Genomic DNA, 56,059 nt, shown 5'->3' on the forward strand with positions numbered 1-56,059 from the left:
CCTTCGCCAACGCCGCACCGGAGAAGCAGCCCGATGCCGAGTAAGCCTGCCGCGCCGATTACGATAGACGCGGTCTATGCCGCGCCGGGCTATCTGTTCCGGCGCATGCAGCAAATCGCGGTCTCGATCTTCATGGAGGAGTGCAAGGCGTTCGACCTTACGCCCGTGCAATATGCGGCGCTGATCGCGATCCACACTCATCCTGGCATCGACGCGACGCGGTTGTCGGCGGTGATCGCCTTCGACCGCTCCACGCTCGGCAGCGTGATCGAACGGCTCCAGGCCAAGGATTTTGTCGAGCGCAAGCCGGCGCCGGAGGACAAGCGGATCAAGCTGCTCTATTTGACCAAGCCGGGCGCCGCGATCCTGCGCGAGATCATCCCCGCCGTCGAACGTGCGCAGGCGCGCATGTTGGAGCCGCTCAAGCCCGGCGATCGCAAGGCGCTGATGGGGCTGCTGGTCCAGCTCGTCGACCTCAACAACGAGGCGTCACGGGTGCCGCTGCGAGCGGAGGATGCGCTGGAGCATCTGGGGAAGGCGGGGTGAGGGGGCCACGACCATGCTCCTCACGAGGCTATCGCAAGATTTCGTAGGGTGGGCAAAGGCGCCCTTGCGCCGTGCCCACCATCTCTCCTCCAACGGAACAGAAGTGGTGGGCACGCTTCCGCTTTGCCCACCCTACGATGCCTGCGAGCGGATCTCCACCTCGCCTCACATCCGCAACAACGCCTGCCGGTCGATCTTCCCCGTGCCCGTCTTCGGCAGCTCGTCGATAAAGATCACCTCGCGCGGATATTTGTAGGGCAGCAGCTTGCCCTTGACGTAGTCCTGCAGCCGCCGCGTCGCCTCGCTCTGGTCGGCGGTGCGGTTGTTCATCACCACCACCGCCTTGAGCGTCATGCGCCGGTCCGGCAGTTCGGCCGCGAACACCGCGCATTCGCGAATCTCGGGATGGTCGGCGAGGCACAGCTCGACCTCGAGCGGGTAGACCCACTGGCCCGAGATCTTGATGAGATCATCGGCGCGGCCGCGGAAGAAGTGAAAACCGTCGCTGTCGCGAACAAAACGGTCGCCGGTGTAGATCCACCCCTCCTCGCGGATGGTCTCGGCGGATTTGTCCGGCCGGTTCCAGTATAGCGGCGTGTTGGAATCGCCGCGCACCCACAAGATCCCTTCCTCGTCGTCGACCACGTCGCGACCGTCCTTGTCGCGGAGCGCGACCTCGTAGCCGGGAACGCGCAAGCCCGCCGCGCCGAGCTTCTTCTGCTCGGGGCGATTGGAGAGGTAGATGTGCAGCACCTCGGTCGAGCCGAGACCTTCGACGATCTCGAGGCCCGTCAGCGTCTTCCAGCCGTTGAAGACGTCGGCCGAGAGCACTTCGGCTGCCGAGAGCGCCATGCGCAGCGATGAGAAGTTCGCCTTGTCGGCGCCCTCGGCTTTGGTCAGCGACGTATAGAGCGTTGGCAGGCCGAAGAAGACCGTCGGCTGGTACTGCTCGATCGCGGCAAAGATCGATGCCGGCTTCGGCTGGCCCGGCAGCAGCAAAGTTGCCGCGCCCGCGGAGAACGGGAAGGTGATGGAATTGCCAAAGCCATAGGCGAAGAAAATCTTCGGCACGGAGAAGCAGATGTCGTCCGGCGCCAGCTTCAGCACGTTCCGTGCAAAGGCGGCCTCGCTATAGGCCATGTCGTGCTGGAGATGCACGATGCCCTTGGGCCGACCGGTCGAGCCGGAGGAGTACATCCAGAACGCCATCTCGTTGCGATGCGTATCGGCTTCCGCAAGCTTCGTCTGGAGTTGTGCAAGCCAGCTTGTTGCCGCGAGTGCGGCAGGCGCGGCGTGCTCTCCGACCGCGCCGTTCACGACGATCAGCGTGCGCAGGTTCGTGTCCTTGCATGCCTCCGCGTTGAAGCGACCGCAGAACTCGGCCTCCGCTACCGCAACGGCCGCGCCGGAATCGGCAAGATAGAATTGCAGCAGGTCCGGCGGCGTCAGCGTATTGATCAAGAGTGGCACGAAGCCTGCGCGCACCGCGCCGAAGAAGGCGGCGGGATAGGCCGGCGTGTCGTCGAGGAACAGCAGCACGCGGTCGCCGCGCTTCAGGCCGAGCGACGCAAGGCCGTTGCCCCAGCGGCATGCCTCGGCACACAGCTCGGCATAGGTCCGAGTGCCCGCCGGGCCAATCAGCGCGAGCTTGTCGCTGCGGCCTTTGGCGAGATTGTCGAACAGCACGCGGCTGGCGTTGTAGAGTTGCGGAACGGCAAAGCCGATCTCACGGGCGCCCGCGCCGTCCGCGGGCACCTGGTCGCGAATCTCGTTACTCATGCCGTAGCCTCGCGGTCCGCGTCTCCGCCGTTCTTCTCGGCCTCGTAGCGCGCCATGAAGGCCGGCGACATCGCGCGCAGCCGCGAATCGTCGATGCGGCCGGAGCGGGTGATGTAGCTATAGGCAAAGTCCATCAGGCCAAGCTGCATGTGCTGGGCAAAGTGCTCGTACCAGAAGGCCGAGGTGCGCGCGGCATTGATCAGCTTCTGCACCACAGGCTTGCGGGCGGCCTGGTAGCGATGCAGTGCGGTCGTCAGATGCGCATCCGATTCCAGCGCCTTGACCAGCGCGATGGCGTCCTCGATCGCGAGCCGCGTGCCCGATCCGATCGAGAAATGCGCCGAGTGCAGGGCATCGCCAATCAGCACCATGTTCTTGAACGACCAGTGCTCGTTCCAGACCCAGGGAAAGTTGCGCCAGACCGACTTGTTGGAGACCAGGCAGTGGCCGCCGAGCGTGTCGGCAAACACCTCCTCGCAGACGCCCTTGGACTGCTCGACGTCCTTGTAGGCGAAGCCATAGGCCTGCCAGGTCGCGTGATCGCACTCGACCAGGAAGGTGCTCATGGTCGGCGAATAGCGGTAGTGGTGCGCATTGAACGCGCCGCGGTCGGTCTTCACGAAAGTCTGCGACAGCGTGTCGAAGCGCTTTGAGGTGCCGTACCAGACGAATTTGTTGGAGGAATAGGACAGCGAGGTGCCGAAATCGCCCTCGTAGGCGCGGCGCACCAGCGAATTCAAGCCGTCGGAGGCGACGATCAGATCATGGCCGTTGAGCTGGTCGATCGTGTGAATCTGGGTGTCGAAGCGCGCCGTGACGCCGGCATCGAGCGCGCGCTTTTGCAGGAACTGCAGCAGCTCGAGCCGGCCGATCGACGAGAAGCCGACGCCATCGATGGCGACGCTGTCGCTACCGTGGTTCAGCGTGATGTTCTCCCAGCTCTCCATATGCGGCGCGATCGCATCGACCGTCTCGGGGTCGTCGGCGCGCAGGAACTCCAGGGCCTGGTCGGAGAACACGACGCCAAAGCCCCAGGTCGCGTCGGCCGGGTTCTGTTCGAACAGGTCGACTTGATCCTCGGGGTGGCGCTTCTTCCAGAGATAGGCGAAATAGAGCCCACCGGGCCCCCCGCCAATCACGGCGATCCGCAAATTCTGCCTCCCTAATTGACAGTATACTTACTATCTCAGGGTAGACTAATGGGCCCCGGCTTCCCACGCCAGCGGAATTATCGACAAGGCGAGGTGCGCCGCAGCACGGCCGCGGGCAACCGTCTTGCGCGTGCCCGAAACCGTCAGTTGCGAACCATAGCCAAACCGCATTGGGTTGACCACCCGCGCGTCAGACGCAGCGCTTCACGTAGACCCCGTTCACCAGCACCCTGGTACAGCGGACCACCGGCCTGCGGACCACGACGGCCGCGTTCGGCCCGGCGCAGCCGGCGCGATAGACGCCGCGCGCGCACACCACCGCGTTGGCATCGGACGACTCGAAGGTCATGGTCGCGGCGAAGGCAAGCAGCGCGGAAGCGATGAGCAGGAATGCACGCATGTCTTTCTCCCGGTCTTGTCGTGATTGAAATCGGTGGTCGGCAAAAGGTTAGTCGCAAGAGGCGCGCGAAAATTCACGCGCACCACCCACCATCGATGGCAGCGTGAGCCGCGTGCTGCTTATCGTGCGGCGAACGGCGCCAGCACGTCCTTGCAGCCGGGCGAGAGCGACGCCGCGTTGCTAGCAACGCATTGCACGATGCGGCCACCGCCGGGCTGGACGCCGGCGCAAAGCGTGCGGATGTCGGCGCCGCAGGCGGAGCGGACGATGAACAGCTCTTCGCGCGGCCGCAGTGGGCGCAATACGATCGCGGCGGGTGCGGCCGCCGGCGCGGCTCCGGAAGCCGGCGCGGCAGCAGCTGCGGGCGCGGCCGTCGCTGTTGCACCGCCGCCACCGGTCGCAGCGGTCACGGCCTTCGCGCAAGCCGCCGAAACCCCGGCCTTGTTCTTCTCCAGGCATTCGAGTGCGGGAGCGCCGCCCGGCGGCACGCTGGCGCAAACCTTGGGATAATCGGCGCGGCATGCGCTCTTGACCGCAGCAATTTGCGCGCCGCTCGGCTGCTTGGCGGCGGCGACCTTCGGCGCCGCGGCTGCCGGCTTTGCTGCGGGTGCGGACTCAGCCTTCGATGCGGCAGGCGGCGCTTCTGCCTTGGGGGCAGCTTCGGTCTTCGGCGCGGCAGGAGCAGCTTCGGCCTTCGGAACCGCGGCAGGCTCGATCGCACGAACCGCGGTTTGGCACCCGGAGGACAGGCCGGACATGTTCTTCTGCAGACATTGATACGCCTCGGCGCCGCCCGGCGTGACGCTCGCGCAGTGCGCCATGAAATCCGAGCGGCATGCGGAGCGGATCGCGCTCTTCTGAGCCTCGGTGGGCGCTTGCGCGAATGCGCTTGTTGCAGTTGCGAAGAGTGCTGCGGCGAGCAACGCCCTCCGCGTCGAAACATGTTTCAATGTGTTGAACATCGGGGTGAATTCCTGCCCTGTCGGTAGTGCCGACGCCTTATTAAAAGTGATGTAAGCAATCGTCGCGGGTGATGCTGCGCGCGCCATCCTTGGCCGCTTCGGCCACTACCGCAAGTAGATAATAGGCGTGGAATTGCGACGTAACTACGTCTCTACAGCTTGACCATGCGCTTGCCGCGGTTCTCGCCCGCGAGCAATCCGATCAGCGCCTTCGGCGTGTTCTGCAATCCATCGATGACGTCTTCCTGCACCTTCAGCTTGCCGGATTTTACCCAGGTCTGGAGATCGGCAAGGGCGCGCTGGCTCTCCTTCATGTAGTCCATCACGATGAAGCCCTGCATCACGAGCCGCTTCACCACGATCAGGCCGGGCACGCCGCGCGGGCCGTGTGCCGACGGCGTCCCGTCATACTGCGAGATCGCACCGCAGCAGGCGATGCGGCCGTAATTGTTCATCTGCGGAATGCACGCTTCCAGAATGTCGCCGCCGACATTGTCGAAATAGACGTCGATGCCCTTTGGTGCGGCCGCGCGCAGCGCCTTGAACACGGCGCCGTCCTTGTAGTCGACAGCCGCATCGAAGCCAAGCTCGGAGGTCAGCCAGTGGCATTTGTCCGCGCCGCCGGCGATGCCGATGACGCGGCATCCCTTGATCTTGGCGATCTGCCCGACGATCGAGCCGACCGAGCCCGCGGCCGCCGAGACCACGACGGTCTCGCCTTCCCTGGGCTTGCCGACCTCGAGCAGGCCGAAATAGGCGGTGAGGCCGGCGATGCCGAACACGCTGAGCAGATGCGTCATCGGCTCGAGCTTCGGCATTTTCGTCAAATGCTTTGCGGGCACTGCGGCAAACTCCTGCCAGCCGGTGTCACCGAACACGATGTCGCCCGGAGCAAGCTCAGGCGCCTTGGAGCTGACGACCTCGGCAATGCCGCCGCCGGCCATCACGCTGTTCGCTTCGACGGCCGAACGATACGTCGCCCCGTGCATCCAGGCGCGATTGGCGGCGTCGAGCGAGATGTAACGCACGTGTAGCAACGCCTCGCCGTCCTTCGGTTCCGGCAATGCGCTCTCGACCATCTTGAAATGCTCGGGGCCGAGCTTGCCGCTGGGCTTTTCCACCAGAAGAATTTGGCGATTGCGGCTTCCGGTCATGGTGTTCCCTCTCTCATTGCTTGACGTTTATTGATGCAGTTGCCGCAAACAAAACGAGCAAGCCGCATTCGTTGTGCGCTGCATGAAGGCTAGATCGCGGCGTTCGGTTTCGCAACGGGAACATCCGGCTCAAGGGAGCGCACGCAAAGCGTGTTGCGTCGCCGTCATATCTGCGACATCATGAAGCGGTCGGTGTAGTGGGGGTCATTGATGTCGAACAGGTTTACGCAATACATTTTGGCGGCGATGGTGCTGGGCATCATCATGGGCTCGGCGATTTACAATTTCCTGCCGGATACGCGTGGAGATTGGGCCTCGTCCATCAACCTGATCGCCGTGATCTTCCTGCGCCTGATCAAGATGATCATCGCGCCGCTGGTGTTTGCGACCCTGGTCGGCGGCATCGCCCATATGGGTTCGGGCTCCAAGCTCGGCCGCATCTTCGCCAAGACCATGGGCTGGTTCGTCAGCGCTTCCTTCGTGTCGCTGATGCTCGGCCTCGTCATGGTCAACCTGCTCCAGCCCGGCGCCAACTTCCCCGGCACGCTGCCTGACAAGGCGCAGTCGACCGGCCTGCCGGTCTCCGCCTTCTCGATCGAGAAATTCCTGACCCATCTGATCCCGACCTCGATCGCGGATGCGATGGCACAGAACGAGATCCTCCAGATCGTGATCTTCGCCGTGTTCTTCTCGGTGGCGATGGGTGCGCTGCCGGAGCGCTCCAAGCAGATCCTGGCGCTGATCGACGATCTCGGCCACATCATGCTGAAGGTCACGAGCTATGTGATGCTGTTCGCGCCGTTCGCGGTCTGGGCCGCGATCACCGCGACCGTCGCCAAGAACGGCCTGCTAGTGCTCTGGAAGCTCATCGTGTTCATGGGCGGCTTCTATCTCTCGCTCTTCATCCTCTGGGGCATCCTGGTGATGGTCGGCTTCATCGTGATCGGGCCGCGCTACAGCCATCTGCTCAGGCTGATCCGCGAGCCGCTGATGATCGCGTTCTCCACCGCGAGCTCGGAAGCGGCCTATCCGAAGACGCTGGAAGGACTGAACAAGTTCGGCGCCTCGTCGCGAATCTCGAGCTTCGTGCTGCCGCTCGGCTATTCCTTCAACCTCGACGGCACGATGATGTACTGCACCTTCGCGAGCATCTTCATCGCGCAGAGCTACCACATCGACATGCCGCTCGGCACGCAGCTGGCGATGCTGGCGACCCTGATGATCACCTCGAAGGGCGTCGCCGGCGTGCCGCGCGCCTCCCTTGTCGTGATCGCCTCGACGCTGTCGCAGTTCAACATCCCCGAGGCGGGGCTGCTGATGATCATGGGCATCGACACTTTCCTCGACATGGGCCGCAGCGCTACCAACGTGATCGGCAACACGCTGGCGACCTCGGTCGTGGCGAAGTGGGAAGGCGAGCTCGGACCCGAGCACGAGCTCGGAGCTGGCGATGTCGTGCCCGGCGACATGGTGCCGGGCGAAGTGCCTGCGATGGCCGGCCACTGACGGGAGTGCTTCATGCGCCCTTTGACGGCGATTTCGGGCAGCCTGTTGCTGGCAGCATGTCTGCTGGCTACGGGCGCCTGCGCCCAGACCGGCGGCAGCGAGGGGCTTAGCCCGACGCTGCTCGCCATCAAGAACGCGCACGCCGTGCGGCTCGGCTATCGCGAAAGCTCGCCGCCGTTCTCCTTCCTCGACCAGTCGGGCCGCCCGATCGGATATAGTCTCGAATTGTGCGAGGCTATCGTCGAGGAGATCGGCGTCGAGGTCGACGATCCCAATCTGAAGATCGACTACGTCAAGGTCACGTCGGACGACCGTATCGACGCGGTGCTCCAGAACAAGATCGATCTGGAATGCGGCTCGACCACGGCCAATTCCGAGCGCGGCAAGCGGGTGGCGTTCTCGCCGCTGATGTTCGTCGCCGGCACCAAGCTGATGGTGCCGAAGGCGTCCAGCGTCCAGTCGCTGACTGATCTCAAGGGCAAGACCATCGTGGTGACGAAGGGCACCACCAACGAGCAGGCGATCCTGGCCGCGGACAAGAAATCCTCGCTGGGGCTGAACATCGTCGTCGGTGCCGATCACGAGCAGTCGTACCAGATGCTGGTCGACGGCAAGGCCGACGCCTTCGCGACCGACGACATTCTCCTCTCGGGCCTGATCGTCCGCCACAAGGCGCAGGACAAGTTCCGCGTCACCGGCGACTTCCTGTCGTACGACCCCTACGGCATCATGTTCCGCAAGGGCGAGCCGCAACTCTCAGCCGTGGTGGACCGCACCTTCCGCAAGCTCGGCTCCAACCACGACCTCGTGCCGCTCTACAACAAATGGTTTGTCGCGCGGATGCCGACCGGCGAGCGGATGAACGTGCCGATCTCGCTGCAGCTGGAAGAAGCCTTCAAGGCGATGGACGATTCCGCGAGCGCGAATAATTGATGGCGGTCTCTTTTACCCTCCCCCTCCAGGGCCTGGAGGGGGAGGGTCGATCGCGCGTAGCGCGAGCGGGGTGGGGTGACGGTCTCTCCGCGACGAACAGTGCCCGAGTGGAGAGATCACCCCACCCCGTCACGCAATCTCGCTTCGCTCGATCGCGTACCGACCCTCCCCCTCCAGGTCCCTCCAGGGGAGGGTGAATTGAGTCCGCGGCTATTTGTGTTCCCCAAACACCCGATCCAGCGCCGCGTCGTACGTCGCCTGCACCAGCTCCGGATGCAGCTTCGCCAGCGCTTCCATCATCACGCCGGAATTGATTTCCAGCACGCGCCATTCGCCATCCACGCGCACCACGTCAGTTGACGCAAAGGTGATGCCGATCGCGCTTGCGGCATCGGTCGCGAGCTTCACGCAGGCCGCGCGGACCTCGTCGTCCTCCAGCAGCACGGGCTTGGCGCCGGCGTCAAGATTGTGCCGCCAATCCGAGCCGCGCTGCTTGCTGTAGACGATGCGGGGGACGTCATCGAGCAGGATCACACGGACCTCGTCCTCGATCTCGACATAAGGCGAGATCACGAGCCCTGTGCTCATCGAAAAGACCTCGCCGGCCGCGTGGTCGAGTTCGGTCTCTGTCGTCACCTTGAAGACCGATCGTCCCGACGTCCCCTCGTTGGGCTTCACCACCACGCCTTGCGGATTGTCGTGAAGCAGCCCAAGCATGGCCTCTCGCCAGGCGGCATCAACAACGTTGCTGCCCAGCTTCGGGTTGAGGAAGAGGTGATGCGGAATGCAGGGGACGCATCCAAGCGACAGCGTCTCGGCAGTCGCCGATTTGTCGTTGGCAAGGCGATGTGCGATCGCGCTGTTGAGGCCGATATCGTAGCCGAAGGCGAAGCGGCGCATCTCGCCGCGACGCATGGCGATCAGCCAGCCGCCCGGGCGGACATCGACGTCGATGCTATGACGCGCGCCATAGCTCCTGATCGCTTGGACGAAGATCCGCTCGCCGCTTGTCATGTCCAGATCGTTCCAGTCGCCAAAAGCCGCAAAAATGCGGGAAATGGCGCCAAGCCGGGGTAAAAATCAGAGCTATTCTTAATGAAATTCTTGCGAGCGCGATGGAAATTAAGTGCTGCAATTGCGCCCGAAAGGGAAAAGAAATTGCCCTCTGCGCCGCCCGGACAGCAGATCCGTTAATGGTGTGGCCGTTTCCGCCGCAAATGCCGCATTGACCGGCATCAATTGCATCCGGAACGAGGTTGATTATTGGCCTCAATGGCGTAGATCACACAGGCGAAATCCTCCGCCATGGCAATGGTGTCCGCCCCGTTTTCAGGGCCGGGCAACGCTTTTGCCCTAAAACCGCAATTATTCGGAATATCGAAAATCATGAGCGCGTTTTACCGAGAGAAGGTTCTTTCCGTCCAGCACTGGACCGACACGCTGTTCAGCTTCCGCGCCACGCGCGATACCGGCTTCCGCTTCCAGAACGGCCAGTTCGCGATGATCGGCCTCGAGATCGATGGCCGTCCGCTGCTGCGCGCCTACAGCATGGCCAGTGCCAATCACGAGGAAGAGCTCGAGTTCTTCTCGATCAAGGTGCAGGACGGACCGCTGACCTCGCGCCTGCAGAAGATCAAGGAAGGCGACACCATTCTGGTCGGCCGCAAGGCGACCGGCACGCTGATCACCGACAACCTCATCCCCGGCAAGCGGCTGATGCTGCTCTCGACCGGCACCGGCCTTGCGCCCTTCGCCAGCCTGATCAAGGATCCCGAGGTCTATGACCAGTTCGACAGCATCGTGCTGGTGCACGGCTGCCGCCAGGTCTCCGAGCTCGCTTATGGCGAGAAGCTCGTCGCGAATTTGCGCGAGGACGAGCTGTTCGGTGAGCTGCTCGCGGACAAGTTGATCTATTATCCGACCGTGACCCGCGAGCCGTTCCGCAATCGCGGCCGCATCACCGACCTCATCAGCTCCGAGCAGATGTTCAACGACATCGGCCAGGGCCCGCTCGACATCGCAACCGACCGCATCATGATGTGCGGCAGCCCGGCGATGCTCGAAGAGCTCAAGGTGATGTTCGAGGGCCGCGATTTCGTCGAAGGCTCCGGCAACAAGCCCGGCCACTTCGTGATCGAGAAGGCGTTCGTCGAGCGCTGATACCCGCCAACACCGCCGTCGTCCCGGGTCTGCGCTGACGCTTGCCCGGGACGACGGCGGAGAGTGTGGCTGGCATCTCGGCTCGCACCCTCACTACCACCCTCACCATCCTCCCCCGACCTTGTCATTGGCGTCGCCCGCGCGCGCCTTGTTATAAGCGCGCGGCAAAATCTCGCAGCGGTGTTGCGATGCGAGAAGTGGGGGAGCTGCGCCTTGCGCGCCACGGTGTGATTCCGCACGAGGCGCAGCTGCATGGCCACTGAATTGGTCACTGATTTGTCATGTCATTGAATCTATTGCAGTGCAAAAGCCCGCATCCGGAGGAATTGATCTGAAGCGTGCGGATTCGGTAGCCCCGGGACCGGTCCGCGTCATATCCATAGACCCGGCGCGGGCGTATCATACCCCGTCATCCTGACGAGAGGGACGTGGTCGTGGCCAACGAGAACAAGACACAAGCTTCGCCCGAAGGGCTGATGGAAACCCTGCTGCTTCCATTCTCGCCGCGCTTCATCATCCTGACGATCTGCGCGGTCGTCACCGCATTGCTGATCGGCATCGGCATCGCGGACCGCAAGATCTTCGACATCCTGCTGATCCCGATCTGCATCTTCGGCGCCCTGACGCTGCTCGGCGTCCGCGATCTCATGCAGAAGGGCCATGCGGTTCTGCGCAACTACCCGATCTCGGCGCATATCCGCTTCCTGCTCGAAGAGATCAGGCCGGAGATGCGGCAGTATTTCTTCGAGAGCGAGAAGGACGGCATGCCGTTCTCGCGCGACATTCGCGCGCTGGTCTATCAGCGCGCCAAGATGCAGCTCGACAAGCGTCCGTTCGGCACCCAGGAGGATGTCTATCGCGATGGCTATGAGTGGATGCATCACTCGGTGTCGCCGAAGGCGCACGCCGAGGAGAAGTTTCGTGTCACCATCGGCGGGCCGGACTGCGCAAAACCCTATTCGGCCTCGGTGTTCAACATCTCGGCGATGAGCTTTGGCGCGCTCAGCCCCAATGCGGTGCGCGCGCTCAATGCCGGCGCCAAGAAGGGCGGCTTCGCCCATGATACCGGCGAAGGCGGCTTCAGCCCCTATCACGCCGAGATGGGCGGCGACATCATCTGGGAGATCGGCTCCGGCTATTTCGGCTGCCGTCATCTCGACGGCAGCTTCGATCCAGAGGCGTTCGCGCGCGTCGCGAGCCAGGACCAGATCAAGATGGTCGAGCTCAAGATCAGCCAGGGCGCCAAGCCCGGCCATGGCGGCGTGCTGCCGGCGGCGAAGGTCTCGGAGGAGATTTCCAAGATCCGCGGCGTCACCATGGGCGAGGACTGCATCTCGCCAGCCTCGCATCGCGCCTTCTCGACGCCTGTTGGCATGATGCAGTTCATCGCCGAGATGCGAAAGCTCTCCGGCGGCAAGCCGGCTGGCTTCAAGCTCTGCATCGGCCATCCCTGGGAGTTTCTGGCGATCTGCAAGGCGATGCTGGAGACCGGCATCTATCCCGATTTCATCGTCGTCGACGGCAACGAGGGCGGCACCGGTGCTGCGCCGCTGGAGTTCATGGATCATCTGGGCATGCCGATGCGCGAGGGCGTCAATTTCGTCCATAACGCGCTGGTCGGGATCAATGCCCGCGACCGCATCAAGATCGGCGCGTCCGGCAAGATCGCCACCGCCTTCGACCTGGCGCGCGCGATGGCGATCGGCGCCGACTGGTGCAATTCCGCGCGTGGCTTCATGTTCTCGCTCGGCTGCATCCAGTCGCTGAGCTGCCACACCGACCGCTGTCCGACCGGAGTCGCGACCCAGGACCCGACGCGGGCACGTGCGCTCTACGTGCCGCTCAAGATCGACCGCGTGCACAATTATCATCGCGCCACGCTGCACTCGCTGACCGAGCTGATCGCGGCGGCCGGTCTCACCCATCCGCAGGAGCTGCGCCCGGTTCATTTCAGCCAGCGGACCTCGACGACCCGTGTGCAGTCCTTCGCACAGCTCTATCCGGCGCTGCGCCCGGGCGAGCTGCTCGAAGGGACGGAAGATCCGCGGTTCGGCGACGCCTGGCGGATGGCGCGGGCAGATTCGTTTCAGCCGGCGCTGTGAGGTTCCGCTCCACCACATGATACCGCCGCACCCTGCTGCGGGGCGTAAATTCATCGCACGCCGGTTGCATTTTAACCTCTGTGTCAGCTTCGGGTGTAAATTGGCCCAATGGACGAAGAACGACGCAACAAGGCCAGGCATCGTGTGTTGAAAGCCGGAACCATCGAGTTCGGCGGCGGCGCGATCGACTGCACCGTCCGCAATTTCTCCGCCACCGGCGCAGCCCTCGACGTCACCAGCCCGGTCGGCATTCCCGAGCATTTCACCCTATCGATCAAGGCCGATGGCGCGCATCTCGCCTGCACGGTGGTGTGGCGCAAGGAAAAGCGGATCGGGGTAAGGTTCGGGTGAGGGTGTCGCACGAGCGCTCGCTCACCCCGTCTCGACCTCACTTAGCCGGCTCGCCAAAATCTTGTCGATCCGCCTGCCGTCGAGATCGACCACCTCGATGTGCCAGCCGGCAAAGTCGAAGGCGTCGCCGACATTGGGCAGCACGTTGAATTGCTGCAGCACGAGGCCGGCCACCGTGTTGTAGCGGTGATGCGGCGGCAGCTCGATGCCCAGCAGCTCGCCGAACTCGTCGACCGGCATCCAGCCTGCGACGAGGAGCGACGAGTCCGCGCGCCTGACGTAAGCCGGCTCCGGAGGCCCTTCCTCGGAATGGAAGGCGCCGACGATCGACTCCAGAATATCGGCTGCCGTCACCACGCCCTCGAACGCGCCGTACTCGTCATAAACGAAACCGACATGAACCGGCGCAGCTCTCAGGATTGCCAGCACATCGCGGGCATCGGCTGATGCGGGAATGCTTGGCGCTTCGCGGATAAGCGCCCGCAGATCCGGCGTGCGTTCGTTCATATACGCGACCAGCAGGTCCTTCGCCTGGAGCACGCCGATCGGCTTGTCGCGATCGCCGTCGGAGACCGGAAAGCGCGAGTGCGGGCTCTTCGCGATCAGCGTCTGGATCGTGGCTTGGTCATCGCTCAGGTCGATTTCGTCGACCTCCGTGCGCGGCGTCATGATCGCGCCGACCGGCCGGTCGCCGAGCCGCATCACGCCGGCGATCATCTCCTTTTCGCCCGACTCCAGAACGCCCGCGCTTTCGGCCTCGTTGACAAGATGATGAATCTCGTCCTCCGACACCTTCTCCTCGGCTTTGCCGCCGCGGCCGAGCAGCGTGAGGATCAGCTTGCCGGAGAGATCGAGCAGAAATACGAGCGGCAGCGAGACCCGCGCCAGCACGTGCATTGCGGGCGCGACCTTCACCGCGATGCTTTCAGGGTTGCGCAGCGCCACCTGCTTCGGCACCAGCTCGCCGATGATCAGGGTCGCATAGGTGATGATGGTGACGACGATGCCGACGCCGACGATGTCGGCAATGCCCGAGGACAGGCCGAGCTCGACCAGCCATTGCGTCAGCCGTTGCCCGAGCGTCGCGCCGGAGAACGCGCCCGACAGCACGCCGACCAGCGTGATGCCGATCTGCACCGTCGAGAGAAACTTTCCGGGATCGGCGGCCAGTGTCAGCGCGCGCTCGGCGCCGCGCACGCCCTTGGCGGCCAGCAGCGACAGCCGCGCCGGGCGCGATGAGACCACGGCGAGCTCCGACATGGACAGCAGGCCGTTGATGACGATCAGGACGACGACGATGATGAGTTCGACAGACAACATTGTGCGCGAGCGAAGGGGAAAATCAGCCCGGCGGACGCCGGACCAAGCCGGTTATATATGAACGCGATGCGCACCTTGCCCGGTTCCGACCAAATTGTCGCACCGCCAGCCGGACATGTGTTCCCGGAGCCTCAGAACTCGGCGTGCAGGCGGCCCGAGAAGATCGAGACCGGCCCGCGATCGGCGTTGTAGGCAGGGTTGACGATGAGCTGATAGTCGGCGGTCAGCGTCACGCCCTTGATCACCGAATAGGCGTAGTAGGCCTCGAGGATGCGTTCGGTGCGATAGTTGAGCTGGCCGTCGCCGATCAGGAGACCGGTGCCGCCGGCGGCGAGGAAGTCGCGATGCGCGGCCGACAGGCCGTTGATGGCGCCGCCGATGCCGACCGTATCGTCCGGACGCCCCCAGCGACTGCCCTTGATCGACAGGCCGCCCGAAAGGCTGCGGTCGATATCGGTGAAGTTCAGGATCTGGTTCTGGCCGTCGTTCCAGCTTGCCCGCGCGAACAGCCCGACATCCTTGACGATCTGCTGCTCGAGATTGACGTAGAAGCCGTATTTGAGACGATTGCGCTGGGTCACGGCGGCGATGTCGTTGATGTCGAGCGCCGGATTGGCCGCGGCCAGGTCCACCACCTGCTGATAGTTCGCGGTGTTGCCGCTATTGGCGAAGACGCCGACGCGCAATTTGCCGGGCTGCTCGAAGATCGAATGACGCTCCTCGAACTCGACGACGGTGCCGCCGGTCTTGAAGGTGAGCACGTCGCTGTTGGGCGCGGCCGGCACCTGGAATAGGCCGGCACGGATCGCCCAGTCCTTGCGGTTGAGCTCGACTACGGCGCCGCGGGTATAGCCGGGCAGGTCGGCGGGGAAGTCATAGGCGGCCGACGCCCACATCGCCCAGTTCATGAAGTCGGCACGCGGGTCTTTTGCGTATGAATTGCCGTCGAAGAAGTCGCCGACTGCGAACCGACCGACGACCAGCGTGACGCGATCAATGTCGCGTTTTCCCGCGAGCTGGTTCGGACCGTCGTCGATCGTCTCCTGCTCGCCGCCGAGTCCGAATGTCTGCTTGAGATAATAGCGCTGCGCCCGGATCTTCGGGAAGGCCGCGCCGGCCTTCTGCGCTTCGCCATTGGAGAAGCCGGCAAGCCCGAGCGTGCCGTTGAGGCCAAAACCCTGCGCTAGCTCGGGGTTGAAATAGAACTCGCCGCCGTCCCAGAGCCGAGCACCCAGAAACGCCGTCGTCGTCCACGTCGCCTGGAACTGGCCGCCGCCGGGCAGGCTCTGCGGGCTCGCATAGGGTGAATGGATCGGCCCATAGCCTTGCGGCAGCACGGTGGTCTGGGCGTGGACGTTCCAGTCGTCGGATTCAGGCAGCTTGGCCTTGCCGCCGGCCACCGGCATCCACTGCGTATCGCCGAACTGGTAGTTCAGGCCGAGCTTGAACAGATGAATGCGTGGATCGACGTTGACGCCGCCGAGGCCAAAGCCGCTGAGATCGTAAGTCTTGCGGGAGAGGTCGACATAGTCGTATTCGGCCTTCGCCGTCCAGTTGCCGCTGACGGCGTATTCGAGACCGAGGCCCGCAGTCCATCCGGCCTGGTAGTGGCCGACCGGAAATAATCCGGTGACGCCATCGCCGTCATTGACGTTGATGTGGGTATGGCCCCAGGCCAAGCCGCCGGTGAGATAGGGCATGAATCTGTCGAACGCATAGCCGATGCGGCCGCGCACGGTGCCGACGTAATCAATCGTGGTGTGGAATGGCGCCGGCGAACGTGCGAGTGCCGGGCCGTCAGACGGACTCGTGAAGGTCGAATCCGCCTCGATGCCGAGCACGACGCGGTTGGAAAGCTGCCGGCTGTAGCCGAGCTGATAACCGCCGGTGAGCCCGGTCGCGCTGTGCGGCAGGACGACGCCCTGCTCAGGCATGGGATTGGTGCCGGGTCCGAAGCTCGCGTCGCCATAGCCGAAATGGCCGCCGACATAGAAGCCGGTCCACTCATAGATTGTTTTCGCGGCGCGCGCCTTCAGCGGCAGATCGGCGGCAAAGCTCGCGCCCGGCAGCGCGAGCACGCCGGCGGCGATCACCGCTGCCGTCCGCAGCAATTGATGTCGGTGACTTCTCAAAGTCAAAACTACGCCCCCAGACGCGACCGTGCCCCAACCGCGCCCGACATCCCTGCCGATTCGCGATGCTCCTGTCATTAGGGTCTTGGCTGTTCGCGCGATCGGACGAGACGAGCTCGTTTCGATGCGTTTCACCCCAAGGTCTTGCCAAGCCCCCGCGCTCGCTGCGAACCTTATTGCTAATAATTCGCAATAGCAACTAATTCAGAATGTCGCAGGAGATGGTTCGCACCGCTATGTGACGGGACTGCAACAAGTTCCCGGTCTCAAAAAAACGAATGACCCCGCCCGGGGGGACAGCCGGGCGGGGTCGGGGCACGACACGGGGTGGATGAGGCGCCCGTGTCGGACGCGGGATCCACGTAAGATCGGCCTCAGAACCTCAAATCAGTAGCAAGTACGAACGTTGCCGACGAACTGGCCGTAAGCGTTGTACTGGGCGACCCAGCCGCAGCGGTGATAGCCGTAGTAATAGGGCTGGCTGCTGGCGGCGACCGCGGTGCCGACGATGGCGGCGGTGGCGATGCCGGCGCCGACACCCCAGCCCCAGCCGAGCGGCTTGGCCTGAGCGGTCGACGTGGTGGATGCGACGCCAGCGGTGACGGTGAGGGCGGCGAGAGCGACGGCGGCAATCTTGGTCTTGATCGACATGTGAAACTCCATCCGGGTTGAGGCGGTCCGATGTGGTCCGCGTGCTCAATTGGACGGAGGCTTGCCGAAACCGGTTCGAAGGCGCCCTAGGTGGTCTGGGAATGCAGCTCTTTCCCGAAGGATTTCAGATAGATGCGAGCTAACCAAGGGGGCCTTTGGCGAGCCTGTTCACGTCGAAGTTATCGACCTCGGCCAGCAGCTCGCAAAAGGCGCGCGCGCCTTGGTCGATGAGCTGCTCGCCTTTCTCGAGGACGGCCAGTGTCGCATTGCCGACGGCGCCGCTGGCGTTGAGATCCTGGGCCTGCCAGGCAAAGGGCGCGGGCCGCTGCGTCGAAAGCCAGCGATATTGTTTCTCGATCGCGATGCTGCTCGCAGGAAAATCCGCGATCGCATCCACACGCACCTGATCGGGATAGCGCGCCAGCATGATCGAGGTCTCGACCGCGCCGCCATGGATGCCGTGACGCACTTCATCGGCCGGGAACAGTTTTTCTGCAGCCGACAGGCGCGACCATGATGTCGTCACCACGAGCAGCTTCTGATGCGCGCGAAGATCCTGCGCCACCAGCATCATCGCCGCGCTGTTGCCGCCATGGCTGGTGATGATGACGAGCTTCTTCACGCCGCGTCGCGCGATATCCCCGCCGATCGCGGTCCAGCGCTTCAGCGCCACCTCGGTCGGCAGCGTCTGCGTGCCCGGATAGTCGATATGCTCGGTGGAGATGCCGATGGGCTCAACAGGCAGGAAGGTCGCCGGAATGGTCGCGGGCAGCACTTCCTGCACCCGCGCAAGATAGGCCTCCGCAATCAGCACGTCGGTCTCGAGCGGCAGATGCGGGCCGTGCTGCTCGGTCGCGGCCAGCGGTAGCACCGCGATCCAGCGCGATACGTCCGCAGGGTTCGCATCGGCCCAGCGGATCTCGGTCCAGTCGCGCGAAGGCGTCATCAAGGTTTCTTTGCCCGAATTTGTCACGTAGTTTGGTGTTATGGAGGGGACGCGGGCCTGGCCGGTTCGCGTCCCCGAATGTCTTGCGGTTTTATCGCGTTGGTCTGGCATGAGCCAGAAGCGATTGGGCCAGAAACGATCGACGGAGTCCCATCATGAGCCCTCCCCATCTGCGGCGAGCGTTAACGGCAGGCTTGCTGGCCACGGTCGTGTCGATCCTGCCGGCGCGCGCGGAAACCCTGGACAAGGTCAGCTTCGGCACCAACTGGGTCGCCGAGGCCGAGCACGGCGGCTTCTTCCAGGCGGTCGCCGACGGCACCTACAAGAAATATGGGCTCGACGTCACCATCGTTCCGGGCGGGCCCAACGAGAACAACCGGATGCTGCTGATCGCCGGCAAGATCGATTTCTTCTTGGCCGCGAACACGCTGATGTCGTTCGACGCGGTCGCTAACAACGTCCCCGTGGTGACCATCGCCGCGGTCTTCCAGAAAGACCCGCAGGTGATGCTGACGCAGCCGGATGCGAAGGTCACCAAGATCGAGGACCTCAAGCCGCTGACGCTGTTCGTCTCCAAGGAGGGCATGGGCAGCTACTTCCAGTGGCTGAAGTCCGAATACGGCTTCAGCGAGAAGAACGTCCGGCCCTATAATTTCAATCCGCAGCCCTTCATCGCCAACCCCAAGAGCGCGATGCAGGGCTACGTCACCTCCGAGCCTTTCGCCGTCGAGAAAGCCGCCGGTTTCAAGCCCAACGTCATCCTGCTCGCCGATGCCGGCTTCAACACCTATTCGACCCTGATCGAGACCCGCCGCGACCTGGTCGAGAAGAAGGCGGACCTGGTGCAGCGCTTCGTCGATGCCTCCATGATCGGCTGGTACAATTACATCTACGGCGACAATTCCGCCGGCAATGCCATGATCAAGAAGCTCAATCCGGAGATGACCGACGATCTGCTCGCCTATTCCGTCGCCAAGATGAAGGAATACGGCATCGTCGATTCCGGCGAATCCTTGAAGAACGGCATCGGCGCGATGAGCGACGATCGCTACACCTCCTTCTTCAACAAGATGGTGAAGGCCGGCGTCGTGAAGGGCGATCTCGACTTCCGCAAGTCCTACACGTTGCGCTTCGTCAACAAGGGCGTCGGTGTCGAGCTGCGCCCCGCCAAGCCGTAACGCAAGCGTTGATGTCAGACGCCAAAACTACGCCCGCGGTCGAGGCCAGCCTGACGGCGCTCGCCGTCAGCCTGCGCGGCGTAACGAAGACCTATGACAACGGCGTCATGGCGCTCGGTCCCTTCGACCTCGCGGTGCGCAAGGGCGAGTTCATCTCGCTGCTCGGGCCCTCCGGCTGCGGCAAGTCGACGGCGCTAAGGCTGATTGCGGGGCTCAGCGCGGCATCATCAGGCACGGTGCGGATGTCGCGTCATGAAGGCCCGGCGCAGATCGGCCATGGTATCGGCTTCGTGTTCCAGGAGCCGACCCTGATGCCCTGGACCAGTGTGCGCGAAAACGTGCGGCTGCCCTTGAAGCTTGGCGGCATCCCGAAAGCCGAAGGGCGGGCGCGGGCCGACGCGGCGCTGGCGAGCGTCGGTCTCGCCGATTTCGCCAACGCTTTTCCACGCGAATTGTCCGGCGGCATGAAGATGCGGGTGTCGCTGGCGCGCGCGCTCGTCACCGATCCTGATATCCTTTTAATGGATGAGCCGTTCGCGGCGCTCGATGAGATCACGCGCTTCCGCCTCAACAACGATCTGCTCGCACTGTGGCGCAGCCTTGGCAAGACCGTCATCTTCGTCACCCATTCGGTGTTCGAATCCGTCTATCTGTCGCAGCGCGTCGTCGTCATGACCGCGCGGCCCGGCCGCATCCAGGCCGACATCCGCATCGAGACCGTCGAGCCGCGCGGTGAGGAGTTTCGCACCTCGGCGGCTTATTCGGATTATTGCCGGAAAGTATCGGCCGCGCTGGCGCCGTCCTACTCGGGACAGTCGATGCTATGAACGCGCAAGCCCCCGTCATCGCAAAGCCGTCCGGCGCGCAAAGCGCGGTGCGCTTCGTGCTGCCCGTCGTCGTGTTCGCGGCCTGCCTTGCCGCCTGGGAGCTCGTGGTGCGCATCCGGGAGATCCCGCCCTATGTGCTGCCGGCGCCGTCGGTCATCTTCCTGACGCTGATCAAGGACTGGGCGGTGCTGTCACAATCGCTCGCCACCACGCTGCTGACGACGCTGGAAGGTTTTGTCGCTGCGAGCATCGGCGGCATCGCGCTGGCGCTGCTGTTCAACCAGTCGAAATGGGTGGAATATTCGCTGTTCCCCTATGCCGTCGTGCTGCAGGTGACGCCGGTGATCGCGATCGCGCCGCTGCTCCTGATCTATCTGGAGCAGCAGACCGCGGTCGTCGTCTGCGCCTTCATCGTTGCCTTTTTCCCGGTGCTGTCGAACACCACGCTCGGGCTGAATTCGGTCGACCGCAACCTCGCCGGCCTGTTCCAGCTCTATGGCGCCTCGCCGCCGCAAACCCTGCGCTTCCTGAAGCTGCCTGCGGCGCTGCCCTATATTCTGGGCGGCCTGCGCATCGCCGGCGGCCTGTCGCTGATTGGCGCGGTCGTCGCCGAGATCGCGGCGGGAACGGCGGGCGCCGGCTCAGGTCTCGCCTACAGAATCGCCGAATCCGGCTATCGATTGAACATACCCCGCATGTTCGCAGCGCTGCTTTTGTTGTCGCTGGCCGGGATTGTCATCTATGGGGTGCTGGCGCTAGTTTCCCACCTCGTTTTACGGCGCTGGCACGAGAGCGCGCTTGGAAAGGAAAACTGATGTCTACCGGTTCGATTTCGTCCGACAAGATCGACCTTCTGATCTATGGGCCGGTGCGGCCGATCCTGGAGAACGGGTTTTCCGATCATTTCGTCGTGCACAAGGCCGAGACGCGAGGCGACCTCGAGCGGCTGACGCCGGCGATCCGCGAAAAGATCCGCGGCGTCGCGGTGACCTATCACACCGTCCGTGCCGACAGGGATTCGCTGTCGCAATTGCCCGGGATCGAGATGGTGGCGAGCTTCGGCGTCGGCTACGACCACATCGACGCCAAATACGCCGCCGAGCACAACATCATCGTCACCAACACGCCTGATGTGCTGACCGAGGAGGTCGCTGACGTCGCGATGGGCCTGCTGATCTCCACCGTGCGCGAGTTCATCAAGGCGGACCGCTACGTCCGCTCCGGCCTCTGGCAGACCCAGAACTATCCGCTCAGCGTCGGCTCGCTGCGCGACCGCAAGGTCGGCATCGTCGGCATGGGCCGGATCGGTCAGGCGATCGCGCGCCGGCTCGATGCCTCACTGGTGCCGGTGGTCTATCACTCGCGCAATCCGTCCAAGGACGTTTCCTACAAGCACTACCCCGACCTGATCGAGATGGCGAAGGCGGTCGACACGCTGATGGTGATCGTGCCGGGCGGCGCCTCGACCGACAAGATGATCAATGCCGAGGTGTTCAAGGCGCTCGGCCCGCGCGGCGTGCTGGTTAACGTCGCGCGCGGCTCGGTGGTCGACGAGCAGGCCTTGGTCCAGGCGCTGAAGTCCGGCACCATCCTCGCCGCCGGCCTCGACGTGTTCGCGGCCGAGCCCAGCGTGCCGGAGGAGCTCAAGGCCATGCAGAACGTCGTGCTGCTGCCGCATATCGGCTCGGCCTCCGTGGTGACGCGCAACGCCATGGACCAGCTCGTGGTCGACAACCTCAAGTCCTGGTTCGCCGGCAAGGCGCCGCTGACGCCGGTTGCGGAAACGCCGTTCAAGGGGCGCTGATGAGAGTTCTTCGGGCCGTTGCTTTGCTGATTGCGGCCTGTGCCGCCGCGATCGGCCTTGCGCGTGCGCAGGATGCGACGACCCTGAAGAAGGAAATGCCCGGACAATGGGAGCTCTCGACCACCGAACGCAGCAAGACCTGTGTCATCACGATGAAGAGCGACGCCGGGGCGCAGGGTTTCAAGCTCGAGCTCGAGCCGGCCTGCAAGACCGCGCTTCCGTTCACCAAGGACATCGTCGCCTGGAGCGTCAAGGGGCTCGACATCGTCCGCTTGCAGGATGCGACCGGTGAATCCGTGATCGACTTCACCGAGGTCGAGGCCGGCATCTTCGAAGGCCTGCGGCAGGGCGAGGGCGTCTATATCCTGCAGGACCTCGCCGCCGCCCGCTCGATGGCCAAGTCGATGGATCAGATGATCGGCGACTGGGCCATGGTGCGCGGCAACGGCCAGCCGGTCTGCGGATTGACGCTGACCAACACGGAAGCCGATCAGGACAATTTCCAGGTCTTCCTCAAGCCGAAATGCGATGCGGCGATCGCCCAATTTAACCCGACGCAATGGCGGCTCGAGCGCGGCCAGATCATCCTGATGTCGAAATCGGGCGACGTCTGGCAGTTCGAGGCCGACGACAACGCACAATGGCGTCGGGTTCCCGATACGGCCGATCCCCTGATCATGCTGCGCCAATAGGCGCCGTTCCGGTTTTCCCCTCGCAATTTTTCCTGCGGTCATGTCGATCCGGCCCCGGTCAGATCGTCATCCCAATAGCGAGCTGATCGCGCGGCCGAGCCGGCCGCGTCTCGCCTCAACAGGAGTTTTGCATGCGCTTCATGTACATCGTCACCTCCAGCCAGCCGATGAAGGGCCCGAGCCCGGCGCTGATGGAGGCCATGCAGAAGATTTCCGAGCGGGAAATCAAGGCCGGCCGGATGATCGACAATGGCGGCCTGATGCCGCTTGCGACCGGCGCGCGCGTGCGGATCGTCGACGGCGAGCTCAGCGTCATCGACGGTCCCTTCATCGAGGCCAAGGAAGTGGTCGGCGGCTACGCCATTTTCGAGTTGCGCGACAAGGCGGAAGCCCTGGCCATGGCCAAGGAGTTCATGCAGCTGCACCTCGATCACATGCCGGGCTGGGACGGCACCTGCGAGTTGCGGGCCTTCGCCACGCCGGGCGTGGATGGGGCCTGCGAGGTCGACGCGCGGTCAGGGGTAGCTGCGCACGCCTGATGGTCACGACAGCCCTTCCGGGTCGGCGGCGATGACGGCCGCCGACATCGATCAGATTATCCGTGCCACGATTCACGCCACCTGGCGCGTCGTGCAGCCACGGCTGATCGCGACGCTGGCGCGGATGCTGCGCGACGTGCCACTTGCGGAAGAGCTGACCCAGGATGCGCTGGTTGCGGCGCTGGAAGCCTGGCCGATCATCGGCGTGCCCGACAATCCCGGCGCCTGGCTCATGACCACCGCAAGGCGCCGTGCGCTTGATGTCCTGCGTCGCGGCAGGATGCTGGCGGACAAGCACGACATGCTGGCGCGCGACATGTTGCAGGAGCAGGAGATCGTGCCCGATTTCGACGCTGCGCTCGACGATGATATCGGCGATGAATTGTTGCGGCTGGTCTTCACCGCCTGTCATCCGATCCTGTCGCGCGAGGCGCGCGCGGCACTGGCGCTGCGGATGATCTGCGGCTTGACCACGTCCGAGATCGCGCGCGCCTATCTCGTTCCGGAAGCAACCATCTCCCAGCGCATTGTCCGCGCCAAGCGAACACTGTCCGGGTCCGGCCTCGCCTACGAGACGCCGGCCGGCGAGGCTCTGTCGGAGCGTCTCGCCTCGGTGATGGAGGTCGTCTATCTGATCTTCAACGAGGGCTACCTCGCGGCGCGCGGCGAGGAATGGCTGCGGCCGCAGCTCTGCGACGAGGCACTGCGCATGGCCCGCGTGCTCGCCGGCCTCGCCCCGGACGAACCCGAGGTTCACGGCCTCGTCGCCCTGATGGATTTGAATGCGGCACGGGCTGGCGCGCGGACCGACGCGAACGGCGATCCCATCCTGCTGATGGACCAGGATCGCACGCTCTGGGATCGTTCGCAGATCCGTCGCGGTGTGCGCGCGCTCGAACGTGCCCGCGAGCTCGGCGGTGAGGGAAGGTTTTACACGCTTCAGGCTGCGATTGCGGCGTGTCACGCCACGGCGGGGACGGCCGCGGACACCGACTGGCGGCGCATCGCGCAGCACTACGCCGAGCTGGCGCTTCTGGTGCGCTCGCCGGTCATCGAGCTCAATCGCGCGGTCGCGGTCGGCATGGCCGAAGGACCGCAGGCCGGACTCGACGTGCTCGACAAGATTGCTGGCACGCCGGCGCTGTCGGCCTATCATCATCTGCCGGCGGTTCGTGGTGATTTGCTGCAAAAGCTCGGACGGCTCGCAGAGGCGCGGCAGGCGTTCGAGGCCGCCGCGCATCTTGCGACCAACGGGCGAGAGCGCGCGCTGATGGAGCGCCGCGCCGCGGCGCTCCATGCACAGGATATCTAGGTTGTCGGCTTGGGCGGCGGCGCGGTGCCCTGGGCCCATTTCTCCAGCTTGCCAAGCACGCCCCAGGCCGTCAGCGCCAGCGAGATCGGGAGGGCGAACTGGCCAAGCCCTGGCACCGCGGTCGCGATCGTCCCGAGCAGCCCGGCAAGACCGCCGGCACTCGGGGTCGCGCTCACGGCAGAGAGCAGCGCGGTGATGAGCGCGCCGCCGATGCCGAGTGCCGTCTTCTTGCCGTCCAGCAGCTTGCCGATGGTTTCGCCGAGCGCGCCGTTGACCTGGCCGAGTACGGGTTTGTTGCCGAGCAGTGTGCCCAGCAGGTCGACGAGCTGCTTGAGCTGATCGGCCGGAGCGGGATTTGCCGCCGCCGTCCCCGGCACTGTCCTGGTGATGAGAGAGAGGAGCTGCCCGAGTACGCTGACTGTCGTGCTGGCCGCCGCTGTCGGGTTCGCCGGATTTGTCGCTCCCGACTGCAAGGCCTGCGTGAGGCTCTGCAGCTGGTTCAGGATCTGGGGTAGCTGAATCGACTGCGCTAGGGGCGCCGTTCCTGTCGATGGGGTCGCTATCGGGGTTGGCGTCGTTGCTCCCGATTGTATGAGCTGTGCGAGATTTTCCAATCGGCTCAGGATTTGAGACAGATCGACCGACTGTCCGCCTGACGTCGCGCCTGCCAATGCAGGTGTTGTGCCTCCTGACTGCACGACCTGTGAGATATCATCCAGTCGCTTGAGGATCTGGAAAAGATCGACATTCGCCGTCCGGATCGGCTGCATTCCCGCGCGCGTGATGGCGGCGATCGTGGTGCCGTCGAGCAGGCCGGTATCCGCGAGGGCGTGTTGTTGCTGAAATTGCGAGACCGCGGCCTTGGTCTTCGGTCCGCTGATGCCGTCTTCGTCGAGCGGCGGATTGGCGCCGAGCTTGTTGAGCGTCTGCTGCATGAGCAGGACCGACGAGGCCACGTCCTCGTCGGGCTCGGAATGGGAGGCAATGGACGGGCCGTCGTCGATCGCGATCGAGGAATCCTGCGACATCATCGCATGCAGGATAACGGCGGTGCCGAGCTGGGAATCGACATGGTTCGGATCGAAGACGTGGTCCGCGACGAACTTGCCGGCGTTTGCCTCGGTCGGTCCGTACAGGGTCGAGCCGCCGTAGAGATAGGGCGAGTTGACGCCCTTGGCGTGATAGCCGAGGCCGTTGAAGCATTCGAGCCGGTACAGGGTGCGCGCGATGCACCAGTCCTGCGTGCCGACGAAGTGCTGGATCCGCAGCGCATCCACGGCGCCGTCGACGAACGAGGCGAACGGGCCGCGGCCTTTCGGGACGAGGCACGTCACGCGCTTCAATGTCTCGCCGTTACCGAGGTAGGTGTCGAAATCGAAATTGGATTCGCGATAATGGCAGAGCGCGACGAAATACCAGGGCACACCGGACAGCCGCTCGACCTGCTGATAGGTCGCCTTGCCGTTGATGGCCTTGCGTGCCGTCGCGCTGGCCTCGCCAAGGCGTGCGGGCCGGATCTGGAGATTGGCCCAGTTCCTCTCATACCCGCTCTTCAGATTCTCGTATGACACCATCTCCCGCTCCCGCGAATTGTTAAATTATCGGTTGGTTGTGCAAATCAGGCGTGAGCCGCGTGCCACCGCCGGTGGGCGCGAGCTCTGGGCGTGGTTTGGCAAATGTGGCAGGCCATCGCCGCAGTGCATGTGAAATGGCTTACACGTGCAGCGCGAAAGGTTGCGGTCAAAGGACGCAACATCAGCGCCGTACGCGCGAACGCGCGGTCGCCACGCGCACTCCGGGAACCGGCCGGGCGGCCGTCCGTTAGCACCGGAGACGGTCTGCTCAGGGAATCCTGCGATGGCCAAGCGTGTTCTCGCGATCGGCATCGAACCCGGCAGTGCGGATTACAGTGCGTTTCCGCAGCTCACGCCGGCGCTCGTCCGCAACTATATCGAAGCGCAGCTGCTACGCCTGCGCGGCCTCGGCTACGAGGTCACGAGCTGCCTGATCGATCTCGACGTTGCTGCGGAGGCGGCCGTAACGGCCGCGTTGCGCGATGAGCACTTCGATTGCATCGTTATCGGTGCCGGCCTGCGTGAGCCGAAGGAACGGCTGCTGCTGTTCGAGAAGGTGCTCAACCTGGTCCACCACCTGGCGCCGCAGGCCGCGATCTGCTTCAACACGACGCCTGCCGACACGGCGGAAGCCGTGCAGCGCTGGGTCGAGCCGTAGCCGCGGGCAAGCCTACCCTTAGTCCGAGGCTGATCAGGATCGGCCGTTGTCGCGACAGGCTGGCCCGTGACGTAAAGGGCGGGAAGCGAGCCGGATTCGCGCGATTATTCTGGTCCGGGATCGTCCCAAACGCTATGACTGGCGCATCAGATGGGAGGATTCGGGATGCTTCGACGTCTTGGAGTTGCAGCGTGTTTCGCAGTCGCGATGGCCGTCCCGGTCCATGACGCGGTGGCGCAGGACGCTGTCGGTGGCGCCATCATTGGCGGCGTGGGCGGAGCGATCCTGGGCGGAGCGATCGGCGGTGGCCGCGGCGCCGCCATCGGTGCCGTCGTCGGCGCCGGCACGGGGGCTGCGATCGCCTCCGAAGGCGAGCGTCGCCGGTCCGGCTATTACGCCTATCAGCGCGGCTGCTACATGCAGCGCCCGGACGGCCGCTACGTCCCGGTCGATCCAAGATACTGCTACTGAACATACTGCTACTGAACAGACGATGCGCCGGCGCCGTCTCGCATGCGCCGGCGCAGCCATCTCTGATCGCTGTGCCTAGGCAGCGCTGGCCCGACTGACTGCATCGCCGAGCTCGGCATTGGTGTAGGCCCTGCCGCCGATGCCCCACAGGCCGTCCACCGCATAGACCATGTTAACGAAGATCCGCTCGCGCGGATGGCGGCCTTCCGCTGCGTTGAACACGATCTCGGTGGCCTCGGCGATGAAGCCCGCCTTTTGCGCAGGCGCCGCCAGCGCGAAGGACGGGACCTTCAATTCGACCACGACGATGTCGTTCGACGACCCGCCGGCGAAGGACCGGCCTTTCGGGACAGTGCTGATCTCGCCGATCACGTTCGGCGTGATGAACGCATTGCCCACGAGATCGTGATGCCTGAGAAACGAGGCGGTCAGCTCGGCGAACATGGTCTGCTCGGCGGCTGCACTGAAGATGCCATCCGTGGCAACGACGGTGATCGGCATGATTGGATCTCCCTTCATGATACGAGCGTCGCGAGCGCCGGATGCGATCGCGGCTTGCAATAATATTGCGATCGTTATATAACGATCGTGACTGCATTCGCACGGAGAGGGCGATGCCGTCAATATTAAAATAGCGATCGTTATATCTAAAGGTGCGGTGGTGCGATACAAGTCCGGACACAAGGAAGAAGCTCGCGCGCGCATGGTCGCGGCCGCCGGCCGCGGCTTTCGCCGCCAGGGCTATGGCGGCATCGGTGTCGACGGCCTCGCCAAGGAGGCCGAGGTCACCTCCGGCGCGTTCTACGGGCACTTCTCCTCCAAGGGTGAGGCATTCAAGGCCGCGCTGGTGGCGGGCCTGCAGGAGCTGCGCCAAGGCGTCGAAAGCCTGCGTGCCGAGCACGGCGCCAAATGGGTCGCGGCATTCGTCGATTTCTATCTCGGGCAAAAGCGGGTCTGCGAGCTCGGTTCGAGCTGCGCCTTGCAGAGCCTGACCTCGGAGGTGCAGCGCGCCGATGCTGCAATCAAGACCGTGTTCGAGGCCGAGATCGAGGGCGTCGTGAACGCCGTTGCGGGCGGTTTGCCGGGCCGCTCGCCCAAGGACAGACGCGCGCGTGCCTGGGCGTTGCTCTCGATCCTGTCCGGCGGTGTCACGATGGCACGGGCCGTCGCCGACAAGGATGTCAGCGCTGCGATCGCGTCCGCCTGTCGCGCCGCTGCACTCAAGGCCTGTTCCGAGACCTGAGAGGAGACCCGCGGATGCAGATGTCGAACTATCTCTTCTTCACGACGCATTGCGAGGCGGCGCTCGCTTTCTACGCCGCCTGTGGCCTCGGCAAGGTGACCGAGGTCATGCGTCACGGCGCCGCCGGACCGATGCAGGGAAAGATCCTGCATGCAAGGTTCGAAGGACCAGGTATCCAATTCTATGCATCCGACAACGACGATGCGGAGCCGATGCGCGGCTCGGCGCACCACCTGATGATGGACGACGCGCAGGAAACGACGGACCTGTTCGCCCGCCTTGCCGAAGGCGGCACGATCACCACGCCGCTCGGGATCCAGCCCTGGGGCGACTATTACGGCAAGCTCACCGATCGCTTCGGTGTGCAATGGATGCTGAACTGCACGCTGGCGCGCGCCTAGCGCGTCCCAGCCGGCGCGCCGGCGTAGCTCGGGGAGGGCAAGTGACAGGGCAAAGGCAGGTTTCGCGCGACGAAACCGCGCATCTCCTTTACGTAGCGCGCATCTCGCGCTAAACTAAAGGTAGCATATTGAGCTGACCAATTTTTTTCGCCCCGGGCTGGCACTTGTCGCCAGGCCGGTTCGCCCCGACCGCATTTGCCGAAAAGGCGGGTCTCCATGGCGCGATCGATTACTCTGAACAATGCCAGCGAATGGACCGTCGTCTCCGAGGGCACGGCGGCTCTCCGCCGAGGCGGCCGGCGCGCGGCTGCGACAGCGGCGGTCACCGTTCCGGTGATCCCGGCCGAGTTCATTGCGCCGCAGGTGACGATCGATCGCACCATGGAGCTCGCCCCGACGACCACGCGTCGGGCGGCCGGCGTGCCGATGGTCGACATGTCGGTGGTCCCGTCGGCGAACGAATCCTACCTGCTGGCGATCAGGCACGCCTCCGGCGCGCTCACGTTCCATGCGCCCGAGATCGAAATCGGAGCGCGCAGAGGGCGATCGGCTGCGTTGGCCAGCTTCCGCTTTCGCGTCCCGCTGCGAGGTGCCTCGATCGCGGCCGAGCGGCGCGGCATAGTGAGCTCGGCCATCAAAGCGGTCGTCCTGAAAGTGGCTGGCAAGATCGCCGATGCGTTGTTGCCCTCGCTCGCCGCCACGGTCGAGGCGGCGCTATGGAGGAGGGCGGGTCTCTCCGAAGGATGGTTCACTCTCGACCAGAATTCGCTGGCGTCGGGCACGTTGCGGCCGGGTGCGCCGGCCGGCGGTCAGGCTGGACGCGCACTGCTGTTCCTTCATGGGACGTTCTCACACACCACCTCGTCGTTCAAAGAGCTCGCCACACCGCAATTCTTCACGCCGCTGCAGGCGGCGTATGGCGATCGAATATATGCGTTCGATCATTTCAGCGTCAGCAAGACGCCGGAAGAGAATGCGAAAGACCTGCTCGCCGGCTTGCCCGATCAGGAGACCGAATTCGACGTCATCACCTATTCGCGCGGCGGTCTCGTGCTGCGCAATCTGGTGGAACGCGCGAGCGCGCTCGGGCCGACGGCAAGCCGGTTCAAGCTGAATCGCGCCGCGCTGGTCGCCTCACCCAATGATGGCACGCCGCTGGCAACGCCGGCACGGTGGGAAGCCACCGTCGGCTGGCTGGCCAATCTGCTCGAACTGTTCCCTGAGAATCCGTTCACCTTCGGCGCCGGATTCGTTGCCGACGCGCTGGTCTGGCTTGCGCAGCGCGCGGGTGGTGCCTTGCCGGGCATCGCGGCCATGGACACGGGTGGCGAGATGGTGGCCGATTTGCAGGGGCCCCCCGCGCCGCCCGCTGCGGCTTACGCCGCGCTGGTCTCGAACTTCACCCCGTCCGGCAATATCCTCGAGCGAATGGTCGACGTCGGCGTCGACACGTTCTTCGCCGGCGCCAATGACCTCGTCGTGCCGAGCGCCGGTGGATGGCTGATTGATCGCACCGACGGGTCGGTCCCCGGAGACCGGATCGGCTGCTTCGGCGCGGGCGGAAACTTTCCCTCGAATCTGCCGCCGGTGCATCATCTGAATTTCTTCGCCCGGGCCGAGACCGCCAGCTTCCTGCTTCAGGCGCTGGCGGGAGCTCCACACGGATTGCCAGAGATCGATCCCTCGGTGACGCTCCCCGACAGCCGAGGCCGGCGCAGCCTCGTCGAAAGGCCGGCCGCGTTGCTGCGGCCTCAGGCCGCACAACTGCCGGCGCCCCCGCCGGCGACGGTGGTGCCGGCGCCGCTTCCGGGCCCGTCCGATTTCTCGATCTTCAGCGATGCATTCCAGCTCACGCTGATTGATCCCAGGCCCCTCGCGCAGGATGGCGGACCTGCCCGGCCAGGCGGGGATGGGCAGAAAGGTGGTGTCGTGACGCCGCAGCCGTACCAGCTGTTGGCAACCTATGGCGGTGCACGCATCGTGGAGCCCTTTACGGCCAGGGGCGGCGAAGCGGGGCAGAGGTGGCATGACATCATCGCCATGCATGAGCGCATGAAGAATTACGTCGACGGCAAGCTCGGCTTCGACGCGCCGACCGACGAAGAGCTCATCAAATACGGGACGCTGCTGTTCGACACGTTGTTTCCGCGGGAGGTGCGTCGCCTCTACGACGTGGCGCGATCGCGCGAGGAGCGCAACGGCCATCTGAACGTGATCTTCACGTCGATGATTCCGTGGATCGCCGACAAGCCCTGGGAGTTCGCGTTCGACCCGGACCGCAAGACGTTCCTCGCGACCCAGGAGCTGCATTTCGTCCGCAATGCGCTGACGGCGATGCCGGTGGAGGTTGCGAAGCCCAAGTCGGGGCCGTTGCGGATTCTGGTGGCCGTTGCACAGCCGATCGGGACCGCGAAGCTCTCTACGGAGCAGGAAGAAGCCGTTATCATGCGCAGCTTCCAGCCGCTGATCGATGCCGGCCTGGTCAAGGTCGACGTGCTGCGTGCGACGACGCCGACGCGGCTGCATCGGTGGATCTCGGCGACACCCTACGACGTCGTGCACTTCATCGGCCATGGCACCTTCGACACCGAGACCGGGCAGGGCTTCCTTGTTTTCGAGGATGACAAGGGCGCCGTGTGCGAGGTCAGCGCGCGAAATATTTGCGAGATCCTCTGCAAGCGTGGAATCCAGCTCATCTTCCTCAACGCGTGCGAAACCGGACGCGGCGAGGCGAGGGGTACGAAACAGCGCAAGGCGGACTTCAATCGCGGCATCGCGCCGGCGCTGGTGGCGAACGGCGTTCCGGCCGTTGTTGCGAACCAGTTCAGTGTCCGCGATGAGGCCGCAACCGAATTCTCACAGCATTTCTACTGGTCGCTGGCGCAGGGAGACTCCTACGGAAGCGCGGCACGGGAAGCGCGGATCGCGGTCAACTACGCGACCAGCCACGACACGATCGACTGGGCCGTTCCGGTTGTCTACGCCCGCGATCCCGAGGGTCGCATTTGCGAGCGACGCACACTGCCAAAGGAAGCATTGCTGACACCGCTGGTCTCGACCACGGCGAGACGCGCCACCATGCTGCACAAGTTCCGTGTCGCCGTGTGGGACGTCAACCATGTCTTTCCGGAGCTCGAGCGCACGGTCCAGCGCTTGAACGTCGCCCAGGGCGAGTTCGGCTTCGAGGTTGTCGACATGTCCGTTCCGCTCGGAGCCTGGCAGCGCGTGGAGGGAGAGGGCCTGCAACTCAACGCCAATCTCGCAGCAAGCGGGTTGAACAACAAGCGCCAGGAATTCGGCGTCGATTTTCTGTTCTGCATCATCGACAAGCCGATCATGTATCAGGAAGGCGGCGATACGCACACCGGCTATATGTGCTGGTGGTCAGATCCCGGCCAGGAAAACATCATCATCTTCGGCACCGTCTACGAGGACAAGCCGACGCAGGGACCTGCGGCCGACCATATGATCGCAAACGCAATCGTGCAGGGGCTGACGGGTATCCTGGCAGACCGCGGCACGCACAAACGGAAGGCCGGCGGCGGCAAGCACTGCCCGCTCTACTACAACGGCGAATTGGACATGCGGCTCGATGTTGGATCGCAGCACTTTGACGCCATTTGTGAACGCGAGCTCAGGAAACAGATACCCGAGCACCTGCCCGCGTTGAAGTCGCTGCTCGCCGCCTTCGACTGACATCGCGCCTCAGGGCTTGGCGGAGGCCTCCGGCATGATCTGGCGCAGAGGCTCCGGTGATATCGATATCTGGCCCGTGAACGGACGATCATGCGCCACGATCAGGAGCGCCGAGGTGGCGACGCCGGTCGCGAACAGCGCAATCGCGATCGCCGATCCCAGGCGGTTGTCGCAATGAACGAAGCCGATCACCAGCAGCTCGCACAAGGCCTGGAGATACAGGCACCACCACTTCACCGAGTTGACCGAGGCCAGGCTGACGATGATCCGCTGCCGCCGCGCATCCAGCGCCTGCTCCAGCGCGGCGACGATCTCGCGCTGCGCGGTCTCCTGCCCGCGACCCTGCGGCGTCGTCGCGACGACCAGCTGCAAGGCCTCGGCGAGCGCCGGCGGCGTCGCCTTCAGGGAAGCCTCCTGATGCGCCATCTCGGGCCATTCCACCGTGACGGCTTGACTGACATAGTCACGCACCAGCCCACGCAGCTTGGCTTCCTGCTCCGCCGGCAGTCCGGCCGCGAGCAGAACGGCGCTGCGAAGCGCGCTGGCCTCGCGGCTCACCGCGGCGCCAGCGCGGTCGCTGTCGCCCCAGACCTGCGCCGCAGTGAAGGCGACGAACAGGCCGAAGATGATGCCGAGCACCGGCAGCATGCCCGGCGAGATCGCCTTCAGCGCTTTCGCGCGTTCCTCTGTCGCGACCAGCGCGACGCAGACGAACACCGCTGCTGCCAGGAAATAGGTGAAACCGAAGATCACCAGCGCCATCGCGGGCACCGGCAAATTATGCAGCCAATCGCTCATGTCATCTCATCATTTGCCCGGAAGCTCGTCAGATCAGCCGCATCCCCCGCAGGCTGGCATGCCCGTTCTTGCCGACGATGATGTGATCATGCACGGCAATCCCGAGCGGCTTGGCGATCTCGATGATCGCCTTGGTCATCTGGATATCGGCCTGCGAGGGCGAGGGATCGCCGCTAGGGTGGTTGTGCACCAGAATCAGCGCGGTTGCCGACAGCTCCAGCGCGCGCTTGATCACCTCGCGCGGATAGACCGGCGTGTGGTCGACGGTGCCGGTCTGCTGCACCTCGTCGGCGATGAGCTGGTTGCGCTTGTCGAGGAAGAGCAGGCGAAACTGCTCCTTGTCGGCGAAGGCCATGCTGGTGCGGCAATAGGCGATCACCTCGTTCCAGGACGACAGCGCATTGCGGCTGTTGACCTCGCCCTTGGCGACGCGGTGCGCGGCCGCCGCAATCAGCTTGAGCTGGTTGATGGCCGCTTCGCCGACGCCGTCGATCTCGCGCAGGCGCGCCACCGGCGCATGGACGACCTCGGCGAACGAGCCGAAGATCTTGATCAGTGTTTTCGCCAGAGGTTTTGTGTCGCGCCGCGGCAGCGCCGGAAACAGCGCCATCTCCAATAGCTCGTAGTCGCTGAGCGCGTCGGCCCCGGCGCTGTAGAAGCGCTCGCGCAGCCGTTCGCGATGGCCGAGATAATGCGGCGCGTCCTCGGGGTTGCTGTCGTCGGCCTTGGTTTTGGCGGGCATCGCGCACAACCATGCCGCACCCGGCGCGTTTTGCAACCATGAAGTGTCATGGTGTCCCGCGGACAGTCTTGCTGCCGCCCGCAGGACGCGCCGTTCAGCCTATGAGATCGTCATCGACAAACAGGATGGCAAGATCAGGCTTTGAAGGTGACGACAATCAGCCCGGCGGTTTCTGATCGTGTCGCGCCGGCGGGGGCAGCGTGACCGTGATCACCCCGGTAAGAATGAGCGCCATTCCGGCCAGAATTGACCAGGCAAAGCTCTCGCCGAGCAGGGTTGTGCCGAGCATCACCGCGAATCCCGCCCGCAGATAACTCCCGCTGGTGGTGCCGAGCGGGCCGATGGTGCGGATCAGCCGGAAATAGATCACCATCGCGAGCGCCGTGCAGATGATTGCGAGCGCGATGACAGCCGCGATCGCCTGCGCCGGTGGCGGAGCCAGCATCCAGGGCCGCTCTAGGATCGCGGCCGCGGGCAGCATCAGTATTGCGGCGCAGCTCATGGCGCCCGCCGCCGTGACGATCGCAGGAAGCTTCTTGAACCGCTGCCCCCATAGCGGTGCGAGCGCGTAGCAAAGGCTCGCGCCGAGCACGGCCGCCTGCGCCAGCGGCGCGGCCGTGCCGATCCCCGACAGCGCGTCGATCCCCACGGTCATGGCGACGCCGGCGAGGCCGAGACCGACGCCGATGATTGTCCGGCCGCTGGTCGCCTGTCGTCCGCGCCCCGTCATCAAGGCAATCGCAAGCACGAACATCGGTGGTGTCGCATTGAGCACGCCGGCGAGGCCGCTTGTGATATGCGCCTCGCCCCAACTGATCAGGGTGAATGGCAGCGCGCTTTGCAGCACCCCTTGCACGAGAAAGGCAGCCCAGACCGATCCCTGGCGAGGGAGAGCGTGTCCCTGCGCCGTCGCAATGAGAAGGAGAAGACCTGCCGCGAGGGTCACGCGCGTCGCGACCATCGTGAACGGCGGAATCGACGGGATCGCCACCTTGATCAGCGTGAACGAGCTGCCCCAGATCAACGAAAGCAGCAGCAACAGGGCGATCTAGGAGGCGAGGGTGGCTTGTTCTGATGTTGCCTGCTCGGCCTGCGTGCTCATGCGGTGTGCTCCGGGATTTGCCGGCAGCATGATCAGGAAGCGGCGGCGCGGGCTGGCCGAATTCGGACCTCATCGTCCGATCGAGTCCGATTTCAGCTACTCGGCGAGCCGCATCGAAACTAATGTCGCGGCATGACAACGGGTCCGGCGCAACGGCAAACCCTGCCACCGCATCTCGACTGGGAGACCTGCGACCGCGCACGGCTGGCACGGGCCCGCGCGTTCGACGGCCTGTTCTTCTCCGGCGTTCGCTCGACGCGCATCTATTGCCGGCCGGTCTGTCCGGTTCGCCCCGCACGCTCTGAGAATGTCACCTTCTATGCGACGGCTGCCGCCGCCGAGCGGGCCGGCTTTCGCCCATGCCTGCGCTGCCGGCCCGAAACCGCGCCCGGTTCTCCGGCCTGGCTGGGGACGGCGACCACCGTCGCCCGCGGGATGCGGCTGATTGACGACGGCTTTCTCGATCGCGCTACCATGACGGCGCTCGCCGAGGCTCTTGGCGTCGGGCCGCGCCATCTGCTTCGTCTGTTCCTGCGCCATGCCGGCGCGAGCCCCAGCGACATTGCGGCGACCCGGCGCGTGCAGGAAGCCAAGCGCCTGATCGACCGGACTGACATGACCCTGGCGGAGATCGCCTTCGCCGCCGGCTTCGGCAGCGTTCGCCGCTTCAACGACGCCTTTGCCGCGACCTACAAGCGGCCGCCATCGTCCTTCCGTCGTCGGCGATAATCGAGGCGATCGGCAATCACCCGATCTGCTTCTCGCCGTGCCGCTCCGACAGCGTAAAGATCTCGACGCCGGTGGCGGTGACGCCGACCGAATGCTCGAACTGCGCCGACAGCGAGCGGTCGCGGGTGACTGCGGTCCAGCCGTCGGACAGGATCTTCACATGCGGCTTGCCGAGATTGATCATCGGCTCGATGGTGAAGAACATGCCGGGCTTGAGCTGCACGCCCTCGCCGGGCCGGCCGATATGGATGATGTTCGGCTCGTCGTGGAACATGCGCCCAAGGCCATGACCGCAGAAATCGCGCACCACGCTCATGCCCTGCGGCTCGACGAAGCTCTGGATGGCGTGGCCGATGTCGCCGGTGGTGGCGCCGGGCTTCACCGCGGCGATGCCGCGCATCATCGCTTCATACGTCACCTCGATCAGCCGCTCGGCCTTGCGCGCGATCGGGCCGACCGCATACATCCGGCTGGAATCGCCGTACCAGCCGTCGACGATGAAGGTGACGTCGATGTTGACGATGTCGCCTTCCTTCAGCGGACGGTCGCCGGGCATGCCGTGGCAGACCACGTGGTTGAGCGAGGTGCAGGTCGAGTAGCGGTAGCCGCGATACATCAGCGTCGCGGGATAGGCGCCATGGCTGAAGGCGAACTCGCGGACGAATTCGTCGATGCGATCGGTCGGAACGCCGGGGCCGACGACGTCGGTGAGCTCGTCGAGGCACTTCGCCACCAGGGCACCCGCCTTGCGCATGCCGGCAAAGGCGGCCGGCCCATGCAGCTTGATCTGTCCGGTCTTGCGCAGGGAGGTATCGGTGGCTTCGACGTAGCTCATGCGGGTCTGGTTCTTCTGGCTCGGGCCCGATACGGGCGGAAAGGCTTGATTTCAGGCCCAATCTAATGATTGCGGGCCTTCGCGCAAGCTTGGCAAGAGCGCTTTCGAGCGAAGTGGGTACCGGTTCGCGTCAAGAAAACGCGTCAAATCAAGACGAGAGCCTGCCATGCGCCCGAAAGCAGGCTCAATTCGGGACTTCTACGGTGGTTTCGACCGGCAGCGCGCCGCCGCGGATGCGGATTTCGCGGACCGGGTAGGGAACCCGGATGCCCTCGCGCTTGAAGACGTCCCACAGCGCCAGCATCACGTCGCTCTTGACGTTGTCCATGCCGTCGGGGTCCGCAAGCCAGAGGGTGAGCGAGAACTTCATGCCGGCTTCGGCGAATTCGGTCAGGATGCAGTTCGGCGGCTTGGCCTTCTGCGCGCGCGGGTGGGCGGCCGCGGTCTCGATCGCGAGCTTGCAGACGAGCCTGGGATCGGCGTCGTAATTGGTGCCGAAGGTGATCTTCACCAGCGTGTTCTTGTCGGTATAGGTCCAGTTGACGACCTTCTGCGTCACCAGATCCTCGTTCGGCACCAGGAATTCGCGGCCGTCGCCGGCGGCCACGGAAATATAGCGCGTCTTCATCGCGCTGATGCGCCCGGTATTGTCGCCGATGGTGACGAGGTCGCCCGGCTTCACCGATTTGTCGGCGAGCAGGATGATACCGGAGATGAAGTTGGCGACGATCTTCTGCAGGCCGATACCGATGCCGACGCCGACCGCGCCGGAGAACAGCGCAAGCGCGGAGAGGTCGATGCCGACCGTGCCGAGCGCAAGCACGATTGCGATTGCGAGCAGCCCGATGCGGATGATCTTGACCAGCAGCACTTGCACCGACGGTGTCAGGTCCGTCGCCGAGTTGATCTTGCTCTCGGCGAAATTGCTGGCGATGTTGGTGAGCCAGAGCGCGAGGATCAACAGCGCGCCGGCCTTGAGCACCAGGAGCGGCGTCAGCCGCAATCCGCCGAGCACGATCGCATAGGAGTCGAGCAGGTCGACCGTGGTGTCGAGCTGGCCGAGGATCGACAGCGCGGCGACGAACCACGCCGCAACCGACACCAGCTTGACGAAGAAGGCGTTGCGCAGCACCGAGGTGAGGAGCCGGATCGCGAGCCAGGCGAGCCCCAGCTTGGCGGCGACCATCAAGAGATAGCTGCGGCTCGGCCAGGTCGCGTGATACATCACCACGCGCGAGATGATCACGAGCAGGGTGAACATTGCCGTCGAGGCGCTCGAGACCATCACGCGGGCGAAGTGGCGCAGCGGCAGCGGCCAGCGCATCGCCAGCGAGGTCATGTCGACCCGGATGCGAATGGCGGCTTCCGCCGCATAGGCGATCCCGGCCGCCACCAGAATGAGCCCGAATTGCAGGTAGAACCATGGCGAGGCGATTTCCGCCCCGACGCTGCGCGCGGTGGTCTGCACGAACTCCATGAAGTCTTTGAGGTCCATCGGGCAGGTCTCTTCGGGAAGCGGGCGGCGGTTTGATTCGAAAGTGCCGCAGAATCCCACAAAGGCTGCGGCCGGGCCATCGATACACCGCTAAATGAAGCGCGTTAAGGCCGCAAAATACGGGCAGATTGCCGCGAGCGGGAGAAAATGGGTTGGCGCGCCGGTGCGGCGACGATAAGGATGCATGAGCACATGTTTTTGAGATGGGCAAATCTGTCGGTCCCGGCACACTTCACCTCGCCCCGCTTGCGGGGAGAGGTCGAAATTCAAGCGCTGCTTGAATTTCGGGTGAGGGGGACTCTCCGCGAGTCCCACTATCACCGGCCCTGCAGAGGCTCCCCCTCACCCCACCCTCTCCCCGCAAGCGGGGCGAGGGAGTGCCCGGCCGGTGGCCCCCTGACTGAACTCGTCGATCTCCCGGAGTAACCGCAGCACCGCATGGCCTCCCTCGACTCTTTCAGCATCGCCATTCTGCTCGGCGCCGTCCTGGTGATGGCCGGTATCCTGTCGAGCCTGCTCGCGCTGCGCTTCGGCGCGCCGCTGCTGCTGGTCTTCCTCGCGATCGGCATGCTGGCGGGTGATTCAGGCCCCGGCCAGCTCCAGTTCAACGACGTCGGCACGACCTATCTGGTCGGCTCGGTGGCGCTGGCGCTGATCCTGTTCGACGGCGGCCTGAAGACGCGCTTTGCCAGCATCCGCACCGTGCTCGCGCCCTCGGTGATGCTCGCGACCGTCGGCGTGCTCCTGACCGCGCTGATCACGGCGCCGTTCGCGAAATACGCGCTCGACCTCAACTGGACGGAGTCGCTGCTGGTCGGCGCGGTGGTGGCCTCGACCGACGCGGCCGCGGTGTTCCTGCTGGTGCACACCCAGGGCCTGCGCCTGCGCCCGCGCGTCGGTGCGACGCTTGAAGCGGAATCCGGCACCAACGATCCCTTCGCCATCTTCCTCACCTTGATGCTGGTCGAATACATCTCGCTGGGCTCGAGCTCGCCCGGCCATGTGGTGATGGAGTTCCTGCAAGAGGCGGTGCTGGGTGCCGTCGTCGGCTTCCTCGGCGGACGTTTCGTCGTCATCGGGCTCAACAAGGTCGCGCTGCCGCAGGGCCTGCACGCGCCGTTCGTGACCACGGCCGCGCTCGTGATCTTCGGCGGCTCGCAGATCATGCATGCCTCGGGCTTCCTCGCCGTCTATCTCGCCGGCATCATCATCGGCAACCGGCCGACGCGCGCGCATAATTCGGTCGTAGCGTTTCTCGATGCCGCAACCTGGCTGGCGCAGATCGTGATGTTCGTGCTGCTCGGCCTGCTGGTCTCGCCGAGCCGGCTGGGCTCCAGCGTGCTGCCGGCGATCGGCGTCTCGTTCGTCCTGATGCTGGTGGCGCGGCCGATCGCCGTGTTCGTGTGTCTCGCCCCATTCCGCTTCAACTGGCGCGAAAAGATATTCATCGCCTGGACCGGCTTGCGCGGCGCGGTGGCGATCTTCCTGGCCTCGATCCCGATGCTGGTCGGCCTGTCAAAGGCCTATCTCTATTTCGACGTCGCCTTCGTCGTCGTGATCATCTCGCTGCTGCTGCAAGGCTGGACGCTCGCACCTGCCGCGCGAAAGCTGCATGTGGCGCTGCCGCGCGCCGAGCGCGGCCCGCGCCGTGTCGAACTGGATCTGCCCGGCCAGCTCGAGCAGCAGCTGGTCGGCTATCCGGTGCGGCCCAAGAGCCTGTATTTCCGCCGCGGCCTGATCCCGTCCTGGTCCAAGCCGACCCTGGTGATCCGCAAGGAGAGCATCTTGACGCCGACGGAGGCCGATCCGATCGCGCCCGGCGATTACATCTATCTGCTGGCGCCGCCGGAAAAGGCCGAAGCCCTCGACCGTTTCTTCGTCGACATGCAGCCGAGCTCGGAGCCCGATCCGCATCTGCTCGGCGACTTCATGGTCTCCGGCGAGCACACGCTCGCCGAGCTCGCCGAGATCTACGGCGTCAACGCGAGTGATGACGAGAGCAAGCTGACGCTGGCCGACTATTTCGACGTCCATCTCGATCGCGCGCCGAAGGAAGGTGCCGAGTTGGCGCTGGGTGAGATCGTGCTCGTGGCGCGCAGCATCTCCGGCGGCCGCGTCAACGTCGTCGGTCTTCGCCTGCCGGAAGAAGACGAGACGCCGGCGCCGCTGACGCGCAGCCAGGCGCTGCGCCGCAAGCTCGCGGAGCTTTGGGCCTCGGTGGCGGGGGTTTAATTCTCACGCAGTCCGCCTTGAGTTTTGCAGGACGGAACCAACTACACACTCCGTCATTGCGAGCGCAGCGAAGCAATCCAGACTGCCACCGCGGAAAGATTCTGGATTGCTTCGCTGCGCTCGCAATGACGGTGTTTGTTGAAGCGCCATGCCCTGCGACGGCGAGCCGATGCAGGACCCGGTTCGCACGGAACCGCCACGAAATCGCCGCAACCAAGGAACATTTGCGCGGCTTCGTGACTTCCGGTTCCGGAACGCTCTGCTGCGTAGTCCGTTCTAGCCACGTAACGGTCAATGCATCTGACAGGAGCAACCCATGCGCAAACTCATCCTGCCCGCCATTGTCGCGATCGGTTTGGGAGCGGCGGCGCCGGCGATGGCCTACGACACGGGCGATCAGATCTCGATGCAGGCCGCGCTCGACGTCGCGACCGACATCGGCGTCATGACGATTTCGCATACCCAGTTCCTCGGCGACGAATGGCAGATCGAGGGCCGCGACAGCAGCGGCCGCTGGATGGAGGTCGATGTCGACGCCCGAACCGGCGACGTGCGCAACGTCGATCGTGGCTGGTAAGTGATGCGCGAGGCGGGTCGTCCTCAACCGCGATCCGCCGCGCCTCACGTCAGCACCTTCACCCCGCCGAACGAGGTCACGCGTCCCTGCCTGAGCATCACGATCTGGGTCGCCAGCTGGCGCAGCTCGGCGACGTCGTGGCTGACATAGACCATGGGAACATTGGCCTCGTCCCGCAGCCGCACCAGATAAGGCAAAATCTCGAGCTTGCGGGCCTCGTCGAGCGCGCCGAGCGGTTCGTCGAGCAGCAGCAGGCGCGGCTTTGACAAGAGCGCGCGGCCGAGTGCAACGCGTTGGCGCTCGCCGCCGGAGAGCTTTCCCGGACGGCGGTCGAGCAAAGCGCCGATGTCGAGCAGCTCGACGACGCGCGTGCGCTGCGCCGGATCGGGCGCGAGACCGTTCATCCGCCGTCCATAGTCGAGATTTTGCGCGACGTTGAGATGCGGAAACAGCCGCGCATCCTGGAACACATAGCCGATGCGGCGGCGATAAGTCGGCACATGGATGCCGGCGGCGGTGTCATCGACGGTCTCGCCGTCGATGACGATGGTACCGCGGTCGGGCCGCAGCAGGCCGGCGATCATGTTGATCAGCGAGCTCTTGCCGGCGCCGGATGCGCCGAACAGGCCGGTGACGCGGCCTTCGCTTGCGAAAGATGCGTGCAGCGAAAACTCACCAAGCTGTTTTTCGACATCGACGTGCAGCATGGTCAGTTCCCGTGCAGCCGCGCGGTGGCGCGGCGGGCGAACCATTCGGCCGCGATGAGCGCGCCAAGCGCAATCACGACCGAGATGATGACGAGCCGGCCTGCGGCGGCGTCGCCGTCCGGCGTCTGGATCAGCGAATAGATCGCGGACGAAATCGTCTGGGTCTCGCCGGGAATGTTGGAGACGAAGGTGATGGTGGCGCCGAACTCGCCGATCGCCTTCGCAAAGCCCAGCACCATGCCGGCGAGCACGCCGGGCAGCGCCAACGGCAGCGTCACCGTGAAGAACACCTTGAAGGGCGCGGCGCCGAGCGTCTCGGCCGCCTGCTCGAGCTTGCGATCGATCGCCTCGATCGACAGCCGCATCGGGCGCACCAGCAGCGGAAACGACATCACGCCGCAGGCGAGCGCAGCTCCAGTCCAGCGGAAGGCGAAGACGATGCCGAGATGATCGGCGAGGAAGGCGCCGACCAGGCCGCGGCGGCCGAAGGTCAGAAGCAGGAGATAGCCGGTGACGACGGGCGGCAGCACCAGCGGCAGATGCACCAGCGCATCGAGCACCGATTTGCCCCAAAAATCCCTGCGGGCGAGCAGCCAGGCCAGCGCAATGCCGAACGGCGTCGCCACCAGCGTTGCGATGACGGCGACCCTGAGCGAGAGCAGGATCGCCGTCCATTCGGCGGGAGAGATATCGAGCATCAAGTCGTGATCATCACGTCGCAAAACCTAAGTCGTGGGAGAGATCAGGAACCTGAAGCCGTATTTCTCCAGAATCGTCTTGGCGGCTGAGGTGCGCAGGAAGGCGAGATAGTCGTTGGTCTCGGGCTTCGCGGTCGTGGTCGCCGCCACCGGATAGATGATCGCGGGATGCGAATCCGCGGGGAAGGTGCCGACGATCTTGACGCCGGGCTCGACCTTGGCGTCGGTGGAATAGACGATGCCGAGATTGGCTTCACCACGCGTCACCAGCGTCAGCGCGGCGCGCACGCTCTCGGCCATCGCGAATTTCGGCTCCGCCGCCTGCCAGGCGCCGAGCTTCTCCAGCGCGGCCTTGGCGTATTTGCCAACGGGCACCGACTTGACGTCGCCGGTCGCGATCCTGCCGTCGCCGGCGAGCTTTGCGAGGTTGAAACCTTGGGCGATGGTGACGTTGTTGATCTCTGAGTCCTTCGGCGCGATCAGCACGATGCTGTTGCCGAGCAGGTTGACGCGGGTCGGCTCGTTGATGGTCTTCTTGGCTGTAGCGTAGTCCATCCAGTCGGTGTCGGCGGAGACGAATACGTCGGCCGGCGCGCCCTGCTCGATCTGCTTGGCGAGCACCGAGCTTGCGGCATAGCTGACGCTGAACTTGACGCCGGTCTTGGCGGTGTAGGCGGCATCGATCTCGTCGAGCGCGTTCTTCATCGACGCCGCGGCGAAGACCGTGATGGTCTTGTCCTCGGCGGCAGCCGGCGAGAGGCTCGCGCCCGCGAGCATGACGAAGGCGGTGAAAAGTCCGGCAATGCGATACATGGATGGCGCTCCGTGCGAGATCGCGCGCGCAAATGCACGCGCAAATCTGGCGTTGGTTGGGTCAGATCGCGACGGGCGGAAGCGCTGTTCCACGGGACCTTGCGACGGCTTACGGCCGGCAGGGATATCGCAACTATCGAAGATAGCAGGCTGCGCCCACAGGTCAAAGGCGTCTAACCAAACAGCCTATTGCGCCGGCAGGATCGAAATCGAGAGCGAATTGTCCTTGGCGCCGCTGATTTGCAGCACGAACGGCTTGTCCGAGAGCTCGTATTTCATAGTCTTGCGGATGCCGTCGCAATCGGTGGCGCCGCTGAAGGCTATGGGCTTGAGGAGATGCCCGTCCTGGACCACGTCGACCCAGGCCCCGCTGGACAAGCTGATCGTATAGAGCCCGGCCTTCGCCGCCTTGATGCCAGTGAAGCCGGCAAAGGTGCCGTCCTTCGGCGCCCGCTCCGGCGGCGAGGGCAGTTTTGCCTCCTGAGGTGCGACCAGGCCCAGCGTGATCGCCGACGAGGGGACCGCGGCCTGTTCGCTGCCCGATGCGAGCCTGGCGCGGTCCGGCGCCGTCAGCGCGGCGCGGTCGCGCTCGATCGGCCATTTGAACTTGTCGCAGCCGCTGGGCTCCTCGGCGGCGAGGGCGGAGGTCGCGCTGAGTGAAAGCACAGCGAGGAGGGCGAGGACGCGCATGTCAAATCTCATCGTTGGCCACGCAAGGACGCGGGGCGTGCGGTCAGGTTTCGTTGGCGAAAGGGATGCGCATCCCGGAATGCCGCGGGCTTACGGCCGCGCGGCATGGCGATCCTAGCGCATTTGGGTGGCACGAACCAACCACCTGTTCGTCATCCCGGACAAGCGCAGCGGAGCGAAGCGCAGATTCGGATCCATAACCACAGGGTTGTGTTTGGCGAAGACTCGGAGTTATCAGCTCGCGCCACAACCGCTCCATGTGGTTCTGGGTCCCGGATCTGCGCTTGCGCTTGTCCGGGACGACAGCGGTGGGTAGGGCGGCAGCTTGCCCGACGCGCGCCCTATCGCTTCGCATCGGCCGCGCGCAGCACGGCTTTGCAGGCCACCGGCATCTGGGCCAGCGTCATCGGCGGCTTCGGCTTCGGCGGCTCCGGCGGCGGTTTCGGGTGCAGCACGCCCTCGCTGAACCAATAGGCCAGATCGGAGGGCTTGCAGCCTTCGTCCTCGGATTGCGACGGCTGGCCCTGACATTCGCTCGCGCCCGCCGGGCAGCGCATGCGGATGTGGAAATGATAGTCGTGGCCCCACCACGGCCGGATCTTTGACAGCCAGGAACGATCGCCCTTGGCTTCGCGGCACAGTGCCTTCTTGATCGCGGGATTGACGAAGATGCGCTGCACCGCCGGCTCCTGCGCCGCATCGCGCAGCACCAGCACATGGCTCGGCGTGAACACCTTCGGGTCGATGTCGAGCCGGTCCTCGCGCACCATCATCACCGCCGACATCTCCTCGCGCTCCTCGCGCGAGAGCCGGTGGTCCGGCATCGGCGTCAGCCAGATGTCGGCATCTAACCCGATCTGATGGCTGGCATGGCCTGATAGCGCCGGCCCGCCGCGCGGCTGACCGATGTCGCCGACCAAAATGCCCGGCCAGCCCGCGTCCTTGTGCGCCCTGGCAGCCAGGCGCTTGATCAGCGCGATCATGTCGGGATGACCGTAATTGCGGTTACGCGACAGCCGCATCACCTGCCAATCGTCGCCGTTGAGCGGCATCTGCTGGGCGCCGCCGATGCAGCCCTTCACATAGGAGCCGATGACATGTGCCGCCCCGGTCGAGGGCAGCAGCTTGCGCGCGAACAGCTCCCTGGCGCCGATCTTGGGATCGTTCGGATTGGCGAGCGGCGGCAGCGGCTTCGGGTTCACGCTGCCCTTGTCCTGGGCTAGCGCTGAGCCGGCGGCCAGGAGCGTCATCATAAGCAGGAGAGGGGCGATGCGGCGGGGACTCATGCTGATCCTCTTATAGCCGAACGCCGCGTCTGGGTTAAGAATTAGGCTTTCGACGTGGCCGCCTAGCCTCGATTTTTAACGGCTCGATAACCGTATCTTGCATTGACCAATATTCGTGCGCGGAACGAGAGGCGCCTGGCTCCTGCATGCAAGCGGCCAGCGGTCCGGAACTGATTCAAGGAGATTGCGCGTTTTTGCATCTCCTCTCCCGCCGATCGCGACGCGGAAGCAGGCTCGACGCGCCCGTGGACGCCAGTCGCGCCTCGCAAACAGGCAAACCGGCCCGGCGCCCGGTCGGCACTGCCGTGACGGCGTCGGCCAGGATTACTTTCTTTTCATAGACTTGCCCCAAGACTTGCGTCCGCTGGGTGCGGCTAGGGCGTGTGAAGTTGAGTTTGGGGTCCAAGAAAACAGGAAAGCGAAAGTGCAACCTGCTTGCCCGGGGCGGCCGACGGCCGCGCAAGCCGCGATTCGCGCGCGCTCTGCATCCGCCCGTTGCACACGACGCACTCGTGCAGAGCCGTGCGGAAGCCGAAGCGGCCATCGCCGAGGCGCGCAAATCGCATGAGCGGCTGCGTCAGGCCGTCGACATGCTGCCGCAAGGCATCGTGATCCTCGATCCGGAAGGCCGCTACGTCCTCTGGAACAAGCAGTACGCGGAGATCTACAGCAAGACCGCTGATCTGTTTCAGGAAGGCGCGCGGCTCGAAGACACGCTGCGCATCGGCGTTGCCCGCGGCGACTATCCGGAAGCGGCCGGTCACGAGGACGAATGGATCGCGGAGCGGCTGAAGAAGCTCTACGAGCCCGGCAAGCGCCACGAGCAGACGTTGTCCGACGGCCGCGTCATCCTGATCGAGGAGCGCCGCACCGATGACGGCGGCGTGGTCGGCCTGCGCGTCGACATCACCGAATTGAAGCAGCGCGAGGCCTCGTTCCGCTTGCTGTTCGACGGCAATCCCGTCCCCATGATCGTCTGCGCGCTGGATGACGAGCGCATCCTCGGCGTCAACGACGCCGCGGTCGCGCATTACGGCTATAGCCGCGTCGAATTCGAGAAGCTGAAGATCCGCTCCCTGCAGGCTTTCGATCGCGAGCCGCCTTGGGCCACCGACCGGTCCAGCGAGGAGCAGGCCGCACGGACCTGGAAGCACGTCAAGGCCGACGGCGCGCTGATCGATCTTGCGATCTATTCCCGCGAACTAACCTATGACGAGCGGCCCGCGGTGCTGCTCGCGCTGATGGACATTACCGAACGCAAGCGCGCCGAGGCGCGGCTTGCCTTCATGGCCCAGCATGACGGGCTGACCGGCCTGCCCAACCGCAATCGCTTGCGCCAGACCATGGACGAGATGCTGCAGCATTCGCGGCGCAGCCCCGAGAAGGTCGCGGTGCTGATGCTCGGGCTCGACAATTTCAAGGCCGTCAACGACACGCTGGGTCACGCGGTCGGCGACAAGCTGTTGCGCGGCGTCGCCAAGCGCCTGCGCTCGACGCTGCGCGAAGAGGATGCACTGGCGCGGCTCAATTCCGACGAGTTCGCGATCGTGCAGGGCGGATTGGCCCGACCGGAAGATGCGGTGGGGTTGGCAAAACGCCTGCTGGAGGCCATCGCCGATCCCTATCTGCTCGACGGCCATTCCGTGGTGATCGGCGCCTCGATCGGCATTGCGACGGCGCCGGCCGACGGCGACGAGTCCGAAAAGCTGCTCAAGAGCGCCGACATGGCGCTGTCGCGCGCCAAATCCGATGCGCGCGGCACCTTCGCCTTCTTCGAGGCCGCGCTCGACGCGAAAGCGCAGAGCCGCCGCAAGATCGAGGTCGAGCTGCGCGACGCGATCCAGAACGACGTGCTGCGTCCCTATTACCAGCCGCTGGTCGACCTCTCGAGCGGCCGCATCACCGGCTTCGAGGCGCTGGTGCGCTGGCCGCATCCGGAGCGCGGCATGGTCTCGCCGGCCGAGTTCATTCCGGTCGCCGAGGAAACCGGTCTGATCAATCCGCTCGGCGGACTGATGCTGCGCCGCGCCTGCCTGGATGCTGCGACCTGGCCCGACGACGTCCGCGTTGCCGTCAACCTGTCGCCGCTCCAGTTCCGCAGCGGCAATCTGCTCTCGATGGTCACGGACGCGCTGAAACATTCCGGCCTGCCGTCGCGGCGGCTCGAGCTCGAGATCACCGAGACGCTGCTGCTGGAGAAGAGCGCGCAGGTGCTGGCGACATTGCATGCGCTGCGCGCACTCGGCGTCCGCATCTCGATGGACGATTTCGGCACCGGCTATTCCAGCCTCAGCTATCTCAGAAGCTTCCCGTTCGACAAGATCAAGATCGATCAGTCTTTCGTCCGCGATCTCGGCGCCAACCGCGAGGCGCAGGCGATCATCCGCTCCATCGTCAGCCTCGGCAAAGGTCTCGGCGTCATCATCACCGCCGAAGGCGTCGAGACCGAGGCCGAGCTGAGCTGCCTCCGCGCCGAAGGGTGCGACGAAGGCCAGGGCTATCTGTTCAGCAAGGCCCGCCCCAATATCGAGATCATCAGCCTGCTGCAAGCACAGCGCGGCATCGATGCCGCGGATGAGGACGCCGCGCTGGTGGCCTAGACCTTGCCGCTACGAAGCAGGTGCGCTCCCTCTCCCGCGTGTGGGAGAGGTGCACCGAGTTCGCGGCTCAACCTTCTTACGCCGCACGCAGCCCCGCCAGGAACGTATCCACGCTCTTCATCAGCGCGGTCGCATGCTGGCCGAGTTCTCCGGACGCAACCATGACGTTGCCAGCGAGCGCACGCGACTGGTCGGCGGCCTGGCTTGCGCCGGCGACGTTGGCCGAGACTTCGGTGGTGCCGGTGGAGGCCTGCTGCACGCTGCGGGCGATCTCGCGCGTCGCCGAGCCCTGCTCCTCGACGGCTGCGGCGATCGTCGTGGCGATGCCGCTGATCTCGCGGATGGTGTTGCTGATGTCGGAGATCGAGGTGACGCAATTGCCGGTGGCCGCCTGGATCGCGGAAACCTGGCTCGCAATCTCGTCGGTCGCCTTCGCAGTCTGGCTTGCCAGCTCCTTGACTTCCGACGCCACCACGGCAAAGCCGCGGCCGGCTTCGCCCGCGCGCGCCGCCTCGATCGTGGCATTGAGGGCCAGCAGATTGGTCTGGCTCGCGATCGCGCTGATCAGGCGCAGCACGTCGCCGATGCGCTCGGCGGAAGCAGCGAGGCTCGTGACCATCTCGGTCGTCTCGGCGGCCTTGACCACCGCGTTGCTCGCAACCTGGCTGGAATGGGTGACCTGGCGGCCGATCTCGGTGACGGAGGAGGCGAGCTCCTCGGTCGCAGCCGCGACCGCATTGACGCTGGTCGAAGCCTCCTCGGACGCCGCGGCGGCAGCGGTTGCGCGCTGTGACGTGCCGGTGACGCTGGAGGTGATCTCGCCGGCGACATGCTGCATGCCTTCGGTGGCCTCGGCGACGGCGGACACCACGCCCTTGACGTCGGCCTCGAACCGATCAGCCATCCGGCGCTGCAGCGCCTGCTTCTCGATCTCCGCCTTGGCCTTGTCGGCCTCCTGCGCCTCGCGCAGCGAGCCCGCTTCGAGCATGCTCTGCCGGAACAATTCGACCGCCTTGGCCATGGTGCCGAGCTCGTCCGCCCGCTCGCTGCCGGGAATCGTGACGCTGGTGTCGCCGCTCGACAGCCGGTTCATCACCGCCGTGATCGCGGTGAGCGGTCGCGACAATCCGCGCCCGAGCAGGAACGCCAGCAGGATAGCGGCGGCGAGGATCGCGACCGTGCCGAGGATCAGATTGCGTTCGGAGGCGGCGAAAGCGGCCTCGTATTCGCTCGTGTCCTTGATGATCTCAAGCACGCCGACCGGCTGGCCTGCGTAGTTACTGATCGACCCGGCATAGACCTCGGCCGGGTGGCCGTCGAGCTCGGCCTCGCGCAGCAGCGGCGGGCCGTTGATCACGGCTCTCAGCTCGTCCGGCTTGGCGACGGCGTTCTCGCCGAAGGTCGACGACAGCTTGTTCAGCGACGAACCGTCGACGGAATAGACCGCGAGGTCGATGCCAAACCGCTTCTTGGCGCGGTCGACGAATTCCTTGCCGAAGGCGGCGCCGACGTCGACATTGGCGAGGGTCTTGCCGTCGCGCACGATCGGCGTCATGCCGAAGATGCCGAGCGCCTCGCGGCCGGGCTCGACGCCGACGATCTGGCGGCCGGTCTTGAGCGCCTCAACCACGGTGGCGCGGCGCCCGGAGACATCGTCGCCGAAGGTCTTGGGCGCGTGAACGCGATAGAACGAGAGCGCCGGCGGCAGCTGGAAGGTGATCAGCGGGATGCCCTGCGCCTTCAGCGCCTTGTTGGCGTCGCCAAGCAGATTGGCGAGCGCGTCGCGGTCACCCTTGGCGATGGCGTCGCCGACCGGCGGCAGCGCCGCGATCACGGCGGAGACGGCGAGTGCCGAACGTCCCTCATAGTCGATCGCCGCGATCACGCTCTCATATTGCAGCTTGAGCTGCTGATCGAGCGCCAGCCGTGTCAGCGCCCGCTGCTGGGTGATCGAGAAACCGGAGAGGATGGCGCAGGCCACCGCAACGGTCAGCGCGATGGTGAGAATCAGGCGGGCCGCAATCGACTTGAGCATGAACATCGAAAATTCCCGGGCATTCCAAAAGATTGATTCTTGGTTTTGCCGAACGGTCTCAGAAATTGCTTAACAACAGGGCAGCATCGCCTCCGTGTTTCAACGGATTCGCTACCATCCTTTTGCATGACTCAATGCGGTAGGCGCATGGAGAGGCTGATCGTTTGTCGCAAGCAGGGACAAAGCGCCGCAGCTTCGCGCGGCGGCGACTAGCGGTTTTCGGCGAGGATCATCTTCCCGACATCCTCGTAATGCGTGTCGCGGGCCTGGATCTGCTGGGTGATCGCGTGCATGTCGCGAAAGCGTCGCTCGAACGGATTGCTGCGGAACACGGCGGTGGCGCCGGCCATGTGATAGGCGGTGTCGACCACTTTTGCCGATTGCTGGATGGTCCAGGTCGCGGCGAGGCGGACGGCGCTGCGCTGCGCCGGGCTGAACGCGTTGGTCGCAGAGAGGTCGCGCCACATCGCACTCGCCGTCGCATAGAGATAGGCGCGCGCGGCGCGCAAATCCGCCTCGGTGCGGCCGATCAGGCCCTGGACCGCCTGGTTGTCGCGCATGGCGCTGGCCGCCAATGACGGGTGCTTTGCGCGCGCCAGTGCGATCGCCGCGTCCAGCGTTGCGCGCGCGACGCCGAGCGAGACCGCGGCGAAGCCGAGGCTGAAGGTCGAGCCGGTCGGAAGCCGGTAGAGCGGGCCCGGCTCGCGCAAGGCTTCGGCCACGTCGCGGAACGCGGCAAAGCGATCGGGGATGAAGAGATCATGCACCTCGTAGGAATCGGTGCCGGTGCCGGCGAGCCCGATCGCCTGCCAGACGTCGTGCATCACGGCACTCGCGAGCGGGAACAGGATGGTGCGCATCTCCGGCGAGCTGTCGGCGTTCTTGCGCGGCGTGCCGTCGGCATTGACGATGCGGACATGCGCGCCAAGCCAGCTCGCCTGCCGCGAGCCCGAGGCAAAATCCCAGCGCGCGGTGACGCGGTAGCCGCCCTCGACCGCGCGCGCCTCGTGCGCCACCGCGCCCCAGGCGAGGATGCCGGGGCCGTGTTGAAGATCTCCTGCGCGGTGTCGTGGTCGAGGCTGGCTGCGATCATCGCGCAGACGCTGCATTGGCCGAGGCACCAGGCGGTGGACGCATCGGCCTTCGCGATCTCCTCCAGCATCTGCATGAAGATGTCGGGCGGCGCTTCCGACCCGCCCAGGCTCTGCGGCAGCAGCGCACGATAGAGCCCGTTCTCGATCAGCGCGTTGACAACATCAGGCGTCAGCCGCCGCGTTCGCTCGATCTGGTCGGCCTCGTCAGCAATCAGCGGCACGATGCTCAGCGCCCGCTCGACCAGGTTAAACCCCGGAGTTGCGTTCATGTCAGCGTTTCCTCGCCCATTCTTGCTGTGAGCGGTCGATCACGCGATGGTGGTCTATTTGGTGGGGACGATCAAGGCGGTGGGACGGAGCAGCATCGTTCCACTCGTGTCAGACTCGGCGATCACCTTGTCGCGCAAGCGGGATAAATGCTACATGCTGTAGCATATCTCCGTCCAAGAGGCACGTCATGAAGAAGCCTGCCCGTCGCGCCGGGGCTGCCGTCCGCGGTGCGGCGCCGCCCGAGCTGAGGCTCGAGCACACGCCCATGAGCGACATCATCGATGCCCTCGCCGGCGGGCAGGTCACCGCGACGGCGCTGACCGAGGCGTATCTCGCGCGGATCGCGGCCTGCGACCGCGCCGGGCCGGCGCTGAACGCCGTCCGCTCGCTCAATCCCGATGCGCTCGCGATCGCCGGCAAGCTCGACGGCACCAGGCCGTCGGCCAAGCGGGCGCTGGCCGGCGTGCCGATCCTGATGAAAGATAACATCGCGACCTCCGACAAGCAGCCAACCACGGCAGGCTCGCTGGCGCTGGAGGGCGCGCGCGCCAGGCGCGACGCCACCATCGTCAAGCTGCTGCGCAAGGCCGGCGCGGTGATCCTCGGCAAGGCGAACCTGACCGAATTCGCCAACATCCTCGCGATCGACATGCCTTCGGGCTATTCCTCGCTGGGCGGTCAGGTGAAGAACCCCTATGCGCCGGCGCTGATGGGCGATCACGACATCCCGCTGGTGTCGCCGGGCGGCTCGAGCGCGGGATCGGCGGTCGCCGTGGCGGCCGGCCTGTGCGCCGCCTCGATCGGCACCGAGACGTCGGGCTCGCTGCTGTACCCCGCCAGCATGAACGGGCTCGTCACCGTCAAGCCAACTGTCGGCCTGATCAGCCGCGCCGGCATCGTGCCGATCGCGCACAGCCAGGACACCGCAGGGCCGATGACACGCACGGTGCACGACGCAGCGATACTTTTGAATGTGCTGGCGGCTCAGGACCCGCTCGATCCCGCGACACAGCGGCAGAAGCGGCCGGCCGATTACACGGCGGGCCTCGCGCGCGATGCGATGAGGGGCGCGCGCATCGGCGTGCCGAGCGACCCGACCGACCCGCTGAACGATCGCTATTACGGCAAGCTGCAACCCGGATGGGCCAGGGTGATGACTGACGCGATCAAGGTGCTCGAGGATCTCGGCGCCGTCATCGTGCGCGCCAACATTCCGACGCGAGGCTGGCTCGGCGGGCCCGGCACCGGCATGGCCGTGCTCAACCGCAATCCGCTGAGCAGCAGCAAAGGCAATCCGACGGGCTCGCCGATCGTGTTCCTCTACGAGCTGAAGCACGGTCTCAATCTCTATCTGAAGGATTGGGCGACCAATACCGACATCAAGACCATGGCCGACATCATCGCCTTCAACGCGGCGCACGCGCAGACAGCGCTGCGCTTCGGCCAGGACCTCTTTCTCGCCGCCGACCTCACCAGAGGCGACTTAAGCGAGCGCGAGTACAAATCGGCGCGCGCGATGGACCTGCTCGCCGCCAGGACGCGCGGCATGGACGCCTACATGAACCAGCACAAGCTCGACGCGGTGCTGTTTCCCGGCAGCAGCGGCTGCGTGATCTCGGCGAAGGCGGGCTATCCCAGCATCATGGTGCCCGCGGGCTTCATCTCAGGGGCTGGCGACAAGGAGACGCCGGACTATCCGCTCGGCATCACCTTCGCAGGCCGTGCCTGGAGCGAGCACAAGCTTTTGCGCCTCGCCTACGCCTATGAGCAGGCCTCGAACATGCGCAAGCCGCCGCCCGGCCTGCCGGCGCTCTGAACCTCGGCGGCGCGCGCCGCGACCAACAACCGCAATCGTCACGAATGGCGCCCGCTTGAGGTCTCCCATGCCGATCGTCAGAATCCTCCTGCTTCTTCTCGCGCTCACTTCGGCCGCGCTTACTTGGCCCGCGCTCGCGCAGGATGGCGCACGCGATCTGGCCGCTGCGCGCGATGCCGCGAAGGCCTTCAAGGTCTATGTCGATGGCGTCGCGAAGAAGGGCGAGCGGCCCGATCTGACCCGGCCGGAGGTCGCGACGCTGCTCGGCCATATTTTCGATCTCGACGCCCTCGCGGCGCTGCCGCCGGCGCAAGCCAGCGATATGGGCTGGCTGATGGACTGGACTAACGCCGCCAACGCGACCCATAAGCTGTTCATTCTTTATGGCGCGAAGCCGGGTCTGGAGCCTGATCTTGCGGCGCTCCAGCGCAACATGACCGAGTATGGCGACCAGTACGCGGTGGCGATGAGCTTCATGATCCGCGGCATGGCGCGCGAGGCGGTGGCGGGCCAATTGTTCTGGGCGGAGCTCGCGCCGGAGCAGCGCACCCGCATCCGCGAGGAGGGGTTTACCGGCTTCCGCAAGAACAGCGCCGTCTACATCCTGACCACCGTCTGTGCCGCGATCCAGGGCGCCGGCAAGCCCGCCAACGCGCGCCTGGTGGCGGCTGCGCTGCGCGACACGCGCGATGTCTGGGCGAGCTTTCTGCTGCCGCAGGATCGGGCCCGCGTGATCGCAGAGCTCGCCGACCTTCCGAAATGGGCGCCCGACGAGATGGCGCGCGCCGACCTCGCCACCTTCACGGCCGCGCTTCAGGCGGCGAATTGATCCCGCATCAGAGCTCCGTTCCTGCTTTCGCGTCCGGGCTACCCTGTCCCAGCCGCGGCTCCGTCCCCGCCAGCAGCCGTTGAATGTTGGCGCGATGGCGGATGATCACGTAGAGGCGCGCCTGCGATCACCAGCAGCCGATACGGCAGAGGGTGTTCGAAACCGCAGACGAGAGCGATGGCCGTCAGCGCCGCGAGCATCGAGCTCAGTGAAACGATCCGCGCCAACGCCAGCACGACGCCAAACACGGCCGCCGCACCCAGTCCCACCGGCCAGGACATCGCCAGCAGCACGCCGAGCCCGGTCGCTGCCGACTTGCCGCCCGTAAAATTCAGCCAGATCGAGCGGCCATGGCCCAGCAGCGCGGCAATTCCGGCGAGGCACGCCGCCCACGGCACCCAGGTTTGCAGATCGGACGCCGTCGGCGGCGTCGGAGACAATTCGGTGGTGAGCCAGGGACAGAACCAGCGGGCAACGAGGATGGCCGCCACGCCCTTCAGCACATCGGCGATCAGCACCACCAGCGCAGGCCATTTGCCGAGGGTCCGCAGCACATTGGTGGCGCCGGTGGATCTGGAGCCGTGCTCGCGAATGTCGATCCCCCTCAACAGTTTTCCTGCCAGATAGCCTGAGGGGATCGAGCCGACGAGATAGGCGATCACCAATCCAAGTGCACCTGCAATCCAGAAAGCCATCGTCTTGTTTCCAACGGGTTTGTGGCCAGTGTCTCGTAAGCGCTGTTTTATCGCCGGCTTTGCCTCACCGCCATGCGTCTGCCTACAATGAAGGCTCTTTCACAACCTGCCACGCCGCAAAACGGTCACACACCGAACGGCATCCTTGGGTTGCTCGTCGTGGGCAATGGTGGGGGAGAGCCTGAGATGCGGAGATGGATTGCCGTCGTTGCAGCCGTGTGTGCCTTCGCCTTGAGTCCCGTCAGCGCACAACCTTCATCCGGGTGCGGCACTCCGCAGGACATCCACGACGGATGGGCGATGACCTCGCCGGAGCAACAGGGGCTGAACGCGGCGCTGCTCTGCGCGATGGATGACGGTATCAGCGGCGGCAAGCTCGCCAATGTCGACGACATCGTCGTCATCAGGCATGGCGTGCTCGTCTACGAGCGCTATTTTGCGTATCCTCATCAGCTCAATTTCGACGCGACCTCGCGGCACCGGGGTAATTCGATGACCAAGAGCGTTGTGTCGCTGCTGGTCGGCATCGCCATGGAGCGCGGCCTGATCAAGGACGTAGACGTTCCGGCCTTTTTTTATCTTCCAGAGAATGCCGATCTCCGTATGCTTGACAAGGATCCCATAACCCTGCGCCATCTCCTGACGATGTCGGCGGGATTGGGCTCCGACAGGGCTCCCGGTGTCACCTTCCGGTACAGCGACAGCGAAACAGAGCTTGTTGGCGCCATCCTGGAAAAGGTCACCGGGAAAACCGTCGATGTCCTGGCTCAGGAAGAACTCTTCGCACCGCTCGGCATCAACGACGTCGAATGGCATAAATCGCCGTTCAGCGGCGTTGCGATGTCGAGCGCGGGGCTGAGTCTACGCCCCCGCGACTGGGCGAAAATCGGCCAGCTCGTTCTCAACCGTGGCTCTTGGGAAGGCCGGCAGCTCGTTCCGGCGTCCTGGGTGGATCAATCGACGGCGGAGCAGATCACGACCGAGGAGCCGCAATCCTACGGCTATCAGTGGTGGCTTGGTCGATCACTGGAGGGGGATCGCGAAGTTCAATGGATCGCCGCGCAGGGCTTCAATTCCCAGAAAACCATCATCATCCCCGCGCTCGACATGGTCGTCGTCTTCAACGCGTCCCGGCAATCCAAGAACATGGTTGCGCCCGAGCTCGACCTGCTGGATCGCTACATCGTGCCCGCCGCTTCAAGGGATTGATCGAGGTGTCGGCGGCGACCCGCTTTTCGAGCGAGCAATGCCTTACTGCGCTTCATGCGAAAGTAAGAGGGCGGTCGGTTCTAATCCATCCAGGACTCCGCCCCGGCATCCGATTTTTTTCGTATTGACGGCCCGGCCATGTCGGCAACGGCCGGTCTCGACCGTCCTTGGGTGGACACATCCCGGACGTGCTGGACATGGACCCCGCACACGGGAAGTGATGTCGTCACCTCGAGCCGTCAAAATCGAACTGGAGCAATGCCCATGAGGATCACCGTCGAAACCAGCGTCGCCGCCCCGATCGATCTGGTCTGGCGTG

General features: G+C 64.9%; 51 protein-coding genes and 2 pseudogenes (2 of these 53 running past the window's edge). 27 read left to right on the top strand and 26 right to left on the bottom strand.

The window, feature by feature from the left end; genetic code table 11:
* On the top strand, positions 1-44 hold the 3' portion of the coding sequence (gene maiA / locus ABIC09_RS01045; protein ID WP_354108137.1) for a maleylacetoacetate isomerase. Its footprint begins 589 nt before the window's first position; the window shows 44 of its 633 coding nt (coding positions 590-633); its start codon lies beyond the left edge, outside the window; it ends in the stop codon at positions 42-44.
* Entirely contained in the window at positions 34-546 is a 513-nt protein-coding gene (locus ABIC09_RS01050; protein ID WP_148751879.1) for a MarR family winged helix-turn-helix transcriptional regulator, read from the top strand. Before maiA ends, ABIC09_RS01050 begins: the two co-directional genes overlap by 11 nt.
* A gap of 165 nt (positions 547-711) precedes the next feature.
* Here the strand turns inward: ABIC09_RS01050 and ABIC09_RS01055 are convergent, their stop codons facing one another.
* The 5 genes from ABIC09_RS01055 to ABIC09_RS01075 all read right to left on the bottom strand — a co-directional run bounded on the left by ABIC09_RS01055 (position 712) and on the right by ABIC09_RS01075 (position 5,992).
* Positions 712-2,325 carry a benzoate-CoA ligase family protein gene (locus ABIC09_RS01055; protein WP_354108138.1) on the bottom strand — a complete coding sequence of 538 codons (1,614 nt, stop codon included), beginning with the start codon at positions 2,323-2,325 and terminating at the stop codon, positions 712-714.
* The gene (locus ABIC09_RS01060) at positions 2,322-3,476 is read right to left on the bottom strand and encodes an FAD-dependent monooxygenase (RefSeq protein ID WP_354108139.1); all 1,155 of its coding nucleotides are present in this window, start codon (positions 3,474-3,476) and stop codon (positions 2,322-2,324) included. The genes ABIC09_RS01055 and ABIC09_RS01060 overlap by 4 nt, the downstream gene beginning before the upstream one ends.
* A 190-nt stretch (positions 3,477-3,666) precedes the next feature.
* Entirely contained in the window at positions 3,667-3,876 is a 210-nt protein-coding gene (locus ABIC09_RS01065; protein ID WP_354108140.1) for a hypothetical protein, read from the bottom strand.
* 119 nt (positions 3,877-3,995) lie between these two features.
* A complete protein-coding gene (locus ABIC09_RS01070; protein ID WP_354108141.1) occupies positions 3,996-4,838 on the bottom strand; it encodes a cysteine rich repeat-containing protein in 843 nt (280 codons plus the stop codon).
* Between the two features lie 152 nt (positions 4,839-4,990).
* Positions 4,991-5,992, bottom strand: a complete 1,002-nt coding sequence (locus ABIC09_RS01075; RefSeq protein ID WP_354108142.1) for an NADP-dependent oxidoreductase — start codon at positions 5,990-5,992, stop codon at positions 4,991-4,993.
* 210 nt (positions 5,993-6,202) lie between these two features.
* Between ABIC09_RS01075 and ABIC09_RS01080 the strand changes: the two genes are divergently transcribed.
* Together ABIC09_RS01080 and ABIC09_RS01085 are read left to right on the top strand one after the other, a co-directional pair.
* The gene (locus tag ABIC09_RS01080; RefSeq protein ID WP_148751874.1) at positions 6,203-7,498 is read left to right on the top strand and encodes a dicarboxylate/amino acid:cation symporter; all 1,296 of its coding nucleotides are present in this window, start codon (positions 6,203-6,205) and stop codon (positions 7,496-7,498) included.
* A gap of 12 nt (positions 7,499-7,510) precedes the next feature.
* Positions 7,511-8,431, top strand: coding sequence for an amino acid ABC transporter substrate-binding protein (locus tag ABIC09_RS01085; protein ID WP_354108143.1), 921 nt, complete (start codon positions 7,511-7,513; stop codon positions 8,429-8,431).
* 210 nt (positions 8,432-8,641) lie between these two features.
* On the opposite strand, the gene ABIC09_RS01090 is transcribed toward ABIC09_RS01085, so the two are convergent.
* Positions 8,642-9,445, bottom strand: a complete 804-nt coding sequence (locus ABIC09_RS01090) for an ATP-grasp domain-containing protein (protein ID WP_354108144.1) — start codon at positions 9,443-9,445, stop codon at positions 8,642-8,644.
* A 221-nt stretch (positions 9,446-9,666) separates the two neighbouring features.
* On the bottom strand, positions 9,667-9,819 hold the full coding sequence (locus ABIC09_RS01095; protein ID WP_187434917.1) for a hypothetical protein: 153 nt from the start codon (positions 9,817-9,819) through the stop codon (positions 9,667-9,669).
* On the opposite strand from ABIC09_RS01095, the gene ABIC09_RS01100 reads away from it, so the two are divergent.
* From ABIC09_RS01100 to ABIC09_RS01110, 3 genes are all read left to right on the top strand, one after another.
* Positions 9,818-10,591, top strand: a complete 774-nt coding sequence (locus ABIC09_RS01100; protein ID WP_354108145.1) for a ferredoxin--NADP reductase — start codon at positions 9,818-9,820, stop codon at positions 10,589-10,591. The two genes, ABIC09_RS01095 and ABIC09_RS01100, sit on opposite strands and share 2 nt — an antisense overlap.
* 476 nt (positions 10,592-11,067) lie before the next feature.
* A complete protein-coding gene (locus ABIC09_RS01105; RefSeq protein ID WP_148751967.1) occupies positions 11,068-12,693 on the top strand; it encodes an FMN-binding glutamate synthase family protein in 1,626 nt (541 codons plus the stop codon).
* Between the two features lie 108 nt (positions 12,694-12,801).
* Positions 12,802-13,044 (top strand): PilZ domain-containing protein, encoded by a 243-nt coding sequence (locus tag ABIC09_RS01110; RefSeq protein ID WP_148751870.1) that lies wholly within the window; start codon positions 12,802-12,804, stop codon positions 13,042-13,044.
* Between the two features lie 21 nt (positions 13,045-13,065).
* Here ABIC09_RS01110 and ABIC09_RS01115 read toward each other — a convergent pair whose 3' ends face one another.
* From ABIC09_RS01115 to ABIC09_RS01130, 4 genes are all read right to left on the bottom strand, one after another.
* A complete protein-coding gene (locus tag ABIC09_RS01115; protein WP_354086029.1) occupies positions 13,066-14,364 on the bottom strand; it encodes a hemolysin family protein in 1,299 nt (432 codons plus the stop codon).
* Positions 14,365-14,495: 131 nt separating this feature from the next.
* Positions 14,496-16,574: a carbohydrate porin gene (locus ABIC09_RS01120; RefSeq protein ID WP_502917632.1), complete on the bottom strand. Its 2,079-nt coding sequence runs from the start codon at positions 16,572-16,574 to the stop codon at positions 14,496-14,498.
* Between the two features lie 309 nt (positions 16,575-16,883).
* The gene (locus ABIC09_RS01125; protein WP_354108147.1) at positions 16,884-17,147 is read right to left on the bottom strand and encodes a hypothetical protein; all 264 of its coding nucleotides are present in this window, start codon (positions 17,145-17,147) and stop codon (positions 16,884-16,886) included.
* A 139-nt stretch (positions 17,148-17,286) separates the two neighbouring features.
* Positions 17,287-18,093 carry a creatininase family protein gene (locus ABIC09_RS01130; RefSeq protein ID WP_354108148.1) on the bottom strand — a complete coding sequence of 269 codons (807 nt, stop codon included), beginning with the start codon at positions 18,091-18,093 and terminating at the stop codon, positions 17,287-17,289.
* A 155-nt stretch (positions 18,094-18,248) separates the two neighbouring features.
* Between ABIC09_RS01130 and ABIC09_RS01135 the strand changes: the two genes are divergently transcribed.
* The 7 genes from ABIC09_RS01135 (at position 18,249) to ABIC09_RS01165 (ending at position 24,445) form a co-directional block, all read left to right on the top strand.
* A complete protein-coding gene (locus ABIC09_RS01135; protein WP_354108149.1) occupies positions 18,249-19,271 on the top strand; it encodes an ABC transporter substrate-binding protein in 1,023 nt (340 codons plus the stop codon).
* An 11-nt stretch (positions 19,272-19,282) separates the two neighbouring features.
* Positions 19,283-20,098, top strand: a complete 816-nt coding sequence (locus ABIC09_RS01140; protein ID WP_354108150.1) for an ABC transporter ATP-binding protein — start codon at positions 19,283-19,285, stop codon at positions 20,096-20,098.
* A complete protein-coding gene (locus ABIC09_RS01145) occupies positions 20,095-20,913 on the top strand; it encodes an ABC transporter permease (RefSeq protein WP_354036376.1) in 819 nt (272 codons plus the stop codon). The genes ABIC09_RS01140 and ABIC09_RS01145 overlap by 4 nt, the downstream gene beginning before the upstream one ends.
* Complete coding sequence (locus ABIC09_RS01150) at positions 20,913-21,902, top strand: 2-hydroxyacid dehydrogenase (protein WP_354108151.1); 990 nt, start codon at positions 20,913-20,915, stop codon at positions 21,900-21,902. The genes ABIC09_RS01145 and ABIC09_RS01150 overlap by 1 nt, the downstream gene beginning before the upstream one ends.
* Positions 21,902-22,594 carry an AprI/Inh family metalloprotease inhibitor gene (locus ABIC09_RS01155; protein WP_354108152.1) on the top strand — a complete coding sequence of 231 codons (693 nt, stop codon included), beginning with the start codon at positions 21,902-21,904 and terminating at the stop codon, positions 22,592-22,594. Before ABIC09_RS01150 ends, ABIC09_RS01155 begins: the two co-directional genes overlap by 1 nt.
* Before the next feature lie 131 nt (positions 22,595-22,725).
* On the top strand, positions 22,726-23,133 hold the full coding sequence (locus tag ABIC09_RS01160) for a YciI family protein (protein WP_354108153.1): 408 nt from the start codon (positions 22,726-22,728) through the stop codon (positions 23,131-23,133).
* Positions 23,134-23,164: 31 nt separating this feature from the next.
* Positions 23,165-24,445, top strand: a complete 1,281-nt coding sequence (locus ABIC09_RS01165; protein ID WP_354108154.1) for an RNA polymerase sigma factor — start codon at positions 23,165-23,167, stop codon at positions 24,443-24,445.
* Here ABIC09_RS01165 and ABIC09_RS01170 read toward each other — a convergent pair.
* Positions 24,442-26,019 carry a peptidoglycan-binding protein gene (locus tag ABIC09_RS01170; RefSeq protein ID WP_354108155.1) on the bottom strand — a complete coding sequence of 526 codons (1,578 nt, stop codon included), beginning with the start codon at positions 26,017-26,019 and terminating at the stop codon, positions 24,442-24,444. The two genes, ABIC09_RS01165 and ABIC09_RS01170, sit on opposite strands and share 4 nt — an antisense overlap.
* Positions 26,020-26,302: 283 nt before the next feature.
* On the opposite strand from ABIC09_RS01170, the gene ABIC09_RS01175 reads away from it, so the two are divergent.
* Together ABIC09_RS01175 and ABIC09_RS01180 are read left to right on the top strand one after the other, a co-directional pair.
* The gene (locus ABIC09_RS01175; protein ID WP_148751857.1) at positions 26,303-26,677 is read left to right on the top strand and encodes a hypothetical protein; all 375 of its coding nucleotides are present in this window, start codon (positions 26,303-26,305) and stop codon (positions 26,675-26,677) included.
* A 165-nt stretch (positions 26,678-26,842) separates the two neighbouring features.
* Positions 26,843-27,148 carry a YMGG-like glycine zipper-containing protein gene (locus ABIC09_RS01180; RefSeq protein WP_148751856.1) on the top strand — a complete coding sequence of 102 codons (306 nt, stop codon included), beginning with the start codon at positions 26,843-26,845 and terminating at the stop codon, positions 27,146-27,148.
* 75 nt (positions 27,149-27,223) lie between these two features.
* Here the strand turns inward: ABIC09_RS01180 and ABIC09_RS01185 are convergent, their stop codons facing one another.
* Positions 27,224-27,649, bottom strand: coding sequence for a Tautomerase enzyme (locus ABIC09_RS01185; RefSeq protein WP_354108156.1), 426 nt, complete (start codon positions 27,647-27,649; stop codon positions 27,224-27,226).
* Between the two features lie 160 nt (positions 27,650-27,809).
* Between ABIC09_RS01185 and ABIC09_RS01190 the strand changes: the two genes are divergently transcribed.
* From ABIC09_RS01190 to ABIC09_RS01200, 3 genes are all read left to right on the top strand, one after another.
* Positions 27,810-28,391, top strand: a complete 582-nt coding sequence (locus tag ABIC09_RS01190) for a TetR/AcrR family transcriptional regulator (RefSeq protein ID WP_354036362.1) — start codon at positions 27,810-27,812, stop codon at positions 28,389-28,391.
* 14 nt (positions 28,392-28,405) lie between these two features.
* Positions 28,406-28,792, top strand: coding sequence for a VOC family protein (locus tag ABIC09_RS01195; protein ID WP_354108157.1), 387 nt, complete (start codon positions 28,406-28,408; stop codon positions 28,790-28,792).
* Between the two features lie 216 nt (positions 28,793-29,008).
* Positions 29,009-32,488, top strand: coding sequence for a DUF7379 domain-containing protein (locus tag ABIC09_RS01200; RefSeq protein ID WP_354108158.1), 3,480 nt, complete (start codon positions 29,009-29,011; stop codon positions 32,486-32,488).
* A gap of 9 nt (positions 32,489-32,497) precedes the next feature.
* On the opposite strand, the gene ABIC09_RS01205 is transcribed toward ABIC09_RS01200, so the two are convergent.
* The 3 genes from ABIC09_RS01205 to ABIC09_RS01215 all read right to left on the bottom strand — a co-directional run bounded on the left by ABIC09_RS01205 (position 32,498) and on the right by ABIC09_RS01215 (position 35,067).
* Positions 32,498-33,286, bottom strand: a complete 789-nt coding sequence (locus tag ABIC09_RS01205; protein WP_354108159.1) for a bestrophin-like domain — start codon at positions 33,284-33,286, stop codon at positions 32,498-32,500.
* A 28-nt stretch (positions 33,287-33,314) separates the two neighbouring features.
* Positions 33,315-34,028, bottom strand: a complete 714-nt coding sequence (gene radC / locus ABIC09_RS01210; protein WP_148751850.1) for a RadC family protein — start codon at positions 34,026-34,028, stop codon at positions 33,315-33,317.
* A gap of 157 nt (positions 34,029-34,185) precedes the next feature.
* Positions 34,186-35,067 (bottom strand): DMT family transporter, encoded by an 882-nt coding sequence (locus ABIC09_RS01215; RefSeq protein ID WP_354108160.1) that lies wholly within the window; start codon positions 35,065-35,067, stop codon positions 34,186-34,188.
* Positions 35,068-35,262: 195 nt separating this feature from the next.
* On the opposite strand from ABIC09_RS01215, the gene ABIC09_RS01220 reads away from it, so the two are divergent.
* Entirely contained in the window at positions 35,263-35,859 is a 597-nt protein-coding gene (locus ABIC09_RS01220; protein WP_148751848.1) for an Ada metal-binding domain-containing protein, read from the top strand.
* 16 nt (positions 35,860-35,875) lie between these two features.
* Here ABIC09_RS01220 and map read toward each other — a convergent pair whose 3' ends face one another.
* On the bottom strand, positions 35,876-36,694 hold the full coding sequence (map, locus tag ABIC09_RS01225; RefSeq protein WP_148751847.1) for a type I methionyl aminopeptidase: 819 nt from the start codon (positions 36,692-36,694) through the stop codon (positions 35,876-35,878).
* A gap of 184 nt (positions 36,695-36,878) precedes the next feature.
* Complete coding sequence (locus ABIC09_RS01230; protein WP_148751846.1) at positions 36,879-38,189, bottom strand: mechanosensitive ion channel family protein; 1,311 nt, start codon at positions 38,187-38,189, stop codon at positions 36,879-36,881.
* A gap of 438 nt (positions 38,190-38,627) precedes the next feature.
* Between ABIC09_RS01230 and ABIC09_RS01235 the strand changes: the two genes are divergently transcribed.
* Both ABIC09_RS01235 and ABIC09_RS01240 read left to right on the top strand, forming a co-directional pair.
* The gene (locus ABIC09_RS01235) at positions 38,628-40,421 is read left to right on the top strand and encodes a potassium/proton antiporter (RefSeq protein ID WP_354108161.1); all 1,794 of its coding nucleotides are present in this window, start codon (positions 38,628-38,630) and stop codon (positions 40,419-40,421) included.
* 316 nt (positions 40,422-40,737) lie between these two features.
* Positions 40,738-40,998, top strand: coding sequence for a PepSY domain-containing protein (locus ABIC09_RS01240; RefSeq protein WP_148751842.1), 261 nt, complete (start codon positions 40,738-40,740; stop codon positions 40,996-40,998).
* A 44-nt stretch (positions 40,999-41,042) separates the two neighbouring features.
* Here the strand turns inward: ABIC09_RS01240 and modC are convergent, their stop codons facing one another.
* The 5 genes from modC to mepA form a co-directional block, all read right to left on the bottom strand.
* Positions 41,043-41,705, bottom strand: a complete 663-nt coding sequence (gene modC, locus ABIC09_RS01245; protein ID WP_148751841.1) for a molybdenum ABC transporter ATP-binding protein — start codon at positions 41,703-41,705, stop codon at positions 41,043-41,045.
* A 2-nt stretch (positions 41,706-41,707) separates the two neighbouring features.
* Positions 41,708-42,403 (bottom strand): molybdate ABC transporter permease subunit, encoded by a 696-nt coding sequence (modB, locus tag ABIC09_RS01250; protein ID WP_354086045.1) that lies wholly within the window; start codon positions 42,401-42,403, stop codon positions 41,708-41,710.
* A gap of 27 nt (positions 42,404-42,430) precedes the next feature.
* Complete coding sequence (gene modA / locus ABIC09_RS01255) at positions 42,431-43,216, bottom strand: molybdate ABC transporter substrate-binding protein (RefSeq protein WP_354086046.1); 786 nt, start codon at positions 43,214-43,216, stop codon at positions 42,431-42,433.
* 186 nt (positions 43,217-43,402) lie between these two features.
* Positions 43,403-43,906, bottom strand: coding sequence for a hypothetical protein (locus tag ABIC09_RS01260; protein ID WP_354108162.1), 504 nt, complete (start codon positions 43,904-43,906; stop codon positions 43,403-43,405).
* Positions 43,907-44,247: 341 nt separating this feature from the next.
* Complete coding sequence (gene mepA / locus ABIC09_RS01265) at positions 44,248-45,192, bottom strand: penicillin-insensitive murein endopeptidase (protein ID WP_354086048.1); 945 nt, start codon at positions 45,190-45,192, stop codon at positions 44,248-44,250.
* Positions 45,193-45,623: 431 nt separating this feature from the next.
* Here mepA and ABIC09_RS01270 point away from each other — a divergent pair, with 431 nt between their 5' ends.
* Positions 45,624-47,792: a putative bifunctional diguanylate cyclase/phosphodiesterase gene (locus ABIC09_RS01270; RefSeq protein ID WP_354108258.1), complete on the top strand. Its 2,169-nt coding sequence runs from the start codon at positions 45,624-45,626 to the stop codon at positions 47,790-47,792.
* Between the two features lie 76 nt (positions 47,793-47,868).
* Here the strand turns inward: ABIC09_RS01270 and ABIC09_RS01275 are convergent, their stop codons facing one another.
* Both ABIC09_RS01275 and ABIC09_RS01280 read right to left on the bottom strand, forming a co-directional pair.
* Complete coding sequence (locus ABIC09_RS01275; RefSeq protein ID WP_354108163.1) at positions 47,869-49,833, bottom strand: methyl-accepting chemotaxis protein; 1,965 nt, start codon at positions 49,831-49,833, stop codon at positions 47,869-47,871.
* A gap of 203 nt (positions 49,834-50,036) precedes the next feature.
* Positions 50,037-51,190 (bottom strand): annotated as a pseudogene (locus ABIC09_RS01280) (acyl-CoA dehydrogenase family protein).
* Between the two features lie 188 nt (positions 51,191-51,378).
* Here ABIC09_RS01280 and ABIC09_RS01285 point away from each other — a divergent pair.
* Together ABIC09_RS01285 and ABIC09_RS01290 are read left to right on the top strand one after the other, a co-directional pair.
* Positions 51,379-53,007: an amidase family protein gene (locus ABIC09_RS01285; RefSeq protein ID WP_354108164.1), complete on the top strand. Its 1,629-nt coding sequence runs from the start codon at positions 51,379-51,381 to the stop codon at positions 53,005-53,007.
* 67 nt (positions 53,008-53,074) lie between these two features.
* Positions 53,075-53,836 (top strand): hypothetical protein, encoded by a 762-nt coding sequence (locus ABIC09_RS01290; RefSeq protein ID WP_354108165.1) that lies wholly within the window; start codon positions 53,075-53,077, stop codon positions 53,834-53,836.
* A gap of 7 nt (positions 53,837-53,843) precedes the next feature.
* On the opposite strand, the pseudogene plsY reads toward ABIC09_RS01290, so the two are convergent.
* Positions 53,844-54,531 (bottom strand): annotated as a pseudogene (gene plsY, locus ABIC09_RS01295) (glycerol-3-phosphate 1-O-acyltransferase PlsY).
* An 87-nt stretch (positions 54,532-54,618) separates the two neighbouring features.
* Here plsY and ABIC09_RS01300 point away from each other — a divergent pair.
* Together ABIC09_RS01300 and ABIC09_RS01305 are read left to right on the top strand one after the other, a co-directional pair.
* Positions 54,619-55,740: a serine hydrolase domain-containing protein gene (locus ABIC09_RS01300; protein WP_354108166.1), complete on the top strand. Its 1,122-nt coding sequence runs from the start codon at positions 54,619-54,621 to the stop codon at positions 55,738-55,740.
* Between the two features lie 264 nt (positions 55,741-56,004).
* A protein-coding gene (locus tag ABIC09_RS01305) for an SRPBCC family protein (protein ID WP_354108167.1) crosses the window boundary here: on the top strand, positions 56,005-56,059 show its beginning. The gene runs 362 nt beyond the window's last position; the window shows 55 of its 417 coding nt (coding positions 1-55); its start codon is at positions 56,005-56,007; its stop codon lies beyond the right edge, outside the window.

Source organism: Bradyrhizobium sp. S3.12.5 (assembly GCF_040548225.1).
GTDB classification, from domain to species: Bacteria; Pseudomonadota; Alphaproteobacteria; order Rhizobiales; family Xanthobacteraceae; genus Bradyrhizobium; species Bradyrhizobium cytisi.

Coding starts and splice junctions, on each gene's coding strand:
- ABIC09_RS01050 (WP_148751879.1), top strand. CDS start 34: ATGCCGAGTAAGCCTGCCGCGCCGATTACGATAGACGCGGTCTATGCC.
- ABIC09_RS01055 (WP_354108138.1), bottom strand. CDS start 2,325: ATGAGTAACGAGATTCGCGACCAGGTGCCCGCGGACGGCGCGGGCGCC.
- ABIC09_RS01065 (WP_354108140.1), bottom strand. CDS start 3,876: ATGCGTGCATTCCTGCTCATCGCTTCCGCGCTGCTTGCCTTCGCCGCG.
- ABIC09_RS01070 (WP_354108141.1), bottom strand. CDS start 4,838: ATGTTCAACACATTGAAACATGTTTCGACGCGGAGGGCGTTGCTCGCC.
- ABIC09_RS01075 (WP_354108142.1), bottom strand. CDS start 5,992: ATGACCGGAAGCCGCAATCGCCAAATTCTTCTGGTGGAAAAGCCCAGC.
- ABIC09_RS01080 (WP_148751874.1), top strand. CDS start 6,203: ATGTCGAACAGGTTTACGCAATACATTTTGGCGGCGATGGTGCTGGGC.
- ABIC09_RS01085 (WP_354108143.1), top strand. CDS start 7,511: ATGCGCCCTTTGACGGCGATTTCGGGCAGCCTGTTGCTGGCAGCATGT.
- ABIC09_RS01090 (WP_354108144.1), bottom strand. CDS start 9,445: ATGACAAGCGGCGAGCGGATCTTCGTCCAAGCGATCAGGAGCTATGGC.
- ABIC09_RS01100 (WP_354108145.1), top strand. CDS start 9,818: ATGAGCGCGTTTTACCGAGAGAAGGTTCTTTCCGTCCAGCACTGGACC.
- ABIC09_RS01095 (WP_187434917.1), bottom strand. CDS start 9,819: ATGATTTTCGATATTCCGAATAATTGCGGTTTTAGGGCAAAAGCGTTG.
- ABIC09_RS01105 (WP_148751967.1), top strand. CDS start 11,068: ATGGAAACCCTGCTGCTTCCATTCTCGCCGCGCTTCATCATCCTGACG.
- ABIC09_RS01110 (WP_148751870.1), top strand. CDS start 12,802: ATGGACGAAGAACGACGCAACAAGGCCAGGCATCGTGTGTTGAAAGCC.
- ABIC09_RS01115 (WP_354086029.1), bottom strand. CDS start 14,364: ATGTTGTCTGTCGAACTCATCATCGTCGTCGTCCTGATCGTCATCAAC.
- ABIC09_RS01120 (WP_502917632.1), bottom strand. CDS start 16,574: ATGACAGGAGCATCGCGAATCGGCAGGGATGTCGGGCGCGGTTGGGGC.
- ABIC09_RS01125 (WP_354108147.1), bottom strand. CDS start 17,147: ATGTCGATCAAGACCAAGATTGCCGCCGTCGCTCTCGCCGCCCTCACC.
- ABIC09_RS01130 (WP_354108148.1), bottom strand. CDS start 18,093: ATGACGCCTTCGCGCGACTGGACCGAGATCCGCTGGGCCGATGCGAAC.
- ABIC09_RS01135 (WP_354108149.1), top strand. CDS start 18,249: ATGAGCCCTCCCCATCTGCGGCGAGCGTTAACGGCAGGCTTGCTGGCC.
- ABIC09_RS01140 (WP_354108150.1), top strand. CDS start 19,283: ATGTCAGACGCCAAAACTACGCCCGCGGTCGAGGCCAGCCTGACGGCG.
- ABIC09_RS01145 (WP_354036376.1), top strand. CDS start 20,095: ATGAACGCGCAAGCCCCCGTCATCGCAAAGCCGTCCGGCGCGCAAAGC.
- ABIC09_RS01150 (WP_354108151.1), top strand. CDS start 20,913: ATGTCTACCGGTTCGATTTCGTCCGACAAGATCGACCTTCTGATCTAT.
- ABIC09_RS01155 (WP_354108152.1), top strand. CDS start 21,902: ATGAGAGTTCTTCGGGCCGTTGCTTTGCTGATTGCGGCCTGTGCCGCC.
- ABIC09_RS01160 (WP_354108153.1), top strand. CDS start 22,726: ATGCGCTTCATGTACATCGTCACCTCCAGCCAGCCGATGAAGGGCCCG.
- ABIC09_RS01165 (WP_354108154.1), top strand. CDS start 23,165: ATGACGGCCGCCGACATCGATCAGATTATCCGTGCCACGATTCACGCC.
- ABIC09_RS01170 (WP_354108155.1), bottom strand. CDS start 26,019: ATGGTGTCATACGAGAATCTGAAGAGCGGGTATGAGAGGAACTGGGCC.
- ABIC09_RS01175 (WP_148751857.1), top strand. CDS start 26,303: ATGGCCAAGCGTGTTCTCGCGATCGGCATCGAACCCGGCAGTGCGGAT.
- ABIC09_RS01180 (WP_148751856.1), top strand. CDS start 26,843: ATGCTTCGACGTCTTGGAGTTGCAGCGTGTTTCGCAGTCGCGATGGCC.
- ABIC09_RS01185 (WP_354108156.1), bottom strand. CDS start 27,649: ATGCCGATCACCGTCGTTGCCACGGATGGCATCTTCAGTGCAGCCGCC.
- ABIC09_RS01195 (WP_354108157.1), top strand. CDS start 28,406: ATGCAGATGTCGAACTATCTCTTCTTCACGACGCATTGCGAGGCGGCG.
- ABIC09_RS01200 (WP_354108158.1), top strand. CDS start 29,009: ATGGCGCGATCGATTACTCTGAACAATGCCAGCGAATGGACCGTCGTC.
- ABIC09_RS01205 (WP_354108159.1), bottom strand. CDS start 33,286: ATGAGCGATTGGCTGCATAATTTGCCGGTGCCCGCGATGGCGCTGGTG.
- radC (WP_148751850.1), bottom strand. CDS start 34,028: ATGCCCGCCAAAACCAAGGCCGACGACAGCAACCCCGAGGACGCGCCG.
- ABIC09_RS01220 (WP_148751848.1), top strand. CDS start 35,263: ATGACAACGGGTCCGGCGCAACGGCAAACCCTGCCACCGCATCTCGAC.
- map (WP_148751847.1), bottom strand. CDS start 36,694: ATGAGCTACGTCGAAGCCACCGATACCTCCCTGCGCAAGACCGGACAG.
- ABIC09_RS01230 (WP_148751846.1), bottom strand. CDS start 38,189: ATGGACCTCAAAGACTTCATGGAGTTCGTGCAGACCACCGCGCGCAGC.
- ABIC09_RS01235 (WP_354108161.1), top strand. CDS start 38,628: ATGGCCTCCCTCGACTCTTTCAGCATCGCCATTCTGCTCGGCGCCGTC.
- ABIC09_RS01240 (WP_148751842.1), top strand. CDS start 40,738: ATGCGCAAACTCATCCTGCCCGCCATTGTCGCGATCGGTTTGGGAGCG.
- modC (WP_148751841.1), bottom strand. CDS start 41,705: ATGCTGCACGTCGATGTCGAAAAACAGCTTGGTGAGTTTTCGCTGCAC.
- modB (WP_354086045.1), bottom strand. CDS start 42,403: ATGCTCGATATCTCTCCCGCCGAATGGACGGCGATCCTGCTCTCGCTC.
- modA (WP_354086046.1), bottom strand. CDS start 43,216: ATGTATCGCATTGCCGGACTTTTCACCGCCTTCGTCATGCTCGCGGGC.
- ABIC09_RS01260 (WP_354108162.1), bottom strand. CDS start 43,906: ATGCGCGTCCTCGCCCTCCTCGCTGTGCTTTCACTCAGCGCGACCTCC.
- mepA (WP_354086048.1), bottom strand. CDS start 45,192: ATGAGTCCCCGCCGCATCGCCCCTCTCCTGCTTATGATGACGCTCCTG.
- ABIC09_RS01275 (WP_354108163.1), bottom strand. CDS start 49,833: ATGTTCATGCTCAAGTCGATTGCGGCCCGCCTGATTCTCACCATCGCG.
- ABIC09_RS01285 (WP_354108164.1), top strand. CDS start 51,379: ATGAAGAAGCCTGCCCGTCGCGCCGGGGCTGCCGTCCGCGGTGCGGCG.
- ABIC09_RS01290 (WP_354108165.1), top strand. CDS start 53,075: ATGCCGATCGTCAGAATCCTCCTGCTTCTTCTCGCGCTCACTTCGGCC.
- ABIC09_RS01300 (WP_354108166.1), top strand. CDS start 54,619: ATGAAGGCTCTTTCACAACCTGCCACGCCGCAAAACGGTCACACACCG.